This window comes from Streptomyces sp. NRRL S-340, from assembly GCF_000720185.1.
Taxonomy (GTDB): Bacteria; Actinomycetota; Actinomycetes; order Streptomycetales; family Streptomycetaceae; genus Streptomyces.
This window is the reverse complement of record NZ_JOIY01000037.1, coordinates 57,672-113,870: the sequence shown is the minus strand read 5'-3', so window position 1 is coordinate 113,870 and position 56,199 is coordinate 57,672. Positions and strand designations below refer to the sequence as shown.

General features: G+C 72.5%; 52 protein-coding genes, 1 pseudogene and 1 riboswitch (2 of these 54 running past the window's edge). Of the genes and pseudogenes, 19 read left to right on the top strand and 34 right to left on the bottom strand.

The window, feature by feature from the left end; translation table 11 throughout:
- The 11 genes from IG64_RS27510 to IG64_RS27460 all read right to left on the bottom strand — a co-directional run.
- Positions 1–1,002: the 5' portion of a thymidine phosphorylase gene (locus IG64_RS27510; protein ID WP_037861058.1), read on the bottom strand. 282 nt of this gene lie to the left of the window's left edge; only the first 1,002 of its 1,284 coding nucleotides appear in the window; it begins with the start codon at positions 1,000–1,002; the stop codon falls past the left edge of the window.
- An 88-nt stretch (positions 1,003–1,090) separates the two neighbouring features.
- Complete coding sequence (locus IG64_RS27505) at positions 1,091–1,495, bottom strand: cytidine deaminase (RefSeq protein WP_037861057.1); 405 nt, start codon at positions 1,493–1,495, stop codon at positions 1,091–1,093.
- Positions 1,492–2,778: an ABC transporter permease gene (locus IG64_RS27500; RefSeq protein ID WP_037861056.1), complete on the bottom strand. Its 1,287-nt coding sequence runs from the start codon at positions 2,776–2,778 to the stop codon at positions 1,492–1,494. Before IG64_RS27500 ends, IG64_RS27505 begins: the two co-directional genes overlap by 4 nt.
- Complete coding sequence (locus IG64_RS27495) at positions 2,775–3,905, bottom strand: ABC transporter permease (RefSeq protein ID WP_037861055.1); 1,131 nt, start codon at positions 3,903–3,905, stop codon at positions 2,775–2,777. Before IG64_RS27495 ends, IG64_RS27500 begins: the two co-directional genes overlap by 4 nt.
- A complete protein-coding gene (locus tag IG64_RS27490) occupies positions 3,902–5,428 on the bottom strand; it encodes an ABC transporter ATP-binding protein (RefSeq protein WP_420709997.1) in 1,527 nt (508 codons plus the stop codon). The genes IG64_RS27495 and IG64_RS27490 overlap by 4 nt, the downstream gene beginning before the upstream one ends.
- Positions 5,429–5,636: 208 nt before the next feature.
- Positions 5,637–6,695: a BMP family lipoprotein gene (locus IG64_RS27485; protein ID WP_037861051.1), complete on the bottom strand. Its 1,059-nt coding sequence runs from the start codon at positions 6,693–6,695 to the stop codon at positions 5,637–5,639.
- 633 nt (positions 6,696–7,328) lie between these two features.
- Positions 7,329–8,591: an amidohydrolase gene (locus IG64_RS27480; protein WP_037861049.1), complete on the bottom strand. Its 1,263-nt coding sequence runs from the start codon at positions 8,589–8,591 to the stop codon at positions 7,329–7,331.
- 261 nt (positions 8,592–8,852) lie between these two features.
- The gene (locus tag IG64_RS27475) at positions 8,853–10,046 is read right to left on the bottom strand and encodes a hypothetical protein (protein WP_037861045.1); all 1,194 of its coding nucleotides are present in this window, start codon (positions 10,044–10,046) and stop codon (positions 8,853–8,855) included.
- A gap of 52 nt (positions 10,047–10,098) precedes the next feature.
- Complete coding sequence (locus tag IG64_RS27470; RefSeq protein ID WP_037861043.1) at positions 10,099–11,037, bottom strand: N-acetylneuraminate synthase family protein; 939 nt, start codon at positions 11,035–11,037, stop codon at positions 10,099–10,101.
- A gap of 12 nt (positions 11,038–11,049) precedes the next feature.
- Complete coding sequence (locus tag IG64_RS27465) at positions 11,050–12,540, bottom strand: N-acylneuraminate cytidylyltransferase (protein WP_037861041.1); 1,491 nt, start codon at positions 12,538–12,540, stop codon at positions 11,050–11,052.
- A 32-nt stretch (positions 12,541–12,572) separates the two neighbouring features.
- Positions 12,573–13,901: a DUF6716 putative glycosyltransferase gene (locus IG64_RS27460; RefSeq protein ID WP_037861039.1), complete on the bottom strand. Its 1,329-nt coding sequence runs from the start codon at positions 13,899–13,901 to the stop codon at positions 12,573–12,575.
- 199 nt (positions 13,902–14,100) lie between these two features.
- On the opposite strand from IG64_RS27460, the gene IG64_RS27455 reads away from it, so the two are divergent.
- Positions 14,101–15,078: a glycosyltransferase family 2 protein gene (locus IG64_RS27455; RefSeq protein WP_037861038.1), complete on the top strand. Its 978-nt coding sequence runs from the start codon at positions 14,101–14,103 to the stop codon at positions 15,076–15,078.
- Positions 15,075–16,460: a polysialyltransferase family glycosyltransferase gene (locus tag IG64_RS27450; RefSeq protein ID WP_037861037.1), complete on the top strand. Its 1,386-nt coding sequence runs from the start codon at positions 15,075–15,077 to the stop codon at positions 16,458–16,460. Before IG64_RS27455 ends, IG64_RS27450 begins: the two co-directional genes overlap by 4 nt.
- Before the next feature lie 173 nt (positions 16,461–16,633).
- On the opposite strand, the pseudogene IG64_RS42415 reads toward IG64_RS27450, so the two are convergent.
- From IG64_RS42415 to IG64_RS27435, 3 genes and pseudogenes are all read right to left on the bottom strand, one after another.
- Positions 16,634–17,629 (bottom strand): annotated as a pseudogene (locus IG64_RS42415) (replication initiator); the annotation flags it as partial.
- Between the two features lie 976 nt (positions 17,630–18,605).
- Complete coding sequence (locus IG64_RS27440; protein ID WP_030345706.1) at positions 18,606–18,968, bottom strand: hypothetical protein; 363 nt, start codon at positions 18,966–18,968, stop codon at positions 18,606–18,608.
- A 14-nt stretch (positions 18,969–18,982) separates the two neighbouring features.
- Positions 18,983–20,215 carry a helix-turn-helix domain-containing protein gene (locus IG64_RS27435; protein ID WP_037861034.1) on the bottom strand — a complete coding sequence of 411 codons (1,233 nt, stop codon included), beginning with the start codon at positions 20,213–20,215 and terminating at the stop codon, positions 18,983–18,985.
- 163 nt (positions 20,216–20,378) lie between these two features.
- Here IG64_RS27435 and IG64_RS27430 point away from each other — a divergent pair, with 163 nt between their 5' ends.
- The 3 genes from IG64_RS27430 (at position 20,379) to IG64_RS27420 (ending at position 21,929) form a co-directional block, all read left to right on the top strand.
- Positions 20,379–20,756, top strand: a complete 378-nt coding sequence (locus tag IG64_RS27430; protein ID WP_051813382.1) for a hypothetical protein — start codon at positions 20,379–20,381, stop codon at positions 20,754–20,756.
- Positions 20,757–21,119: 363 nt separating this feature from the next.
- Positions 21,120–21,350 carry a DUF397 domain-containing protein gene (locus IG64_RS27425; RefSeq protein ID WP_037861032.1) on the top strand — a complete coding sequence of 77 codons (231 nt, stop codon included), beginning with the start codon at positions 21,120–21,122 and terminating at the stop codon, positions 21,348–21,350.
- A 207-nt stretch (positions 21,351–21,557) separates the two neighbouring features.
- Entirely contained in the window at positions 21,558–21,929 is a 372-nt protein-coding gene (locus IG64_RS27420) for a hypothetical protein (RefSeq protein ID WP_234438628.1), read from the top strand.
- Between the two features lie 381 nt (positions 21,930–22,310).
- Here the strand turns inward: IG64_RS27420 and leuE are convergent, their stop codons facing one another.
- Both leuE and IG64_RS27405 read right to left on the bottom strand, forming a co-directional pair.
- Entirely contained in the window at positions 22,311–22,958 is a 648-nt protein-coding gene (gene leuE, locus IG64_RS27410; protein ID WP_037861028.1) for a leucine efflux protein LeuE, read from the bottom strand.
- 245 nt (positions 22,959–23,203) lie between these two features.
- Positions 23,204–24,784 carry an acyl-CoA mutase large subunit family protein gene (locus IG64_RS27405; protein WP_037861027.1) on the bottom strand — a complete coding sequence of 527 codons (1,581 nt, stop codon included), beginning with the start codon at positions 24,782–24,784 and terminating at the stop codon, positions 23,204–23,206.
- A gap of 340 nt (positions 24,785–25,124) precedes the next feature.
- Between IG64_RS27405 and IG64_RS27400 the strand changes: the two genes are divergently transcribed.
- Positions 25,125–26,045, top strand: coding sequence for a L,D-transpeptidase family protein (locus IG64_RS27400; RefSeq protein ID WP_037861099.1), 921 nt, complete (start codon positions 25,125–25,127; stop codon positions 26,043–26,045).
- A gap of 212 nt (positions 26,046–26,257) precedes the next feature.
- On the opposite strand, the gene IG64_RS27395 is transcribed toward IG64_RS27400, so the two are convergent.
- The 5 genes from IG64_RS27395 to IG64_RS27375 all read right to left on the bottom strand — a co-directional run bounded on the left by IG64_RS27395 (position 26,258) and on the right by IG64_RS27375 (position 31,697).
- Entirely contained in the window at positions 26,258–27,454 is a 1,197-nt protein-coding gene (locus tag IG64_RS27395; protein ID WP_051813380.1) for a hypothetical protein, read from the bottom strand.
- Complete coding sequence (locus IG64_RS27390; protein WP_037861026.1) at positions 27,454–28,116, bottom strand: RNA polymerase sigma factor; 663 nt, start codon at positions 28,114–28,116, stop codon at positions 27,454–27,456. The genes IG64_RS27395 and IG64_RS27390 overlap by 1 nt, the downstream gene beginning before the upstream one ends.
- A 399-nt stretch (positions 28,117–28,515) precedes the next feature.
- On the bottom strand, positions 28,516–29,136 hold the full coding sequence (locus IG64_RS27385; RefSeq protein ID WP_037861025.1) for an RNA polymerase sigma factor: 621 nt from the start codon (positions 29,134–29,136) through the stop codon (positions 28,516–28,518).
- Between the two features lie 145 nt (positions 29,137–29,281).
- Positions 29,282–29,815 carry a hypothetical protein gene (locus IG64_RS27380; protein ID WP_037861024.1) on the bottom strand — a complete coding sequence of 178 codons (534 nt, stop codon included), beginning with the start codon at positions 29,813–29,815 and terminating at the stop codon, positions 29,282–29,284.
- 244 nt (positions 29,816–30,059) lie between these two features.
- The gene (locus tag IG64_RS27375; protein ID WP_078884249.1) at positions 30,060–31,697 is read right to left on the bottom strand and encodes a beta-N-acetylhexosaminidase; all 1,638 of its coding nucleotides are present in this window, start codon (positions 31,695–31,697) and stop codon (positions 30,060–30,062) included.
- A 113-nt stretch (positions 31,698–31,810) separates the two neighbouring features.
- On the opposite strand from IG64_RS27375, the gene IG64_RS27370 reads away from it, so the two are divergent.
- From IG64_RS27370 to IG64_RS27340, 7 genes are all read left to right on the top strand, one after another.
- Positions 31,811–32,404, top strand: a complete 594-nt coding sequence (locus IG64_RS27370) for a 2-oxo-4-hydroxy-4-carboxy-5-ureidoimidazoline decarboxylase (protein WP_420709996.1) — start codon at positions 31,811–31,813, stop codon at positions 32,402–32,404.
- Positions 32,405–32,606: 202 nt separating this feature from the next.
- On the top strand, positions 32,607–32,987 hold the full coding sequence (gene sdhC / locus IG64_RS27365; protein WP_078884248.1) for a succinate dehydrogenase, cytochrome b556 subunit: 381 nt from the start codon (positions 32,607–32,609) through the stop codon (positions 32,985–32,987).
- Positions 32,988–32,993: 6 nt separating this feature from the next.
- Positions 32,994–33,473, top strand: a complete 480-nt coding sequence (locus IG64_RS27360; protein WP_037861021.1) for a succinate dehydrogenase hydrophobic membrane anchor subunit — start codon at positions 32,994–32,996, stop codon at positions 33,471–33,473.
- Between the two features lie 24 nt (positions 33,474–33,497).
- Positions 33,498–35,252 carry a succinate dehydrogenase flavoprotein subunit gene (gene sdhA / locus IG64_RS27355; protein WP_037861018.1) on the top strand — a complete coding sequence of 585 codons (1,755 nt, stop codon included), beginning with the start codon at positions 33,498–33,500 and terminating at the stop codon, positions 35,250–35,252.
- A complete protein-coding gene (locus IG64_RS27350; RefSeq protein WP_037861016.1) occupies positions 35,252–36,031 on the top strand; it encodes a succinate dehydrogenase iron-sulfur subunit in 780 nt (259 codons plus the stop codon). Before sdhA ends, IG64_RS27350 begins: the two co-directional genes overlap by 1 nt.
- A gap of 148 nt (positions 36,032–36,179) precedes the next feature.
- On the top strand, positions 36,180–36,590 hold the full coding sequence (locus tag IG64_RS27345; protein ID WP_037861014.1) for a VOC family protein: 411 nt from the start codon (positions 36,180–36,182) through the stop codon (positions 36,588–36,590).
- A gap of 51 nt (positions 36,591–36,641) precedes the next feature.
- Positions 36,642–37,421 (top strand): TetR family transcriptional regulator, encoded by a 780-nt coding sequence (locus tag IG64_RS27340; RefSeq protein WP_037861012.1) that lies wholly within the window; start codon positions 36,642–36,644, stop codon positions 37,419–37,421.
- A 68-nt stretch (positions 37,422–37,489) separates the two neighbouring features.
- On the opposite strand, the gene IG64_RS27335 is transcribed toward IG64_RS27340, so the two are convergent.
- Complete coding sequence (locus IG64_RS27335; RefSeq protein ID WP_234438627.1) at positions 37,490–39,031, bottom strand: ABC transporter substrate-binding protein; 1,542 nt, start codon at positions 39,029–39,031, stop codon at positions 37,490–37,492.
- Positions 39,032–39,361: 330 nt separating this feature from the next.
- Positions 39,362–39,601 carry an SCO4848 family membrane protein gene (locus IG64_RS27330; RefSeq protein WP_037861093.1) on the bottom strand — a complete coding sequence of 80 codons (240 nt, stop codon included), beginning with the start codon at positions 39,599–39,601 and terminating at the stop codon, positions 39,362–39,364.
- A gap of 103 nt (positions 39,602–39,704) precedes the next feature.
- Between IG64_RS27330 and IG64_RS27325 the strand changes: the two genes are divergently transcribed.
- Complete coding sequence (locus tag IG64_RS27325) at positions 39,705–40,973, top strand: D-alanyl-D-alanine carboxypeptidase family protein (RefSeq protein ID WP_037861009.1); 1,269 nt, start codon at positions 39,705–39,707, stop codon at positions 40,971–40,973.
- 86 nt (positions 40,974–41,059) lie between these two features.
- On the opposite strand, the gene IG64_RS27320 is transcribed toward IG64_RS27325, so the two are convergent.
- Complete coding sequence (locus IG64_RS27320; protein WP_037861007.1) at positions 41,060–42,004, bottom strand: YihY/virulence factor BrkB family protein; 945 nt, start codon at positions 42,002–42,004, stop codon at positions 41,060–41,062.
- A 209-nt stretch (positions 42,005–42,213) separates the two neighbouring features.
- Here IG64_RS27320 and IG64_RS27315 point away from each other — a divergent pair, with 209 nt between their 5' ends.
- Complete coding sequence (locus IG64_RS27315) at positions 42,214–42,939, top strand: SDR family NAD(P)-dependent oxidoreductase (protein WP_037861091.1); 726 nt, start codon at positions 42,214–42,216, stop codon at positions 42,937–42,939.
- An 11-nt stretch (positions 42,940–42,950) separates the two neighbouring features.
- Here IG64_RS27315 and IG64_RS27310 read toward each other — a convergent pair whose 3' ends face one another.
- The 6 genes from IG64_RS27310 to IG64_RS27285 form a co-directional block, all read right to left on the bottom strand.
- On the bottom strand, positions 42,951–43,532 hold the full coding sequence (locus IG64_RS27310) for a 2'-5' RNA ligase family protein (protein WP_037861006.1): 582 nt from the start codon (positions 43,530–43,532) through the stop codon (positions 42,951–42,953).
- Between the two features lie 297 nt (positions 43,533–43,829).
- Entirely contained in the window at positions 43,830–44,840 is a 1,011-nt protein-coding gene (gene trpS / locus IG64_RS27305) for a tryptophan--tRNA ligase (RefSeq protein WP_037861004.1), read from the bottom strand.
- Between the two features lie 454 nt (positions 44,841–45,294).
- Positions 45,295–46,740 carry a glycine hydroxymethyltransferase gene (locus IG64_RS27300; protein ID WP_037861003.1) on the bottom strand — a complete coding sequence of 482 codons (1,446 nt, stop codon included), beginning with the start codon at positions 46,738–46,740 and terminating at the stop codon, positions 45,295–45,297.
- A 34-nt stretch (positions 46,741–46,774) separates the two neighbouring features.
- Positions 46,775–46,889, bottom strand: a riboswitch (ZMP/ZTP riboswitch).
- 59 nt (positions 46,890–46,948) lie between these two features.
- Positions 46,949–47,146, bottom strand: coding sequence for a hypothetical protein (locus tag IG64_RS27295; protein ID WP_037861001.1), 198 nt, complete (start codon positions 47,144–47,146; stop codon positions 46,949–46,951).
- Between the two features lie 588 nt (positions 47,147–47,734).
- Complete coding sequence (locus IG64_RS27290; protein WP_037861000.1) at positions 47,735–49,009, bottom strand: glutathionylspermidine synthase family protein; 1,275 nt, start codon at positions 49,007–49,009, stop codon at positions 47,735–47,737.
- Between the two features lie 8 nt (positions 49,010–49,017).
- Positions 49,018–49,374: a hypothetical protein gene (locus tag IG64_RS27285; protein ID WP_037860998.1), complete on the bottom strand. Its 357-nt coding sequence runs from the start codon at positions 49,372–49,374 to the stop codon at positions 49,018–49,020.
- A gap of 206 nt (positions 49,375–49,580) precedes the next feature.
- Here IG64_RS27285 and IG64_RS27280 point away from each other — a divergent pair, with 206 nt between their 5' ends.
- Positions 49,581–50,444 (top strand): hypothetical protein, encoded by an 864-nt coding sequence (locus tag IG64_RS27280; protein ID WP_037860996.1) that lies wholly within the window; start codon positions 49,581–49,583, stop codon positions 50,442–50,444.
- Between the two features lie 192 nt (positions 50,445–50,636).
- Here IG64_RS27280 and IG64_RS27275 read toward each other — a convergent pair whose 3' ends face one another.
- Positions 50,637–52,025 (bottom strand): PLP-dependent aminotransferase family protein, encoded by a 1,389-nt coding sequence (locus IG64_RS27275; RefSeq protein ID WP_037860993.1) that lies wholly within the window; start codon positions 52,023–52,025, stop codon positions 50,637–50,639.
- 47 nt (positions 52,026–52,072) lie between these two features.
- Here IG64_RS27275 and IG64_RS27270 point away from each other — a divergent pair, with 47 nt between their 5' ends.
- The 3 genes from IG64_RS27270 to IG64_RS27260 are packed head-to-tail and all read left to right on the top strand — an operon-like array spanning position 52,073 to position 53,828.
- Positions 52,073–52,573 (top strand): carboxymuconolactone decarboxylase family protein, encoded by a 501-nt coding sequence (locus tag IG64_RS27270; RefSeq protein WP_037860990.1) that lies wholly within the window; start codon positions 52,073–52,075, stop codon positions 52,571–52,573.
- Positions 52,570–53,013: a carboxymuconolactone decarboxylase family protein gene (locus IG64_RS27265; protein ID WP_037860989.1), complete on the top strand. Its 444-nt coding sequence runs from the start codon at positions 52,570–52,572 to the stop codon at positions 53,011–53,013. Before IG64_RS27270 ends, IG64_RS27265 begins: the two co-directional genes overlap by 4 nt.
- Positions 53,010–53,828, top strand: a complete 819-nt coding sequence (locus tag IG64_RS27260) for an isocitrate lyase/PEP mutase family protein (RefSeq protein WP_078884247.1) — start codon at positions 53,010–53,012, stop codon at positions 53,826–53,828. The genes IG64_RS27265 and IG64_RS27260 overlap by 4 nt, the downstream gene beginning before the upstream one ends.
- Before the next feature lie 257 nt (positions 53,829–54,085).
- On the opposite strand, the gene IG64_RS27255 is transcribed toward IG64_RS27260, so the two are convergent.
- The 3 genes in view from IG64_RS27255 to IG64_RS27245 are tightly spaced (at most 12 nt apart) and all read right to left on the bottom strand, a layout consistent with a single transcriptional unit that may run on beyond the window.
- Positions 54,086–55,087: a hypothetical protein gene (locus IG64_RS27255; RefSeq protein WP_037860987.1), complete on the bottom strand. Its 1,002-nt coding sequence runs from the start codon at positions 55,085–55,087 to the stop codon at positions 54,086–54,088.
- A 12-nt stretch (positions 55,088–55,099) separates the two neighbouring features.
- Positions 55,100–55,453 carry a hypothetical protein gene (locus tag IG64_RS27250; RefSeq protein ID WP_037860986.1) on the bottom strand — a complete coding sequence of 118 codons (354 nt, stop codon included), beginning with the start codon at positions 55,451–55,453 and terminating at the stop codon, positions 55,100–55,102.
- On the bottom strand, positions 55,437–56,199 hold the 3' end of the coding sequence (locus IG64_RS27245) for a hypothetical protein (RefSeq protein WP_037860985.1). Its footprint extends 1,007 nt past the window's final position; the window shows 763 of its 1,770 coding nt (coding positions 1,008–1,770); its start codon lies off the right edge, out of view; the stop codon is at positions 55,437–55,439. Before IG64_RS27245 ends, IG64_RS27250 begins: the two co-directional genes overlap by 17 nt.

Genomic DNA, 56,199 nt, shown 5'->3' with positions numbered 1-56,199 from the left:
GGCGGAGGCGGCCTTGATCACGTGCTGTTCCTTCGACGTGGGCAGCGGCGCGTCCGGGTCGCCGCCCTGCGCGGCGATCATGCGGCGCCAGACGTCCATCGCGGAGCCGTCGGCCAGGGCCCTGGCCGGGTCGGCGTCCTTCAGGCCGGCCGCGTCCAGCATCTCGCGGGCGAGTGCCAGGGTCAGTTCGACGACGTCCGCCGGGCCGCCGCCCGCCAGGACCTCCACGGACTCGCGGACCTCCAGCGCGTTGCCGGCCGTCAGACCGAGCGGGGTCGACATGTCCGTCAGCAGCGCGACCGTCCGCACCCCGTGGTCGGTGCCGAGACCGACCATGGTGGACGCCAGTTCGCGGGCGTCCCCGATCGTCTTCATGAAGGCGCCGGAGCCGACCTTCACGTCCAGGACCAGCGAACCGGTGCCCTCCGCGATCTTCTTGGACATGATGGAGGAGGCGATCAGCGGGATCGCCTCGACCGTGCCGGTCACGTCCCGCAGCGCGTAGAGCTTCTTGTCGGCGGGCGCGAGGCCGTCACCGGCCGCGCAGATCACCGCGCCGACGCCGTCCAGCACGGACAGCATCTCCTCGTTGGACAGCAGGGCGCGCCAGCCGGGGATCGACTCCAGCTTGTCCAGGGTGCCGCCGGTGTGGCCGAGGCCGCGGCCCGAGAGCTGCGGGACGGCCGCGCCGCAGGCGGCGACCAGCGGGGCCAGCGGCAGGGTGATCTTGTCGCCGACGCCGCCGGTGGAGTGCTTGTCGGCGGTGGGCCGCGACAGCGAGGAGAAGTCCATCCGCTCGCCGGAGGCGATCATCGCGGCGGTCCAGCGGGCGATCTCCCGGCGGTCCATGCCGTTGAGCAGGATGGCCATGGCGAGCGCGGACATCTGCTCGTCGGCGACCTCCCCGCGGGTGTACGCGTCGATGACCCAGTCGATCTGCTCGTCACTGAGTCCGCCGCGGTCCCGCTTGGTGCGGATGACGGAGATGGCGTCCATGGCCATGGCGTTCGCTTCCTTCCAGGGTGCGAAGGGGGTTCCCGAGGGTGCGGCCCCCCGGCGCCGCGGTGGGCGCCGGGGGGCCGCACCGGGCTTACTTGGCGAGATGGTCCGGCCCGAAGGCCTGCGGGAGCATCTCGGACAGCGGCAGGATGCCCGCCGGGGTCTCCAGGAGCAGGTCCGGCCCGCCGAACTCGTACAGCAGCTGGCGGCAGCGCCCGCACGGCACGAGGATGTCGCCGTTGCCGTCCACGCAGGTGAAGTGGGTCAGCCGGCCGCCGCCGGTGTTCTGCAGCTGCGAGACCAGACCGCACTCGGCGCACAGGCCGATCCCGTAGGAGGCGTTCTCGACGTTGCAGCCGGTGACGGTGCGTCCGTCGTCGACCAGGGCGGCGACGCCGACCGGGTAGCCCGAGTAGGGGGCGTAGGCCCGGGTCATCGCCGCCCGCGCCTGCTCGCGCAGGGCCGCCCAGTCGACGGCCGCCGCCTCGCGGGTCACTTGCCCTGTCCCTTCCGGTAGCGCAGTCCGTCCGCCTTGGGCATCCGCAGCCGCTGCGCCGACAGCGACAGCACCAGCAGGGTGACGACGTACGGGGTGGCGCCGACGAAGTCGCTCGGCACCTCGTCCGTGAACAGGTACCACAGCAGGACGAGTACGGCCATGACGGCACTGACCACACCCTGCACCAGCGCCTTGCGGTACAGCTTCCAGCCGGCCAGCGCGGCGAGCAGCACGACCAGCAGGAGCAGCAGCGCGTGCACGGTCTCGCCGCCGTTGCGCAGTTGCAGCGCGTCGGAGAAGCCGAACAGGCCCGCGCCCATCGCGAGGCCGCCGGGACGCCAGTTGCCGAAGATCATCGCCGCGAGGCCGATGTAGCCGCGCCCGCCGGTCTGGCCCTCCAGGTAGGTGTGGGAGGTGACCAGGGCCAGGAAGGCGCCGCCGAGGCCCGCCAGGCCGCCGGAGACGGCCACGGCCGCGTACTTGTAGGTGTAGACGTTGACGCCGAGGGACTCGGCGGCGACCGGGTTCTCGCCGCAGGAGCGCAGCCGCAGACCGAACGGGGTGCGCCACAGCACCCACCAGCTGCCGGCGAACAGCAGCACGGCCAGGATCGTCACCACGGACAGGTTGGTGACCAGGCCGCCGATGATGCCCGCGAGGTCGGAGACCAGGAACCAGTGGTGCTTCTCCAGCGACGCGAGGCCGTCGGAGAGGCCGGGCACGGTGACGTGCGGCAGGGCGTCCGCGGGCGGGGACTGCTTGGGGTTGCCGCCCGCGTCGGCGGCCTTGCCGTCGGCGAAGAACAGCTTGGCGAGGTACTGGGTGGCGCCGAGCGCCAGCAGGTTGATGGCGACACCGGAGACGATGTGGTCGACGCCGAAGGTGACGGTCGCCACCGCGTGCACGAGACCGCCGAGGACACCGAAGCCGATGCCGCACAGCAGGCCGAGCCACGGGCTGGACTGCCAGCCGACCCAGCCCGCGCCGAAGGTGCCGAGGATCATCATGCCCTCGAGGCCGATGTTGACCACGCCGGACCGCTCGGACCACAGGCCCGCCAGGCCGGCGAGGCCGATCGGGACGGCGAGGCCGAGTGCGGCGCCGACCTGTCCCGCGGAGTCGAGCTGGTCGGCGCCGGTGATCACCCGGACGGCGGCCACGAGCAGCAGGGCGCCCGCGACGAGCATGAGGATCTGGCCGAAGGAGCGGCCCGACCGCCGGGAGCCGTTGTCCGCCTTGGGCGCCACGGGCGGCGGCGCGTCAGTCATCGTGGCAGTCATCCCGCCACCTCCTGCTTCGTCTTCGGAGCGATGGCCTGGGCGGCGAGTTCGGCGCCGACCCGCTGCTGCTGGCGCTTGAGGCCGTAGCGGCGGACGACCTCGTAGGCGATCACGACGCACAGGACGATGACGCCCTGGATCACGCCGAGGATCTCCTTGTCGTAGCCCTGGAACTCCAGGTGGTTCGTGGTGCGCTCCAGGAAGCCCCACAGCAGGGCGCCGAGCGCGATGCCGACCGGGTGGTTGCGGCCGAGCAGCGCGATGGCGATGCCGGTGAAGCCGATGCCCGCCGGGAAGTCGTTGCTGAACTGGTGGCTGTCGTTGAGCAGGGTCGGCATGCCGATCAGACCGGCCACGGCACCCGAGATGACCATGCTGGTCGCGACCATCTTCTTCACCGACACGCCGCTCGCGGCGGCCGCGCTCTCGGACTGGCCGACGGTGCGCAGGTCGAAGCCGAACCGGGTGCGGCCGAGCACGAACCAGTAGGCGACGCCGACGAGCGCGGCGATGACGATGAAGCCCCACAGTTCGCCGGCCGCGCCGGTGTCGAAGCCGAAGAAGTACGAGGACTTCGGCAGCGGCTTGGTGGAGACGAGGGTGCCGCCCTGCTGGAGTTCGCCGAGCTTGCCGGGCTGGAGCAGGTAGGCGATGACCGCGGTGGCGATCGAGTTCAGCATGATGGTCGCGATGACCTCGCTGACGCCCCGGGTCACCTTCAGGATGCCGGCGACGGCCGCCCACAGGGCGCCGGTCGCCATCGCGCAGAGGATGATCAGCGGGACGGCGATCCAGCCGGGCGCGCTCAGCGCGCCGCCGAGGACGGCGGCCACGAACGCGGCGAGCCGGTACTGGCCGTCCACACCGATGTTGAACAGGTTCATCCGGAAGCCGACGGCCACCGCGACGCCTGCCAGGTAGTAGGTCGTCGCCTTGTTCAGGATGTAGACCTGGCTGTCGCTGGCCGAACCGTAGGTGATCATGTCGCTGAACGCGTCGGCGGGGTTCTTGCCGGTCGCGAGGATCACCAGCGTGGTGACGACGAGCGCGGCGACGACCGCCAGCAGCGGTGCCGCGATCCCGAGGAGCAGCCGCTCCTTGTCGATGCGTGAGGTCAGCTTGTTCATCGCACGTCGTCCTCTGTCTGCTCCAGGTGGCCGGCGGCGGCACCCGTCATGGCGGAGCCCAGCGCCTCGGGGGTGACCGTGGCGGGGTCGGCGTCGGCGACCAGGCGTCCGCGGTACATCACCCGCAGGGTGTCGGAGAGCCCGATCAGCTCGTCCAGGTCCGCGGAGATCAGCAGCACGGCCAGGCCCTCGCGGCGGGCCTCGCGGATGTGGTCCCAGATGGCCGCCTGCGCGCCGACGTCCACACCGCGGGTGGGGTGGGCGGCGATGAGCAGCTTGGGGTCGTGGCTCATCTCGCGGCCGACGATCAGCTTCTGCTGGTTGCCGCCGGACAGCGAGGCCGCGGTGACCTCGATGCCGGGGGTGCGGACGTCGTAGGCCCGCACGATGCGCTCCGTGTCGGCGCGGGCGGCCTTGATGTCGAGGAGCGCGCCGCGCGAGTTGGGCCGTTCGGCGACGTGGCCGAGGATGCGGTTCTCCCACAGCGGCGCTTCCAGGAGCAGGCCGTGGCGGTGGCGGTCCTCGGGGACGTAGCCGATGCCGGCCTGGCGGCGGCCGCGGGTCGAGGTGTGGGAGATGTCGGTGCCGTCGAGCGTGACGGTGCCGGTGTCGGGCCTGCGGATGCCCATGATCGCCTCGACCAGCTCGGACTGGCCGTTGCCCTCGACGCCGGCGATGCCCAGGACCTCGCCCTTGCGGATGGTGAGGGAGACGTCGTCCAGGATGACCCGCTCGACGCCGTCCAGGTCGGTCTGCGTCAGGCGCAGGCCGTCCACGGTGAGCAGGGGGACGTCCGTGACGGTGGATTCCTCGGTCGCCGGGGTGGGCAGTTCGCTGCCCACCATCAGCTCGGCGAGCTGGCGGGGGGTGGTGTCCCTCGGCTCGACCGTGCCCACGGTGGTGCCGCGCCGGATGACGGTGATGTCGTCGGCGACGGAGAGCACCTCGCCCAGCTTGTGGGAGATGAAGATGACGGTGAGGCCCTCGGCCTTCAGCTCGCGCAGGTTGTCGAAGAGCGCGTCGACCTCCTGCGGCACGAGCACAGCGGTCGGCTCGTCCAGGATGAGGGTCTTGGCGCCGCGGTAGAGGACCTTGAGGATCTCCACGCGCTGGCGGTCGGCGACGCCCAGCTCCTCCACCAGCACGTCCGGGCGGACGCCCAGGCCGTACGCGTCGGAGATCTCCTTGATCCGGGCACGGGCCCGGCCGCCGATGCCGTGCAGCTTCTCCGCGCCCAGGACGACGTTCTCCAGGACGGTGAGGTTGTCGGCGAGCATGAAGTGCTGGTGGACCATGCCGATGCCCCGGGCGATGGCGTCACCCGGATTGCTGAGGACGACCTGTTCACCGTTGACCGTGATGGTGCCCTCGTCCGGCTGCTGCATGCCGTAGAGGATCTTCATCAGGGTGGACTTGCCGGCGCCGTTCTCACCGCACAGTGCGTGGACGGTGCCCGCGCGGACCGTGATGTCGATGTCGCGGTTGGCGACGACGCCGGGGAAACGCTTGGTGATGCCGCGCAGTTCGACGGCAGCGGGAGGGCTGGACGCGTTGATGGCGCACTCTCCTCGGGGGAAGGGGCTGCGTAGGGGAGGGCAGGCGTCGGCGACGCTAGCGCGGCAACTCGGTGCTACACGCGTAGAGTTGACACATTGTTATGGCTCGGCGGAGGGTGCCGAAGCGGGCACCCCCCGCCGAGCCGAGATCCGACGACCGACCGGGACCGTCAGGTCACGGGGTGGCCTTGACCTTGGTCTGACCGTCGACGATCTTCTTCTTCGCGGCGTCCAGCTTGGGCTGGATGTCGGTCAGGAAGCCGCCGCTGGTGGACAGCGAGACACCTTCCTTGGCGAGGGAGTAGACGTTGTTGCCCGTCAGCGGCTTGGCGTCGCGCACGGACTTGATGAGGTCGTAGACGCCGACGTCGACGTTCTTGACGACCGAGGTCAGGATCGAGTTCTTGTACTTGGCCAGACCCGGGATGTTGAACTGGTCGGAGTCCACGCCGATGGCCCAGGCGCCCTTGGCGCCGCTGACGGCCTCGATCGCGCCGTTGCCGGAGGAGCCGGCCGCCGTGTAGATGACGTCGGCGCCCTTGTCGAGCATGCCCTGCGCGGCCTCCTTGCCCTTGTCGGGGCTGGCGAAGCCGGAGGTGTCCGAGCCGTGGGACAGGTACTGGGTGTCGACCTTGATCTTCGGGTTGGTCTCCTTGACGCCCTGGACGAAGCCCGCCTCGAACTTCTTGATCAGCGGGACGTCGACGCCGCCGATGAAGCCGACGTGGTCCTTCTTCGTCTTCAGCGCCGCCGCGACACCGGCGAGGTAGGAACCCTGCTCCTCGGTGAAGGTGATGCTGTCGACGTTCTTGCCGTTCACGACCGAGTCGACGATGCCGAAGGTGGTCTTCGGGTACTTCGCGGCGACCTTGGTCATGGACGGCGCGTAGGCGTAACCGACGGCGACGATCGGGTTGTAGCCCGCGTCCGCCAGGTCCGACAGACGCTGCTCGCGGTCGGCCTCGGTGTCGGAGGTCTTGGCGGTCAGCTCCTTGACGGAACCGCCGAACTCCTTCTCGGCCTTGTCGGCACCGCGCGCGGCGGAGTCGTTGAAGGACCGGTCACCACGGCCGCCGACGTCGTAGGCGAGACCGATCTTGACGCCCTTGCCGCCGTCGCCCGAGGACGAGGACGAGCTGGAGCTGTCGGAGGAGGTGCTGCCACAGGCGGTGGCAGTCAGTGCGAGTGCTGCGGAGGCGATACACGCAGCGGAAAGCTTGGCAACCCGGCGCACGGGAAGGCTCCTTCACCTGACCTGAGCGCCGTGTCGGCGCTTGATGTGAGCACCGTTGCGGTGCTCGAGCCGAGACGCCCTGGCGGCGTCGGCCTCGGCATCGTAACGCGCGTAGATGTCAGAAAAAGACCTCTTCCAAAGCCGTTATCGATTCGAGGCAAACGGCGTCTGAACGCCGGGTCCCGCGCATGTGGCGCACCGGTTCCGGGCCCGCCCGGGGAGCGGCCGCCGGCCGTCGCCGGGCGGTACCACCGTGGCCGGAAACCGCCGTCGCCGCAGCGGCGGGGGCGCCGGGAGGCACCGGCCCCACGGCCCCGGGCCGCGAGGCGGCACCGGCCGAGGCGCGTGCCGCGAGGCGGCACCGGCCGAGGCGCGCGGCGCGGCATCGCCCGTGCGGCCGGGTCCGGGGCGGCGGCCGGTGCGCCGGCGTCGCTCCGTACGCGCGTGCGTCGTCGGGCGGCGCGCCCGCGCCGTCCGGTGCGGGGCAGCGGACCGGGGCGCGCGCACGCTCAGTGGTCCGGCTGCGGCTGCTCGGTGCGTCGGCCCACCCGCGCCGCGCGCCGCCCGCCCGCTGAGCCGGACACGCCCGCTCAGCGCGCCGGCGCACCCGTCCCGTGCGGCGGGCGCGGCCGTTCAGTGTGCCGGGTGCAGCAGTGCCGCCGCCGTGAACAGTTCCACGCCCACCCTGATAGCGGACTCGTCGGCGTCGAAGTCGCCCTGGTGCAGGTCGCGCAGCGTGCGTTCACCGGGGGTGCGGACGCCGAGGCGGGCCATGGCGCCGGGGACGTGTTCCAGGTACCAGGAGAAGTCCTCGCCGCCCAGGCTCTGCTCGGTGCCCTCCACGGAGGCCGGGCCGCGCCGCGCCGTCATGGCCTCGCGCAGCAGTTCGGTCACCACCGGTTCGTTGACGACCGGCGGCACCCCGCGCACGTAGTTGATCTCCGACTTGGCCTTGTGCAGGTTGGCCACCTCGTCGATCGCGGCGACCACGATGTCGGGGGCGTGCCGCCAGGCGTTGATGTCCAGGCAGCGCACGGTGCCGGCCAGCTCGGCGTGCTGCGGGATGACGTTGGGGGCGTGGCCCGACTCGATCCGCCCCCAGGTCACGGCGAGCCCGGCGCGGGTGTCGATCCGGCGGCCGACGAGCGCGGGCACGTCCGTGACGACGCGGGCGGCGGCGGTGACCAGGTCGGTCGTCAGGTGCGGCCGGGCGCTGTGTCCGCCGGGGCCGTCGAGGGAGACCTCCAGCCGGTCGCAGGCGGAGGTGATGGCGCCCTGGCGCAGGCCGATCATCCCGGCGTCCACGCGGGGGTCGCAGTGCACGGCGATGATCCGGCTCACGCCGCTGAGCACGCCGGCCTTGATCGCCTCGGCGGCACCGCCGGGCAGCACCTCCTCGGCGGGCTGGAAGACCAGCCGCACGGGCCGGGGCAGCAGACCCTCGCGGTGCAGTGCGGCGAGGACCAGTCCGGCGCCGAGCACGACGGTGGTGTGCACGTCGTGGCCGCAGGCGTGGGCGCGGTCGGGCACCGTCGAGCGGTAGGGGGACTCGCTCTTGGTGTCCGGGATCGGCAGCGCGTCGATGTCGGCGCGCAGCGCGAGCATGTCGCGGGCGCCGTCGCCGTCCCCGGCGTCCTCCCCGATGCCCGTGTCGTCGCCGGGCTCCCTGCCGATGTCGCAGACGAGCCCGGTCCCGGAGGGCAGCACGCGGGGCCTGAGTCCCGCCTTCTCGAGCCGCGCCTTGATCGCGGCGGTGGTGCGGAACTCCTGGTTGCCTAGCTCGGGGTGCATGTGCAGGTCGCGGCGGAACGCGACGAGCTCGGCGAACAGTGCCTCCGGCAGGGTGCCGGGAAGGGCGGTCTCCGCGGGATGGTCGGCCTCGGACTCTGGGGACATCAGCTGGTTCACCCTCTGAAGGGTATGACGCCGGACCGGTCAACTACCCCTCGATCAACAAAAGTTCAGCCCGTCAGGGGAAAGAATGACCGACCGTCGGCGCATAGGTGTCGGCGGGGATGGGTACACTCGCCCGTCTTGACCGGCCGAGGGTACGTCTTTTGTTCTTTCCTCCAGACATACCACGTACCGTCCGGATCACGCCCGAAATGTTCGCCTGCTGGACGTTCCGGCGGCCCGGCGGTCCCCGGACGCCGACCGCTACGGGGCCCGGGGTGCCGTCCGGTCGGGCAGGGCCGCGCCCGTGACGCGGTGCACGTCGCGGGCCGTGCCGGTCACCCCGGACAGGAAGCCCTCGGCGCGCGGCGAGGCCGTCGCCGTCAGCCAGCTCGGGTCGATGTCGCAGACGGCCACGCGGACGTCGGTGCCGGCCAGGGCGAGCGGCAGCGTGTGCACGACCGTGGAGGGAAAGCTGAGGACCGTACGGCCGATGGGGCCGCGGCGGGCTATGAGTTCCAGGGGCAGCTCGGGACGGACCACCTCCAGTCCGGTCTCCACCGCCAGGCGGTGCAGTTTCTCCGCGCTCTCGCGGCGGTGCGCGAAGTAGCGGGTGGCGCCGTGCGCCCCGGCCAGCGCGCGGACGGCGGCGAGGTAGCGGTCGCCGTCCACCACGCCGGTCTCGACCAGCGAGGTGCCCACGAGGTCCGCGCCGGCGGTGACCCGGGGCGGCCCGAAACGGGCCCGGGTCCACACGAACCGGTTCGCGGTGACGCTCACCCCGTCCGGGACGGCGTCGATCGGCATGGAGGAGAAGACCTCCACCCGCCGCCCGCCCCGGCCGGCGCCGGGGGCGAGGCGGCGGCGGGCGGCGGCGGACACCGGGGCGAACAGCAGGTCCCGGGGGCCGGGCCGGCCGCCCTTGCGGTGCCAGCGCACCAGCCGCTCGCCGCGGCTGAGCTGGGCGGTGAACTCCATGGTCGCCGTGCCGTCGTCCACGACCACGAGGTCACGCGCCTTCGTGATCGTCAGCAGCAGCTGCACGTAGCGGGAGAACGGGTCCCCCATCACCACCCGCTCCGCCCGCCGCAGCTCCCCCGCCAGCCCGCCGACGGTCTGGAACGGCGCCGACGCCCCGCCCCGCGCCTCCTCCCACCGCACCTCGTGCCCCTCGTCCCGGGCCAGCTCCGCCATGCGCCGCAGCTGGCCCCGGGTCATCGGGTCGGTGGGGGCCAGCACGACGAGGGTGAGCAGGTCGCGGGCGGGCCCGGCGGACGCGTCCGGCGGCCTGTGGCCGTCCTCCGTGGCCGGGCGCCGGGCCGGGGCCGAGAGGCCGTGCGCGTGCGCCCACTCCAGGACGTTCAGGAGCTGGACCGGGCTCTCGACGAAGGCGAGGGTGCGGGTGGGGGGCGGGGAGCCGGGGGAAGCGGGGCCGGCGGTGCCGGCGCGGGGGCTCATCGGCGTACGACCGTTCCGTCGCGTGAGGGTGAGGGGCGGGACGGGCTCGGCCTCACACCGCGACCGGCTCGCCCGCCGCCGCGGCGATCTCCGCCTCGGCCACGGCACCGGTGACGCGGCGCAGCTTCTTCATCGGGCCCAGCTCGGAGTCGTAGACCTTCTTCACGCCGTCGCCGAGCGAGGCCTCGATGGTGCGGATGTCGCGGACGAGGCGGGTCAGGCCCTGCGGCTCCACGGAGGCGGCCTGGTCGGAGCCCCACATCGCCCGGTCCAGGGTGATGTGGCGCTCGACGAAGGCGGCGCCGAGGGCGACCGCGGCGAGCGTGGTCTGCAGGCCGGTCTCGTGGCCGGAGTAGCCGATCGGGACGTTCGGGAACTCCTTCTCCAGCGTGTTGATCACGCGCAGGTTCAGTTCCTCGGCCTTCGCCGGGTAGGTGGAGGTGGCGTGGCACATGAGGATGTTGTCGGAGCCGAGCACCTCGACCGCGTGCCGGATCTGCTTCGGGGTGGACATGCCGGTGGAGAGGATGACCGCGCGGCCGGTGGCGCGCAGGGCGCGCAGCAGCTCGTCGTCGGTCAGCGAGGCGGAGGCCACCTTGTGGGCGGGGACGTCGAACTTCTCCAGGAAGGCGACGGCCTCGGTGTCCCACGGGGAGGCGAACCAGTCGATGCCCTTCTCCTTGCAGTACGCGTCGATCTGGCGGTACTCGTCCTCGCCGAACTCCACGCGGTGGCGGTAGTCGATGTAGGTCATCCGGCCCCAGGGGGTGTCGCGCTCGATGTCCCACTGGTCGCGGGGGGTGCAGATCTCCGGGGTGCGCTTCTGGAACTTGACGGCGTCGCAGCCGGCTTCGGCGGCCACGTCGATGAGCTTGAAGGCGTTCTCCAGCTCACCGTTGTGGTTGATGCCGATCTCGCCGCAGATGTAGACGGGCCTGCCGGGGCCGACCTCGCGCGAACCGAAGGTGCGCAGGCGGGAGTTGGTGCTCATGAGGGGGTTTCCTTACTGGGGGAGGGAATCGAGGGAGGGGCCGAGGATCCAGCCGGCGATCTCACGGACGGCGCCGTCGCCGCCGGGGACGGTGGTGACCGCGCGGGCGGCGCCGCGGACGGCGTCGTGGGCGCTCGCGACCGCCACGGGCCAGCCGACAAGGGAGAAGCACGGGAGGTCGTTGACGTCGTTGCCGACGTAGAGGACACGCTCGGGGGCGATGCCCTGCTCCTCGCACCACTGCTTGAGGGCGAGGTCCTTGCGGTCGATGCCGTGCAGCACCGGGAGCTTCAGCTTCCGGGCGCGGGCGGCGACGACCGGGTTCTGCTCCGTGGACAGGATCAGCATGCGCAGGCCGCTCCTGCGCAGCGCCGCGACGCCGAGGCCGTCCCCGCGGTGCACGGAGACGAACTCGCGTCCGTCGGAGTCGATCAGCACCCGGTCGTCGGTCTGGGTGCCGTCGAAGTCGAGCACGACCGCGTCGATGTCCTCGGCGGTGGGCAGGGCGCCGCCGGGGGTCCGCGCCGCCCGGCCGGTGCCCGGGGCCGGGGGGCGGTCCGCGTCGAACAGCGGCGCGAGAGCACGGGCGCGGGCGAGGTCGTGCGGGTCGTCGATCTCCAGCACGCGCGCCGGGTCGGTGCGCACCAGTTCGGTACGGCCGAAGAAGCGGTGCCGGTGGGTGCGGAAGCCCGCGGCGTCCATCGCGTAGGCGGCGCCGGTCTCCAGCAGGTCCTGCGGGCGGTCCTGGCGGCGCGGCCGGAAGGACTTGTCGTGGTTGACGCCGTAGCCGCCGGCCACGGCGGCCGGTACAGGGCCGTCGCCCGGTGCCGCCCCGTCGGCCGGTGCGGCGACGGCCACGGCGGCCGCACCACCGGTCACGCTGACACCGGCGGCTCCGGCGACACCGACAGTCCCGGTGACACCGCCGGCCCCACCGACACCATGGGGCGCGCCCACAGCACCGGTCCCGCCGCCCGGTCCGCGGCGGATCTTCGCGTCGGCCGGGCCCGGGGCATCCACCGTCTCCCCGGCGTCCCGCCAGAGGAACCCGTGGAAGGGTGCCACGGTCACCGCGGTGTCCGCGCCGGTCTCGGCGACCGCGCGGGCGACCCCGTCGACGTCCTCGCGGGTCAGGAACGGGCTGGTGCACTGGACCAGCAGCACGACGTCCACCCGCGCGCCGTGCAGCGCCTCGTGGGCGTCCATCGCGTGCAGGACGGCCGCCTCGGAGGTGGCCGTGTCCCCCGCGATCGCGGCCGGCCGCAGGACGACCTCGGCGCCGGCCTCGCGCGCCGCCGCCGCGATGGCCGGGTCGTCGGTGGAGACCACGACGTCCGTCACGGACCGCGCCGCCCGGCACGCGTGCACCGCACGCGCCACCAGGGGCACACCGCCCACGGGGGCGAGGTTCTTCGCGGGCACGCCCTTGGAGCCGCCGCGCGCGGGTATCACCGCGAGCACACGGCGTACCGGGGCGCCCTGGCCCGCTTCCGGGTGGGACATGACATCTGCTCCTTGAGGTGGGGTCGGGCGGCTCACAGCTCCCCCATCCGCCGGATGACGGGCGCCACGCGCTGCACGCCGTGGCGGTAGGCGCCGCGGGCGGCCCGGCGGACGATCTGCCGGACCGGTCCGGGGCCGCGGTCGGCGGCCGGGGCCCCCGGCAGCGGCGCGCCGTCGGGTCCCAGGTGGTGGCGGGCGAGGAGGCCCGGCAGGTAGCCGGGCGCGGTCCCGGGTGTGTAGTACGGGTCGAGCGCGGGCAGACCGCCGGGCGCCCGGAGCAGCTCGCCGATGCGCTCCCGGGCCGTGTCGAAGGCGGTGGCGTAGGAACCGCCGGTGGCGACGCCCTGCCGGGCCACCCAGTCCTCCTCGGGCACCGGGCGGTGTCCGGCGTCGAGCTGGTCCCAGGAGGCGAGGCAGCCGGACCCGGTGAAGTGGTGGTTGCCGAGCGTCTCGCGCACCCCGAGGTCGGTGAGGACGACGGTGGGGATCCGGCGGTGCAGCGCCTCCAGGGCGGCGGTGGAGCTGACCGTCACCAGCAGGTCGGTGCGGTCGAGCACCTCCCCCATGTGCCCGTAGACCAGGCGCAGGTTGGGCGGCAGCGCGGCCCGCTGCGCCAGCTTCTGGTACGGCACCTCCTCGATGTGGGTGGTGTGTTCGCCCGGCCGGGAGCGCAGCTTGAGCAGCACCTCGCGGCCGGGGTGCAGCCGGGCGTGCCGGATCAGCCGCTCCAGCAGGTACGCACGGTCCCGGCGGCTCTCGGGGACGGAGGGCTGCGCGGCGAACACCACGGTGTACGGATCGTGCGCGCCGGTGTAGGCAGCGCCGCCGAGGAACGGCAGCGCCACCTCGGTGACCGCGGACGCGTCGGCGCCCACGCCTTCGTAGACGGCGCGGAAACGCTCCGCGTCCTGGCGGGAGTTGGCGAGCACCAGGTCCGCGCCGTGCCGCAGCAGCAGACCGTCGGCGAGCTTCTCGTAGACGACGCCGACGTACCCGGTGACGACCACGGGCCGCCGGCCGGCGCCCTGCCAGGCCCGCTTCAGTCCGTGCAGCACCGCCTGCACGCCGCCGCCCACGAGGGCGAGCACGAGGACGTCGCAGGGCTCCTCGCCCGCCGCGCCGGGGGCCATGGCGCGCAGGAACTCGACGGCGGTCACCTCGCGGAGCGAGTCCGCGCGGACGCCGACCTCCGTCAGCTGACGGGCGGTGGGGGTGGCGCGGCCCCGCAGGAGGTAGCCGTCGAGCCGGATCCCGGCACCGGCGGGGGCGACGCGCTGCGCGGTGAGCGCGCCCCATTTCCACCGGGTGTCGGAATCCGCGAGAACGGCGACCCGCAGGGTTTTCGTTGCACTTGCTGGCACGTCGCAGACGCTAGGAAGGCATTCCTAGGTCCCGCCCAACCCGAATGCAACAAACGGTTAACAGCACACCGCCGAATGCGGAACCGGCGCCGGGGACAGGCCGCGGAAAGCCCGGTTCACGGCATCGCCACGTGTCGTTCACTCGCGGTCAAACTCCAGGTAAAGACGGGACCGGGGCCCGCGCCCTAACGTCGCACACGTGGTCAAGCTCTCCGTCATCGTGCCGTTCTACAACGTGCAGCAATACGCACCCGACACCTTGAAGAGTCTGCGTGCGAACGCGCGTGACGACTTCGAATTCGTCCTCGTCGACGATTGTTCACGCGATGAGACCCCGGACATTCTCGCGCGCGCGGAACGTGAACTGCCCGGTGCCGTCCTCGTCCGGCGTGAGGAGAACGGAGGGCTGGCGACCGCACGCAACACCGGGATCGACCGGGCGCGCGGCGAGTACGTGACGTTCCTGGACGGCGACGACTGGCTGGCCCCCGGCTACTACCCGCGGCTGCTCGCCGTGATCGAGGAGCTGGGCTGCGACTTCGTCCGCGCCGACCACGTGCAGTGCACCGGCCGGGCGCGCAGCGTCCACCGGGTGCCGCACGGCCGGCGCGGGGTGGTGCTCGACCCGCGGGCGGCGATCCTGCCCGCCGACCGCTCCACCTCGGTGGACTACCCCTACGCCTGGGCGGGCGTCTACCACCGGCGGCTGCGGGAGCGGGGGCTGCTGCACTTCACCGACGGGCTGCGCACGGCCGAGGACCGGCCGTGGATCTGGAAGCTGCACCGGGAGGCGGAGTCCTTCGCCGTGACCGGCCTGCTGGGGGTCCACTACCGGCGGGGGGTGGCCTCCTCGCTCACCCAGATCGGCGATGTCCGCCAACTGGACTTCATCCGCGCGTTCGACCAGGTCGTCGAGGAGACGGCCCGGGACCGGGAGGCGGCCCTGCTGCTGCCCAAGGCGGTCCGTACGTACTGCGCGATCATCGCCCACCATCTGGGCTCCATCGAAAGGTTCGAACCGGCGGTGGCACGGAAACTGAAGTCGCTCAGCGCGCGCGCCCTGCGCCGCATGCCGCAGGGCGTGCTGGACGAGGCGCTGGACTCCATGGACGTCCAGCGCGCCACCCGGCTGCGCCGGCTGCGCCGCCGCCCCGCCGGCTCGGGGGCCGCCGCGTGACCACCCGGATCTTCCTCGCGTCGACGCTGTACGGCACCGCCACCCTCGCCGCCGCCCTCGACGCCGACTGCTTCGGCCCCGCCGACCGCCGCATCCTGGTGGTCTGCAACAACACGGCGACGCCGGAGACCACTGCGCCGGTGGACGAGCTGCCCGGCTTCGAACGGCTGCGGGAACGGTTCGACGACGTGGTGTCGTGGAACGAGGCCGTCTCCCCCTTCCACCCGGGCGGCTGGGCCCCGCGCCCGGACGACGTGCCGCTGTGGGAACGGCACCTGAGACTGCTGTGGGACCTGGGCGAGGACGCCGTGGAACTGGCCGTCGAGTCGATCCAGGTCAACCCCGCGCTCGCCGTCTGCCAGATCTTCACCGGCGCGCCCGTCACCGTCTACGCCGACGGCCTGATGAGCTACGGTCCCACCCGCAGCAAGATCGACCCGCTGGTGGGCACCCGCATCGACCGCCTGCTCCACCTGGACCTGGTGCCGGGCCTGCGGCCGGTGCTGCTCACCGAGTTCGGGGTGGTGCCGCAGCTCGTCCCCACGGACGCCTTCCTCAAGGTGCTGGCCGAACTCGCGGACACGGGCGAGGCGTTGCCGGACCTGCCCGCCGAACCCGCCCTGCTGCTCGGCCAGTACCTGAGCGCGCTGGACATCCTCACCGCCGAGGAGGAGGAGGCGCTGCACGTGCGGATGCTGCGCGGCGCCGTCGCGCTCGGCCACACCCGCGTCGTCTTCAAACCCCACCCCTCGGCGCCCGCCCGCTGGTCGCGGGCGCTGGAGCAGGAGGCCGGGAAGCTGGGCGCCGAACTCACGGTGCTCGCCACACCCGTCCTCGCCGAGGTGCTGTACCAGCGGATACGCCCCGCCCTGGTCGTCGGCTGCTTCTCCACCGCGCTGCTCACCGCCTCGGCGCTGTACGGGCTCCCGGTCGCCCGGACCGGCACCGGCGCCCTGCTGGAGCGGCTGACACCGTACGAGAACAGCAACCGCGTCCCCGTGACGATCGTCGACGCGCTGCTGCCGGACCTGGCGGTCCTGGCCGGCGGTGCCGCGGTGACCGCGGAGCAGGGGCGGGACGCCGTCCCCGGGTCTCCCGCCGCCCGCGGCGGGGACACGGCCGCCGAAGCGCTGGGCGAGCTGGTGCGGGCCGTCTCCTACGCGATGCAGCCGAAGATCTACCCGGGTCTGCGCCCGGCCGCCGAGCGGTACCTCGCCGCGCACCTCGGCACGCACGCCCGGCGCTACTTCAAGCGCCGCCGGCTGACCGCGCTGGCACTGCCCGGCGGTGTCCCGCAGCAACTCGCCTTCATACCGCGCAACGCGACGGTACGGAGGGTGGCCCGCCGCGCCCGCTCACTGGGACGGGCGGCGGGCCGCTGACGGGCCGGCGACCGCCGCCAGGCGCCGGCCACCGTTCTAGGCGCCGGCCAGCGACAGCTTGACCGCGAAGCCCAGGAACAGGGCGCCCGCCGCCGAGGTGGCCCACGCCGACAGGCGCTTGCGGCGGCGGAAGCCCGTACGTGAGGCGTGACCACGGCCGCGCGGATGTCGTCCGGGCTGGTGACGCGGTAGTCCAGTCCGGCGCCGGTCACGGCGGTTCCCTTGGAGACGTACTTGGCCACGTAGGCAGCGACCGCGTCATCGGTGGGTCCCTCGTCGCCGGCGAAGGCCCGGATCGACCGTACGGCCAACTGTACGCCGAATACGAGGAGTTCGGTTCCGTAGGCGTCCGATTCCGGGACTCGCACGTTCGCCGATGCGGCAGCCGTGTGTACGGCGTCGGTGAGCAGTTCGACCGTGGCCCAGTCAGGGGAAGGGTCGCCGGGACCGGCCGGACCGTCCAGGCGTACCACGCCGTGGAAGTGGATGGCTGCGCGCTTCTGGTACTCGGCAACCTTGGCGAAGGACACCACCAGGTGGTCACGAAGCTTCGAGCGCGGGATCCCTGCGGCGGAGGCGAGGTGCCGCCGTACGGCCGTGGTGAACCGGTCCCACAGGCGCCCCGCGTGCGCGTGCCACAGCACGTGGGCCACGTGGTCGTAGCAGTCCGGGCACAGCGGACGACCCAGCGCCGGGTCATCCTCGGCGTGCACCAGGCCGCAGCCGACCGGACGCCCGTGTTCGCACTCTCCGCCCTTCCGACGCAGTCGGCATCGCTCGCCATCGAGGAAGCGATGGACCGACCCGAATGAAGGCGCCGTCAGCGTGACGAACAAGCGGGGCTGTTCTCGCACCGCATCGGGCACGTTCTTTCCACCGGTCAGGCCCGCGCGGATCAGCTGATAGGTGTCGCCCGCATGCAGGTAGGAGCACGGCTCGCAGACCGACGAACGGCGGTTGCGGCAGCGCACAGCCAGTCGCTCACCTGGCTCCCCGGCGGTCGAATACGAAGAGATCAGCTCACCCGTCAGCGCATCGCGGGTGACCGTGGAGCCAGACAGATAGATCGGGTGGGCACAGCCCCCGATTGCCTTGATCTGCTCCAGCCAGCGCGGAAACAGGGGGTCGTTAGCCAGACGGATGATGTCACGATCAGCATCGGAGAGCATCCGCAAACGCTTTTCACGCTCCAGATCAGCGGAGCGGCTATTCGAAGTGATCACCTCGTGCGAGGTGTTGAACACAGGGCACCTCCAAAGGGCGGACAGGGAGGAGCGCGAGCAGAGGCGTAGGCGTGAGTCATGTCTGAAATCTCCTTGGCTTTGACTTGGCTTGAATTGATGCAGCGTCAGAGATGAGAGCGTGTGTCGAGGCAGCGTGAGAGAGAAGGAAGACAGAGAAGGCAGAAGAAGGCTGAAGGCGTGATATCTGCTGAAGAAAGTCTATGTCTGTGTCTTAGATTCGCTGAAGTAAGGCTCGTCGCTCGAACGCCCATACTCTCAGAGAGCGGGCAGCGGTGTAGGGCATGTGTCGGAATCTGTCTTCACTTCCTCCAGGCGCGCCTTCGGCGCGCCGCCGGGTCGGCTTGCCGCACCCCGGCCCGGCATGCGGCCTTCGGCCGGTCCGGTCCGGGGCGCCGCCGCCCCGGCGCACACCAGGCGACCTGAGAGCGTGAGCCAGTTCCTCACAGCCCACCTTGCCCGCCCCTTGCCCGTGGGCTCATGACCCGTGGCTTACGCCCTCCAGACGCCCACGGCACCGATCCGGCCCACGGTGTTCGCCGGCCAGCACCAGGCCCGCGAGGGCCACGCGTGCTCACCCATGTGCCCCCAGAACAGGCCACACCGCGCAAACCCTCTGTGGCTGGGGCCGACGGCCTACGAGGATTTTAGGCAGCCACCATGGGGCGAGCCTCGAAGAACAGGGGGCCGATCGGGCTATTGCGGGCAGGTCCCAAAGACTGCCCGATCCGCTGGCGAGCGTAAGGGCCCCTGGTCACTCGCCCCATGGCAGCTCCAGCCCAAAATCCTCTACGGCCGGCAGCGTGCCAAGAACTGCGCCACTACCAGGGCGAATGGCAGCCCGCCGAGGACTTTTCAACTCCGACTTACAGCTGGGTTGTTTGCGAGCACGAATCGGTAGGCGTTAATTCAGACTCTTCTCAATGGCCTCGAAGATGCCTGAGTCCGTCTCCTTCTGCCAGTCCGGCAGATCAGGCCAATCGGCCACGTACCCCGGCTTCGGGTCCTCGAAGTGCTTGAACATCTGCGCCGTCCAACACGTGGCGACGAACCGTCCCTTCTGCTCGCGCGACAGGCGGGAGGCATGCCCGGCGCTCAGTTCGAGGAACTGACGCACCTGCTCATACACGGCGCCCGCAGCCTCACGCTCCCATTCAGGCGTCTCTTCCCACGGAGTTACGTAGCTTGGCTTCGGCTCACCAGGGAAGTGCTTCCGCACTCCAGCGATCCACGCCTCGCGAAAGACTCGCGCGCCCTCGGTCGTCATGCCATCCCCTCTCGTCATGCCGTCAGGGTGCCGATCTCGGCCTTCAACTGGGCGATGTGCCGGTCGCGCCCCAAGGTGCCCAGCTCGGCAGTCAGCGCCTGGAGTCTACGGGCGACGTAGCCGGACCCGGAGGCTCGCGCCAGGCGCAGGGCTTCGAATCCGTACTGCATGACCTGCTCCGAATCCTTTCGCTTGGCGCCGATGGCGGCCAGGTCGACGAGCACCGCGCCCCGGCGCCGGAAGGAATGGCCGGCGGCCAAGGGAGCGAGCTTCAGCGCGTCCTTCAGGGCGGTCTCGGCCAAGCCGAGCCGGTTGAGCTGCAAGTACCGGGCGCCCCGCTCCTCCGCCAAGCGCGAGCCATCGAAGCGCAGCCATCCGCCGTTCGCTACCGGGCCGCTCAGGCTGGCCACCTTCTCGGCCTCGTCCAAAGCCTCCTCGCAGGCGTCGAAGTCGCCGAGCCAGGCGAACGCCTCAGCCTGCACGGCTGCGGCCCAGTGCTTGGTCGCCAAGCTGCTGTCTCCACGCAGGGCGACGCGTCGCGCGGCCCCGAGAGTGTCCGCGGCCTGCCGGTAACGGCGCTCGGAGAGATCTACGTAGGCGCTGCGGATCAGGGCGCACGCCCACAGGTCGTAGGCGCGGGCCTCCTTGCTCGCGCTGGCCGCGAGCGCGTACGAGGCGGCGGCAGCGTGGTACCGGTTGGCGTCGAAGGCCAGCTCGCCCGCCAACTGGAACAGGTCGCCGGCCGCGATGCAGAGCGAGCCCATCTGCGCCCGCCCATCGCGCAGGGCATCGTTCAAGGCGGTGAGCTGGGACTGCACCACGGGGTACACCGAGTGCTTGGCGCGGGCGAGCTGGTAGACCTGCCACAGGTGGCCATTCATGCGCCCGAAGTCGTCGGCGCCATCCGCCAGGGCCTCCACCTCGCCCGCGGGTATGGCAGCGACCGCACCTGCCACCGTCAAGAGGCGCAGAAACTCGCGTCGGATCATCTCGTCTGGGTCCCCTGGGCCGTGGTGGACACTCGACGCTAACTGCGCGGGCTTCGGCAGCACCTCGGCCGGGGTGAGCAAGGCGTCGAGTTCGTCGAGGTCCATCTGTAGCACCTCGGCGACCTTGGGCCGCTGGGGAGGCTGGGGCCTGGATTTGCCCGTCTCCCACCGGCCTACGGTGCGCCGGTCGACGCCTACCGCTTCGGCGAACCCCTCTTGGGTGAAGCCCAGAGCCCTACGCCTGTCGGCGATGCTCATGCAGGCCCCCTTCCCCGGCTCTTGCAGCTCTCAATCATGGCGCCTGTCCCATGTCCCAGAGATGTCCCAACACTGACCCATGAACGCCGTGGTCGGCACGCCTTTCGCGCGGAACGCTGGTCTCCATCCGGTGAAACCGCCGTCAGCCAGCGAGGGACACGCTGTGAAGACCGAGACGAGCAGATTCGAAGTGACGAGGGCGACCGAAGAGGGCGTACCGATCGACGTCGAGCTGATCACGGACAGCACCGACGCGGCCCTCGCCATGAGGCTGGGCACCTCGACCCGCGAGGACATCAACGCCAGGACACCGGCCCTGATCGGGCACCTGCAACTCCTCCTCGGCGAGGAGCTGGGCGCCGACGAGGACGAGCTGGTGATGGCCCAGTTCCGCAAGGCGTACAAGGTGCTCGACCTGAAGGACCGCCCCAGTGCGGAGGCACCGGTCTTCACGGCCTACTTCTTCATGCGCGAGGTCGCCGACCTGACGCGCCGACTGCTGTGGATCCACACCCAGAGGAGCGGGACGGGTGCAGCGTGAGCCCCAAGGCGCAGCAGGTGATTTACGTGATCGCCCTGCTCGGACTCATGGCCGCTCTGGCGGCCGGAATCTTCACCGATCGCGAGGTAGGCACAGGCGCCCGCTCGGCTGGCGTCAGTGGATCTTCCAGGGGCTCGTGATCCTCGCCTCTGTATCGGTCATGGCCGCCTACTGGCGACTGACCACCTGAACATCCGTCCCCGAGGTGACTCCCCGGTCGTTCCCCCACGGCCACACCCCTCGGGGGCGGAGCCAAGCGCCCACCCCGGCCGGGAACAGGAAGGCCGGGCCGGGGTGGGTCGGCAAGTGCACCACGGCGCGGAGACCGCATCTCCGCATCGCTGCACCAGAGAGGACTACCCGATGGACGGCAACCTCTACACCCTCCCGGCGGACGGCATCGAGACGACGAACTTCTGCGGGGGCCCCTGCACCGAGGGCTGCGTCGACTTCGCCGCGATCCCCGGCGCCGCCGACTCGTACGTGGTCCGCGACTCCAAGCCCGAGGGCGCCGGCAAGGAACTGCGGTTCACCGCAGCCGAGCTCGACGACTTCGCCCTCGGCTGGGTGAAGAACCGCGGCCTCACCGCCTGACCCTGCTACACCTCTCATCCCTGGCGGGTCGTCCTACGCGCATCAGGGCGGCCCGCCCTCTCCTCTCGGAAGGCGCGCATGAGCTGGACAGGACACTTCCACGGCTACGGCCCGTGGATCGGATCGCCCGACAGCTACCACCAGGAAGGTGACCGGCGGCCTCCGCATCCTGACCCCCCTGCTCCGCCCGCCTCGGACGATGACAAGGTGGCCATCCGCATCCTTCAGCGGTACCGCGAAGTAATGGCCGAGTTCCCGACCTCGAACCTGCCGCCCATGATGTCCGGGCACTGGCTGATGAAGCGGAACCAGGCGGCCCATGAGCGCACCTGGACGGACGCCACAGCGGCTCTCGACTGGATGGTCAAGCACTTTCTTGACAACCCCCCGATGCAGCGCGAGGACGGGCGTCAGGCGTACGCGAGCCTGGACACGAGACGCGAATACGTGCTGGATGTCCTGCCGGTCGGCGTGGACGTGAGCTGGGTGTACTACAACCGGCCGGGCAATATCGTCTCGCTCAACCTGGTGTGCTGCCCGAACCGTCACCACCCCGACCTCACATGCCCGCTCGCGTAACGTGTGACAGCCCCGCACATGACGAAAGCCCCCACCTTGCGCGGGTGGGGGCGGAAGTCGCTCCCGAGATGGCAGCGGTCCACCCAACGAGCATGGAACTGACCCGAGTACTCGTGTCCAAGCACATGCGAAGTAACGAGCGGCTGACCAAGTTGGCCAAGCGGGCCGGTATCACCCTCTGAGCACCGTCACGGTGATCGGCTGCCGCTTCCGCCTACTCGGCCTACTGCTCAGAGCCGCGAACGGGGTGACGGCAGGCTCCTGGGGCTCCTTCTGGAGCCTCTCAGGCAAGCCCAGGGCTCCTAGTGCCCGCTGCTGCTCCTGGGGACTCATGCGGGCGAACACGGCCGCAGCATCGTCAAGGTGAGACATGCCAGCCCCCTACACGCTTGCCAGAGACAGCTTGACGGCGAAGCCGAGGAAGAGCACTCCGGCGGCCGAGGTAGCCCCTGCGCTGAGCCTCCTCCGACGACGGAACGCAGCAGCCAGACGAGACCCGCCGAAGATGAGCGCAGACAGGTACAACACGCTTGCCAACTGGGCGAGTACGCCTAGGGTCACGAACCCGATGACTGGGTTGGACTCTGACACGAACTGCACGAAGAAGGCGATGAAGAACAGGATCGCCTTCGGGTTGACCAGGCTGACGACGAGGGCCCGCCGGAAGGGCCGCTCGTCGGCGGGGCCGGGCGTGGCGGGCGCGTCCTGCGCGGTGCGCTCGCGCCGGGTGCGCCACATGCCCCAGGCGGCGCGCAGCATGCCGATCGCCAGCCAGGTGAGGTACCCGGCGCCCGCGTACTTCACGATGCCGAAGAGCAGGGCGTTCCCCTTCAGCAGGGAGGCGACGCCGGCGGCCGACAGCGTCATCAGCACGGTGTCCCCGCACCAGACGCCCGCCGCCGCCGAGTACCCGGCCCGGACGCCGCGCCGGGCGGCGACGGACAGCACGTAGAGCGAGTTGGGGCCGGGGAGCAGGACGATGAGGACGAGTCCCGCCAGGTAGGTGGGGAGATCGATGACGCCGAACATGGCTGGAGTGTCGCACGGGGGTGCGCCGCTCGGGGAGGCGTTCCGGGCACCGAGACGGGCGGCCGGCCCTCGCCGCCGCGTCGCCGTCGCCGCCGTGGAGAGTGCCACCCAGAGGCCGGGGGCACACCGGCCGATGCGGGCGGCGGGGCCGGCCGGCCCGTCCGAAGCGGGCGGCCCGCTCATCGAGGCCCCGGCCGGGAGCGGACGTCCTCCGCTCCCGGTCACTCGTCCGAGGAGAGACCGGCTCAGAAGGCGTCGCTCGGCACGTAGTTCCCCCACACCTCGCGCAGCGCGTTGCACACCTCGCCCACCGTGGCACGGGCGCGCAGCGCGTCCTTCATCGGGTAGAGGACGTTGTCCTCGCCCTCGGCGGCCTTCTTCAGGGCTGCCAGGGCGGTGTCGACGGCGGTCCGGTCGCGTTCGGCGCGCAGCCTGGCGAGGCGTTCCGCCTGCTGGGCCTCGATGGCGGGGTCGACGCGCAGCGGCTCGTACGGCTCCTCCTCGTCGAGCTGGAAGCGGTTGACGCCCACGACCACCCGCTCGCCGGAGTCGGTCTCCTGCGCGATGCGGTAGGCGCTGCGCTCGATCTCGTTCTTCTGGAAGCCGTGCTCGATCGCGGAGACGGCGCCGCCGAGGTCCTCGACCTTCCGCATCAGTTCCAGGACGGCCGCCTCGACGTCGTCGGTCATCTTCTCCACGACGTAGGAGCCCGCGAAGGGGTCGACGGTCGCGGTCACGTCGGTCTCGTAGGCGAGGACCTGCTGCGTGCGCAGGGCCAGCCGCGCGCTCTTGTCGGTGGGCAGCGCGATCGCCTCGTCGAAGGAGTTCGTGTGCAGCGACTGCGTGCCGCCGAGGACCGCCGCCAGGCCCTGCACGGCGACGCGGACCAGGTTCACCTCCGGCTGCTGGGCGGTGAGCTGGACCCCGGCGGTCTGGGTGTGGAAGCGCAGCATCAGCGACTTGGGGTTCTTCGCGCCGAACTCCTCCTTCATGACCCGGGCCCAGATCCGGCGCGCGGCACGGAACTTGGCGACCTCCTCCAGGATCGTCGTACGGGCGACGAAGAAGAAGGACAGGCGGGGTGCGAAGTCGTCCACGTCCATCCCGGCCGCGACCGCCGTACGCACGTACTCGATGCCGTCCGCGAGCGTGAACGCGATCTCCTGCGCGGGCGAGGCACCCGCCTCCGCCATGTGGTATCCGGAGATCGAGATCGTGTTCCACTTCGGGATCTCGGCCCTGCAGTACTTGAAGATGTCCGCGATCAGGCGCAGCGAGGGCTTGGGCGGGAAGATGTACGTGCCGCGCGCGATGTACTCCTTGAGCACGTCGTTCTGGATCGTGCCCGTCAGCTTCCCGGCCGGGACGCCCTGCTCCTCGGCCACCAGTTGGTAGAGCAGGAGCAGCAGCGCCGCGGGCGCGTTGATCGTCATCGACGTGGAGACCTGGTCCAGCGGGATCCCGCCGAACAGCACCCGCATGTCGTCGATCGAGTCGATGGCGACACCGACCTTGCCGACCTCACCGTGCGCGATCGGGGCGTCGGAGTCGTGGCCCATCTGCGTCGGCAGGTCGAAGGCCACCGACAGGCCCATCGTGCCGTTCGCGATCAGCTGCTTGTACCGGGCGTTCGACTCCGAGGCCGTACCGAAGCCCGCGTACTGCCGCATCGTCCACGGACGCCCCGTGTACATCGAGGGGTACACCCCTCGCGTGAACGGGAACTCACCCGGGCGCCCCAGCTTCTGCGCCGGGTCCCAGCCCTCCAGGGCGTCCGGCCCGTACACCGGCTCGATGGGCAGACCGGACTCCGACTCGCGCGCCATGGTGTGTGCCTCCGCGTTCTGTGGTTACTTGCCAGTTACTCGCTGGTACGGCCGACCCTCGCGACGGACTGTAGCGGCGGCCGAGCGCCGGGTGCAGGGGCCCACGCTGGGACCTTGCTCACAGACCCGGCCCTGCTCGTGCCGCACGCGTTCTGCTTCTGCCGCCCGCCGCCGCTGGTCGTGCTGCTGCGCTTTCCGCTTCCGTTCCTGTTTCCCACCATGCCCCGTGGTTCGCCGCCGGTCACGGATGGAAAGACTTTCCGTGAGTGCCGGGGCCGTAACGGGGCCGGGCGCCGCGAGGATCTCTGGGACAGCGGGGGGCCGCATGGGTGTCGGGGGCATGAGGAGAGCGGCCGTCGGCGTGGCCGCGGCCGTGGCGCTGACGGGGGTCTACGGCTGCACGGTGCAGCCGACGGGGCCGGGCGGCGCCACGGGCGCGGGCCCGGGTTCCGGTACGGCCTCCGGTTCCGCATCGGCCGGGCGGCACCGCTCGCCCGTGCACATCGAGGCGCCGGCCACCCGGCCGGGCGGCGGGAAGGCCGACGGCAAGGACGGGAGCGGGAGCGCGGGCGGGGGCGGCGGCCCGGGCGGGGACGCCCGCACCGCCCCGGCCGCTGCGCCCGCAGCCGGCCCCGTGCTGTGGTCGCGCGGCGACAGCGGGCAGGCCGTCCGGGAACTCCAGGCCCGCCTGCGGCAGATCGGCTGGCTGTCCCAGGGGCCGACCGGGACGTACGGCCCGGCGACGGAGCAGGCGGTCCGGGGCTTCCAGGGCAGGCGCGGTCTGCCGCGCACGGGACGCACCGACACCGTCACCTGGCAGCGGCTGCGCGGGATGACGCACGAGCCGGGCCGGTGGGAGCTGTACCTCATGGGCGGCCAGCCCGCCGGCGCGCCGGACCCGCGCTGTCTGACGGGCCGGGTGCTCTGCATCGACAAGACGACCCGGACCCTGCGCTGGATGACCGACGGGCGGACCGTCTCGACGATGGCGGTGCGGTTCGGCACGGAGGCCACACCCACGCGTGAAGGTGTGTTCCAGGTCTACTGGAAGTCACGTCACCATGTGTCGACGATCTACCACTCGGCGATGCCGTACGCGATGTTCTTCAGCGGCGGACAGGCCGTCCACTACTCCTCGGACTTCGCGGCCCGCGGCTACGCCGGCGGCTCGCACGGCTGTGTCAACGTACGGGACGAGGCTGCGATCGCCCGCATGTTCGCTCAGGTGAAGGTGGGCGACAAGGTCGTCGTGCACTGGTGAGGCGGACGCCCGGGCCCTGGAGGGATGCGGGGCGCGGGCGGGACCGGGGGAACGTGTCCCGCCCGCGCCAGATGCACGAGCCGTAGGTACGGGGGGAACCCCGGCGTCGTGCAAGGGCCGATGACCAGTCGGCTCACTCAGTACTGCGTCGGCGCCGCCGAAAACGTCACACCTGGCCGGGAGGAATTTTCCGGTGACTGCGAAAGCGCAGGTCAGACGTGTGCCGACGGACGAGGCGAGGCCGCCTTGGCGGGCGGCGACGGTACGGCGGACGAGCGGGGCAGGACGCCCTCGCGCGGACGGACGCCCTCCGGACGGCCGCCGCCGGGAAGACCGCCGCCGGAGGGACCACCGTCCGCGTGACCCGCGTCGTCGTCACCGCCCCGGCCGCCCTTGCCGTCGCCGCGCCCCTGGTGGTCGCCCTTGCCGCCCTGGCCGTCGTGGTCCCCCTGGCCGTTCTGGCCGCCGCTGCCGCTCCCGCCCTGGCCGGTGCCGCTCCCCTGGCCCGACCCCTGGCCGCCGGCCGTCTTCAGGACGCCCTTGCAGTACGTCCAGACCCGCGAGGAGCCGCCCGCCGCGCCGTCCAGCACGTGCTTGCGGCCGGTGTCCAGGACCTTGCCGTCCCGCAGGTCCCGGCAGGCGGCGGACAGCCGGCCCCAGCGACCGCCCTGGCCGCCCTGCCCGGTCCGGTCGCCGTCGCCGGCGGCCGGGGAACCGTGCCCGGCGGCGCCGTCGCCGTCGCGATCGGTCGCCGAGGCGTCACCGGCGGACGGACCGGCCGTGACGCCGGCGCCACCGGGTGTCGGCGCCCCGGAGCCGTCGCCGCTCCCCTCCCCGCTCCCGGCGAACGGCGGCGAAGGACGGGCCGACGTGGCCGAGGGCGAGACGGACGCGGCGGGGGCGGGCTCGTCGCCGCCGAACGGGGTCGGCAGCACGCCGGTCGTGGCCGCGGCGGCCACCCCGCCGAGGGCGCCGGCGGCCAGGGTGGCGGACAGGGCCAGGCGGACCGGCCGGCCGAGCCGCGGACCGGGGCGCCGGGAACGCACGGGGTTCGCCCGCTGCCCGTTCCGGGACGTGTGCGGGGCGAGCCGGACGAGCCCCGCGTCGGCGGCCGGGCCGGCGCCGTGCCGGCGGGCGGCCTCGGCGGACGCGGCCACGGCCTGCCCGGCGCGGGCGTCGGCCCGCTCGGCGCGGACCTTGCGGAAGGCGGCGAGCGCGGCCGCCTCGCCGGGCAGTTCGGCCGCGGCGTCGGAAGGAGGCACGGCGGGCGCGGCGGACAGGGTCCTCAGTACGTCGGCGAGGCGTTGCGCCTGGTCACGGACGGTGACGTCGGCGGTGTCCGGTGGCTCTCCGCGGAGCAGGCGCTCCGCGGTGTCGCGGTCCAGCCATCGGTACTGCTCGTCGGCCATCACATGTCCTTCTGCGTCCGGGCGCGCGTATGCGTCACACCGGCGGACGTCACCGCGTGGCCGCGCGGTTCTCGCGGGGGCGACATCGCGCTGAGCGCGTCGGCGGATTCCGGATCGTCGCCGAGCAGCTCCGCGAGCCGTTTCAGACCGCGGTGCGCGGCGGTGCGCACGGCGCCCGGCCGCTTGCCGAGCGTCTCGGCGGCGGTCTTGGCGTCCAGACCCACGACCACGCGCAGCACCACGGCCTCGGCCTGGTCCTGGGGCAGTTGCGCGATGAGGGAGAGGGTGCTGCCGGTGGTGAGCGCCTCGAGGGCCTCACCGGCGGTGTCGGAGGCGGCGGCCCGGTCGGCCAGTTCCGTTTCGTCGCCGCCGATGGCGGGGCGGCGCCCGCGCATGCGTATGTGGTCCAGGGCGCGGTTGCGGGCTATCCGCGCGGCCCAGCCGCGGAAGCGGTCGGCGTCGCCGCTGAAGCGTTCGAGGTCGCGGGCGATCTGCAGCCAGGCCTCGGAGGCCACGTCCTCGGCGTCCGGCTCGCCGACCAGGGTGCGCAGGTATCCGAGCAGCCGCGGGTGCACGGCGCGGTACACAGTCCGGAACGCGCTCTCGTCCCCGGTCTGCGCGGCAAGCACCGCGGCGGTCAGCTCCGCGTCGTCCCCCAGCACCCCGTGGTTCCTCAGTAGATCGAGCAGGATCGTCGCGGCATCGCGGCCGTCGGACGTGCGGTGATCATGCGTCTTCCGCACCCGGCGCGAAAGGCACGTTACGGCCTGAAACCGCCTCTCGTCCATGACCGTACAACGTGCAACCAACCACTCGGGAGCCGAGGTGTGACAGAAAACGCACTCATGGCGCTGAAGGAGATACGGGCCGCCGCGCGGCCCGTGCCGCGCGACGGCCGGGGCCTCTCCTGTGGGGGGTGGCGGCCCCGGCCGTTGCTTTGGCCAGGGCGTCCGCGGCGCCGTGGTGCCGCAGGGCCCTCGCTCGGCCCCGGTGCCGCCCGGGATCCCCGCCCACTCCCCTTTCTGCGGGTCCGCGCCCGAGCCGGGCGCCGCCCCGCTCGTTCACTCCGCCTCCCCCGGCGTCCGCGGGTCGTCCCGCGGCGCACCGGTCGCGGCGAGGCGTTCGGCGAGACGTTTCAGCCCCCGGTACGCGGCCGTGCGCACGGCGCCGGGCCGCTTGCCGAGGACGCGGGCGGCGGCGGGCGCGTCGAGGCCGACGACGACCCGCAGCAGCACGGCCTCCGCCTGGTCGGGCGGCAGGGTGCGCACCAGGTCGAGAGCGTGCGCGGTGGAAAGCGATTCCATCACCTGCTCGTACGTGTCCAGCGGACCGGCCAGGCCGAGCACGTCCGCCTCGTCCGGCGCCGCCGCCCGGGGCCGTACCCGCCGGCGCCGCAGGTGGTCCAGGGCGCGGTGCCGGGCGATGGTCGCCGTCCAGCCGCGGAAGCCGGCCCCGTCGCCGTCGAACCGGGCCAGGTCCCGGGCGATCTCCAGCCAGGCGTCGGACGCCACGTCCTCGGCGTCCTCGCCGACGAGCCCGCGGAGGTAGCCGAGCAGCCCGGGGTGCACGATCCGGTACGCCACCGCGAACGCGTCCTCGTCCCCCTGCTGGGCCCGCGCGACCGCCGCGCCCAGTTCCCCGTCCGACGCGTGCGTGCGACGGGGCTCCCCTCGCTGGCCCAACGCTGTCCTCGTTCGTACCGGGTGCGAAGCGGGCCGCGCCGGACCCGCACCGTGTCACAGGACGGACCGTGCGTCACCGCCCATGGTCATCAGCGCCGGGCCGTACCGAAGTGTCACAGGCCCGGGCGCCCGCCGGGGCCGGCGGTCACCCCCGGACGCGAGCCCGGCGGGACACCACGGCCCGCAGGACCCGGCGCCCCTGCGTCGAGACCTCCCGGGCCTGCCGCAGCCCGGCGGCGCCGTGCCCGGTGAGGAGTTCGAGGACGGTGATCTGACGGCGCAGTTCGGCCGCGACCAGCGGCGACAGGTCCGTGCCCGGGGCGGCGGCCGGGGCGGGGTCGAGGAGCCCGTGGATCCGCAGGGAGGCGGCCGAGCAGGCGTCGGCCCACTCCCGTACGGCGGCGGCGGACCGGGCGGCCGGTGCGGCGTCGAGCATGCGGCGGGCCAGCAGCGCCGCCTCGTCCCCGGCGGGCCCGCCGGGTCCCGTGACGCCGAGCGCGCCGCGCGCCCGCTCCAGCCGCGCTCCCCAGTCGCCGCCCTCGTCCGTGAGCGCCCCCCACAGCGGGCGCAGCACCTCGTCGTCGCCGCCGAGCAGTGGAACGCACCGGTCCAAACAAGCCAGGCCGCTGGCGGCGAGGCCGCGTTCGTCGGCCCGCGCGATCAGTTCCGCCAGAATCATCCACGCCCCCTCGGCAGACCGCCGACCTCAGCAAAGGCCGCACCGTCCGGTGCTGCGCGCGGCCGCCCCGTAGTGTCACACGGCCGTCACACCCCGTCGAGAGGGAGCGCAGAAGAAAAGATTCCGGCCAAGCCGGTGCGTGGGCTCCCTCAAGAGCGGCGGACCAAAGCGGGCCCCGGCGGCCGGCGCCCGGCACGCACCGGACACCGCCCGCCGACCGGAACCCGCTTTGGTCCGGCGACTGTCAGTCCAGGCGGTCCGCCAGGGCCTCGAAGTCCGTCCAGGACAGTGGTGGTCTGCCCGGGTCCCACAGCTTCTGCGCCGTCGCCCGCAGCGGCAGGCGGATGCCGGCGGCCACCTGCTCCTGGGTCTGGGAGTGCGCCAGGTCGCACCAGACGGCGAAGCCGCCGCCCAGGATCTGGGAGTCGTACCGGGCGGGCACCGCCTCGGTGCCGCGCAGCACCCGCGGGGTCCACTGCTCGTAGATCCGCTGCCCGGTCGGGTAGACGAAGGTCTGCGGCTGGCCGAGGACGTAGTAGAGGAACTCGTCGTTGTAGTTGATCACCTTGCGGCCGGCGGCCAGGTACTCGGCCGGCGGGCGGGCGCCCAGCTCCTTGCCGGTCCAGTAGGCGGCCTCGATGTCCTGGTCCGGCCGCACGGAGGCGTTCCGGAAGAAGCCGTCGTTCCAGGCGCGCGGTGCGCGGCCGTGGCCGCGGACGGTGGCGGCCCGGTCGTTCAGCCAGCCGGTCGTCAGGTCGGCCACGGTGCCGCCGGAGCCGTAGGCCCTGCGCGCGGCGGCGGCCAGCTGCGGGTAGGACGCCTCGGGGCTGCGGACGGTCAGCGCCTGGTACTCGTCGCCGCCCAGGTGCCAGTAGCCGCCGGGGAAGACGCCCGCGAACTCGTTCAGGAGGTCGTCGACGATCCGCGCCGCGCCGTCCTTGGAGATGTCGATCGCGCCCCTGGTCGCCACGCCCTGCGCGTTGCGCAGCTGCAGATCGGGGTGGGCGGCGATCACCGCGCCCAGGTGGCCGGGCGAGTCGATCTCGGGCACGACGGTGATGTGCCGGCCGGCGGCGAGGCCGACGATCCGCTCGACCTGCGCCTTGGTCAGGTGGTCGGGCGAGACGATCTCCGGGTGCGTCTCGGACTGGAGACGGAAGGCCTGGTCGTCGGAGAAGTGCAGGCCCAGCTCGTTGTACTTGAGGTCGCCCAGCTCGCGTATGCGGTCCTCCACCCACCGCGCGGTGAACGGCTTGCGCGCGATGTCCAGCATGAAGCCGCGCCGCGGCTTGGCGGGCGCGTCCTCGACTACGCCCTCGGGGGCCGTGCCGCCCGCGTGCACCTCCTGCTTGAGGGTCCGGGTCCCGTAGAAGACGCCCGCGTCGGTGGGGGCGGTGATGGTGACCCGGCCGCCGCGCACGGTCATGGAGTACGACTCCGGGTTCGCGCCCCGGTCGCCGCCCAGCGCCAGCCGTACGTCACCGTCCCGCGCGTCGCCCGCCCGCCCCGCGTAGGTCAGGCCCAGCTCGCCGGCCAGCAGCTTCCCCTCGTCGGCGAGGGACACGTCGCCGACCACCACCCGCCGGCCCGGTGCCGGGCGCCAGCCGGGGCCTCGGGCGGCGGTGTGCGAGCGCACGGCGGGAATGGTGCGCGGCGCCCGCGAGAGCGGGTAGGTCCTGCCGGGGCGGGGAGCGGGCGGGGTCGGGGACGCGGTGGCCGTGGCCGGACGCGCCACGTCCGCCGGTCCGCCGTCGTCGCCGTCCCAGGCCCACACGCCGAGACCGGCGCCGAGGCCGACCGTGGCGGCGAACGCCCCGCCGACCAGTAACCATCCGTGCCGCGGTGTGCGCGCCGGGGCACGGCGCCGCCTGTGCTGACTCACACGGCCAACCTACGGCCTCGTCCCGCGCCGGGTGTCCACGCGCCGTTCCCAAACTCTCCCGTCCGGGTGAAATCCGGGCACCGGCCGGACACTCCGGGAACACTCCCGGTAACGTGGCGGCGCAGTTCGCACCCTCCCCTGCCGACTCATCCGGAACGCCCGTCAGCGGGCGCGCCGGTTTCTCACGCCGAGGACCCACGCTGCCCGCGCAGAACCTGGAGCACTTCAACACCGCCCCGCCCGACGAGGCCCGCCGCATCCTCCTGGCCTGCCTGCGCAGTCCGCGCTGGGCCCGGCGCGTCGCCGCCCACCGCCCCTACCCCGACCTGTCCGCCCTGCTGGCGGCGGCGGACGAGGCGGTGTACGACCTGGCGGCGGCCGAGCTGGCGGAGGCGGTGGCGGCAGAGCCCCTGCCCGTGCTGCCCGAGGACATATACCTGGCCGCCTCCACGGCGCTGAGCGCCGCGTACGCGGCCTACGAGGCACGATTCGGACATACGTTCGTCATCTGCCTCGGCACCGTCTCCCCCGCCGAGACCCTCGACCACCTCCTGGCGGCCGTCCGGTCACGATTGGCGAACGATCCGGAGGACGAGCGGGTGGTGACGGCGGAGGAGCTGCGCCGCCTGGCACGGGACCGGCTGGCGCGGGCCACCCGGGGCCGCGACCTCGCGACCAGCCCCGACGCGCCCGCGGTCGGCGCGTGAGCGGCGGCACCCGTCCGGTGGCCGTCCTCCGCTCACCCGTACGTGCCCCTTTGAGTGCCACTTCGATCACACCGGCAGGCCCGCTGTCAGCACCACTCGCACACGTCGCTACGATGCTGGGGGCCGGTGGACCGTACCCGGCCGGGCCCGACCGACAGTGAAGCCGGCGCGGCCCTAGTCCCCGCTCCCGGAGGGTTCTTCCGTGCCGGCTGGAACGCTGTACCGCGGCCGGGAAGGAATGTGGTCCTGGGTGGCTCACCGAGTCACCGGCGTCCTCATCTTCTTCTTCCTGTTCGTTCATGTGCTGGACACCGCACTCGTCCGCGTGTCTCCCGAGGACTACGACAAGGTCGTGTCCACGTACAAGACCCCCATCGTCGCGTGCCTGGAGTACGGCCTCGTCGCCGCCATCCTCTTCCACGCGCTCAACGGTCTCCGTGTCATCGCCGTCGACTTCTGGGCCAAGGGCGCCCGCTACCAGAAGCAGATGCTCTGGACGGTGGTCATCGCCTGGTTCGTGCTCATGGTCGGGGCGATCTACCCCGTCCTGGGCCACGCCGCTCGAGTCGTCTTCGGGAGCTGACGCCGCATGTCCACCACTGAAACCACCGCTTCCGGCATCGGCCCGGTCGAGGGTGCCTCCTACAACGTCGACAACCCGGCGCCGCTCATCGAGGCCCCGCGCAAGCGCACCAAGAAGACGCCCCGGTCGACCCGCGGCAACTTCGAGATGTACGGCTGGCTGTTCATGCGCCTGTCCGGCGTCGTGCTGGTCGTCCTCGTCATCGGCCACCTGCTCATCCAGCTCGTCCTGGACGGCGGTGTCTCCAAGGTCGGCTTCGCCTTCGTCGCGGGCCGCTGGGCCTCGCCCTGGTGGCAGGTCTGGGACCTGCTGATGCTGTGGCTGGCCATGCTGCACGGCTGCAACGGCCTGCGTACCGTCATCAACGACTACGCGGAGCGCGCGAACACGCGGCTGTGGCTGAAGGGCCTGCTCTACACCGCCACGGTGTGGACCATCCTGCTGGGCACGCTGGTGATCTTCACCTTCGACCCGAACATCCGCTAGGCACGGGGCTGAGGTAATCCACTCATGAAGATCCACAAGTACGACACCGTCATCGTCGGCGCCGGCGGCGCCGGTATGCGCGCAGCCATCGAGTCGACCAAGCGCAGCCGCACCGCCGTGCTGACCAAGCTCTACCCCACCCGCTCCCACACGGGCGCCGCGCAGGGCGGCATGGCCGCCGCGCTGGCCAACGTGGAGGAGGACAACTGGGAGTGGCACACCTTCGACACGGTCAAGGGCGGTGACTACCTGGTCGACCAGGACGCCGCCGAGATCCTGGCGAAGGAGGCCATCGACTCGGTCCTCGACCTGGAGAAGATGGGCCTGCCGTTCAACCGGACGCCGGACGGCACGATCGACCAGCGCCGGTTCGGCGGGCACTCGCGCAACCACGGCGAGGCCCCGGTCCGCCGCTCCTGCTACGCGGCCGACCGCACCGGCCACATGATCCTCCAGACGCTGTACCAGAACTGCGTCAAGGAGGGCGTGGAGTTCTTCAACGAGTTCTACGTCCTGGACCAGCTGATCAGCGAGGTCGACGGCGTCAAGAAGTCGGCCGGCGTGGTGGCGTACGAGCTGGCGACCGGCGAGATCCACGTCTTCCAGGCGAAGTCCGTGATCTACGCCTCCGGCGGCACCGGCAAGTTCTTCAAGGTGACCTCCAACGCGCACACCCTGACCGGCGACGGCCAGGCCGCCGTGTACCGGCGCGGGCTGCCGCTGGAGGACATGGAGTTCTTCCAGTTCCACCCGACCGGCATCTGGCGCATGGGCATCCTGCTCACCGAGGGCGCCCGCGGTGAGGGCGGCATCCTGCGCAACAAGGACGGCGAGCGCTTCATGGAGAAGTACGCGCCCGTCATGAAGGACCTCGCCTCGCGTGACGTCGTCTCGCGCTCCATCTACACCGAGATCCGCGAGGGCCGCGGCTGCGGTCCCGAGGGCGACCACGTCTACCTCGACCTCACGCACCTCCCGCCGGAGCAGCTGGACGCCAAGCTGCCCGACATCACCGAGTTCGCGCGGACCTACCTGGGCATCGAGCCGTACACGGACCCGATCCCGATCCAGCCGACCGCGCACTACGCCATGGGCGGCATCCCGACCAACGTCGAGGGTGAGGTCCTGGCGGACAACACCACCGTGGTCCCGGGCCTGTACGCGGCCGGCGAGGTCGCCTGCGTCTCCGTGCACGGCGCCAACCGGCTGGGCACCAACTCGCTGCTGGACATCAACGTCTTCGGCCGCCGTGCGGGCATCGCCGCCGCGGAGTACGCGCAGAAGGCGGACTTCGTCGAGCTGCCGGAGAACCCGGAGAGCCTCGTCGTCGAGCAGATCGAGCGGCTGCGCTCCTCCACGGGCACCGAGCGGGTGGCCACCATCCGCCGCGAGCTGCAGGAGACCATGGACGCCAACGTCATGGTCTTCCGTACCGAGCAGACGATCAAGACGGCGGTCGAGAAGATCGCCGAGCTGCGCGAGCGCTACAAGAACGTGGCGATCCAGGACAAGGGCAAGCGGTTCAACACCGACCTCCTGGAGGCCATCGAGCTGGGCAACCTGCTGGACCTGGCCGAGGTCATGGCGGTCTCCGCCCTGGCCCGCAAGGAGTCCCGCGGCGGTCACTACCGCGAGGACTACCCGAACCGCGACGACGTCAACTTCATGCGCCACACCATGGCGTACCGCGAGGTCGGCGCCGACGGGTCCGAATCCATCCGTCTCGACTACAAGCCGGTCGTCCAGACCCGCTACCAGCCGATGGAGCGTAAGTACTGATGGCAACCCCTGTTCTGGACAAGGCGGACGCGGCCGGGCAGCCCGAGCCGGGATTCGCCGACTCCCCCTACATCACCGTCACCCTGCGGGTCCGCCGGTTCAACCCGGAGGTCTCGGCGGAGTCCACCTGGGAAGACTTCCAGCTGGAGATGGACCCCAAGGAGCGTGTCCTCGACGCGCTGCACAAGATCAAGTGGGACCACGACGGCACGCTCACCTTCCGCCGCTCCTGCGCCCACGGCATCTGCGGCTCGGACGCGATGCGGATCAACGGCAAGAACCGCCTCGCCTGCAAGACGCTGATCAAGGACATCAACCCCGAGAAGCCGATCACGGTGGAGCCCATCAAGGGCCTCACGGTGCTCAAGGACCTCGTGGTCGACATGGACCCGTTCTTCCAGGCGTACCGGGACGTGATGCCCTTCCTGATCACGAAGGACACCAACGAGCCCACGCGTGAGCGGCTGCAGTCGGCCGAGGACCGGGCGCGCTTCGACGACACGACGAAGTGCATCCTGTGCGCGGCCTGCACCTCCTCCTGCCCGGTGTTCTGGAACGACGGCCAGTACTTCGGTCCGGCCGCCATCGTGAACGCCCACCGCTTCATCTTCGACAGCCGTGACGAGGCGGGCGAGCAGCGCCTGGAGATCCTCAACGACAAGGACGGCGTGTGGCGCTGCCGCACCACCTTCAACTGCACCGATGCCTGCCCCCGCGGCATCGAGGTGACGAAGGCGATCGCGGAGGTCAAGCGGGCGCTGATCACCCGCCGCTTCTGAGGCCGTGGCCTTCCGGCACGCCGGGCCGAGGCCCCGTCCCCCCTGGGGGCGGGGCCTTCGGCGTTCCTGCGCCGGGTGGGTGACCTGACGGCCCCTCCCCCGGGGTGTGCGCGGGGGCGCGCGGCGGCGCCGTACCTAACCTGATCACATGTCAGATGACGAGTCGTACGAGCTGCTCGGGTTCGACAACGTGCTGCTGGCCGTGGGCGATCTCGGCGAGGCCGTGGGGTTCTACGAGCGGGCCGGGTTCGCGGTGGCGTTCCGGCTGGACGAGGCCGGGATCGCGGGACTGAAGGTGGGCGGTGAGACACCGGGGATCCTGCTGCGCGAGGAGGAGGCGCTCGGGCACCGGCCGCCGCCCTGGTACACGCCGCGGCTGTGGCTGGAGGTCCCCGACGCGCGGGCGGCGGCCCGGGCGCTGTCCGCGGCCGGGATCGAACCGCTGGACGAGCCCGTCGCCCAGGCCACCGGCTGGACCGTGGAGGTCGCCGACCCCTGGGGCAACGTCCTGGGCTTCACCGACTACACCAAGCGTCCTGAACTGGGCCGCCGCCCCTGAGCGGCCGCCCGCCCGGGCCGCGCCGGGCCGGCCACTGACTAGGCTCTGACCGTGCCCCAGAAGAAGAGCCCCGACAGCAAGAGCGACGGCAGCGACGCGCCCCCGGCCGCTGCGGCCGCGGCCCCCAGCAAGTCCGAGCAGACCCGCGCCCTGATCCTGGAGACGGCGATGCGGCTGTTCCAGGAGCGCGGCTACGACAAGACGACCATGCGGGCCATCGCCCAGGAGGCCGGGGTCTCCGTCGGCAACGCGTACTACTACTTCGCGGGCAAGGAGCACCTGATCCAGGGCTTCTACGACCGGATCGCCGCCGAGCACCAGGAGGCCGTGCGCGGTGTCCTGGCCCGGGAGAGCGATCTGGAGGCGCGTCTGGCGGGCGTGCTGAAGACCTGGCTCGACATCGCCACGCCGTACCACGAGTTCGCCGTCCAGTTCTTCAAGAACGCGGCCGATCCCGACAGTCCGCTCAGCCCCTTCTCGCCCGAGTCGGAGCACGCGCGCGTGGAGGCCGTCAGCGTCCACAGGCAGGTGCTGTACGGGGCGCGGACCAAGGTGCCTGCGGAACTGCGCGAGGCACTGCCCGAGCTGATGTGGCTGGCCCAGATGGGGCTCGTCCTGTACTGGGTGTTCGACCGCACCCCGGGGCGTGAGCGCAGTTACCGGCTCGCCGAGCGGGGGGCGCGGCTCACCGCGCGGGGGGTGTCGCTGGCCCGGTTCCGGGTGCTGCGTCCGCTGGTGCACGAGGTGCACGAGCTGTTCACGGACTTCCTGCCGGGGATGACGAAGGCGCTGCCGGATCCGGCGGGCCGGGGCCGCCGCAAGGACGGGTGAGGGACCGGCCCGGCGTGCCCCTCACGCGCGCCGGGCCCGCTCCGCTACCGGGTGTGCGGGGCCGGGGCTCAGATCCAGTTGAGCTTCCACAGCCGGAAGACCCCGGTGCCGTCCGACAGGTACTGGCCGCCGCCGACGTCCTCGGTGGAGACGACGTACTCCTTCTGCTGCCACAGCGGGACCAGCGGCACGTCGGCGGCCACCTTCTCCTGGAGGGCGCGGAAGTCCGCCGCCGCCCGGCTGCGGTCGGGGTACCGCTGGCTGTCGGAGACTAGTTCGTCGACGGCCTTGTTGCTGTAGCCGGTGTTCATGCTGCTGCCGGTGCCGACGAGCGGGCCGCCGAAGGTGTCCGGGTCCGGGTAGTCGGCGACCCAGCCCACCGCCCAGGCGTCCATCTTGCCCGCGGTGTACCGCTTCTGGAAGTCGGTCCACTCGTAACCCTTGACGTCGACCTTGAACAGGCCGCTCGCCTCCAGCTGCCGCTTGATCTCGGCGGCCTCCTCGGCACCCTGGCCGCGGCCCTCGCCGTACCCGTAGGTGAACCGCACGGGGGTCGGCACCCCCGCGTCGGCCAGCAGTTGGCGGGCCTTCTTGACGCTCTGGGCCGGGTAGGCGTCGAAGAAGGACGTGGTGTGTCCGGTGATGCCGGCCGGGACCAGGGAGTACAGCGCGTCCACCGTGCCGTCGTAGACGGAGGTGACCAGCTGCTCGCGGTTGATCAGCCAGGCGAGGGCGCGACGGACCCGGACGTCGTGCAGCGGCGAGGAGGCGTGCGTGTTGAGGTACAGGTTGCGGGTCTCGGCGCTGTCGGACTCCGACACACGCTGCGTCGGGTCGCTCGGGTTGAGCCCGGCGAGCACCTTCGGCGTCAGCGTGCGGGTGGCGACGTCGACCTGCTTGTCCTGCCAGGCCTTGTCGAGCGCGCTGCCCTCGGTGAAGTAGCGCACCTCCACGGGCCGCCCGGTGCCGCCGACGGCGCCCTTGTAGGAGCCGTTGGGCTTCAGCTCGGCGCTCTTGTCCTTGGAGTACCCGGTGAGGCGGTACGGCCCGGTGCCGTCGGCCTCGGTGCCGGTGCGCAGCGAGTCCAGCGCGTAGCGGGTGTGGTCGACGATGGAACCGGCGCCGGTGGCGACCTTCAGCGGGAAGGTGGTGTCGGGCGTGGAGAGGTGGAAGGTGACGGTCATGCCCTCGGCGTCCACCGAGCCGAGGGTGGAGAACAGGGCCGACGGGCCGACCTGGGCGTTGATCTTCTTGACCCGGTCGAAGGAGTACTTGACGTCCTCGCCGGTCATCGTCCGGCCGCTCGGGAACTTGAGGCCGTCGCGCACGGTGCAGCGGTAGGTGCGCAGCCCGCTGCCGACGAAGCCGCAGTTCTTGGCCGCGTCGGGCACGGGCTGGGTGCCGTCGGGCTCGAAGGTGAGCAGCGACTGGAAGACGTTGCTGTACAGCGCCCAGGAACCGGCGTCGTAGGCGCCCGCGGGGTCCAGCGAGGTGACGGCGTCCGTGGTGCCCAGGGTGATCGTCTTGTTCTTGTCGCCCTGCGACGGCAGGAGTTGCCAGCCGCCCACGCCGACCACCGCCAGAACCAGCAGCGTCAGCAGAATCCGCATGCGAACCGACCGCATCGGTGATGCCCTCCCCAGGCCCTTCGACGAGCCGCTGTGCATATGCCACACCCCTAGGGGCCGCGCACACATAATCACAGGTTGTTCACCTGGGGGAAGAGGATCCCGGAGAGGATGAAAAGACGTTATGAAGAAGTGTTTTCTGTTTGTTTCACAGGATGTCCTCAGCTGCCCCCCAGGATGACGATGAGTGACCCTTCCACCCCTTTTGGACGTCTTTTCGGGGAGGGGCAGTGATACGTCCCACATCCTGGCGGACGCCCGGACGGGCGCGCTGACGGGACGTCCCGTCAGCGCGCCGGAGGGCCGGGAGCGTTATGACGTCCGGCGCAGTGCGCGCAGTCCGCGCAACCCGAGGCCCCCGATGACCGTCCCCAATACGAAGGAGACGACCGCCAGCGTCAGGTGCACCCAGAAGTACGCCGTCGGATGACCGTCGTCGAACGCGAGCCCGCTGCTGTCCTTGACGAGATTCTTGACGAAAGTGACCCAGATGACCCAGCTCCACACCCCGAAGGCGAGCAGGAACCAGGAGACGGGGCGGCTGAGCTTCATACCTTCAGTATCGCTGGCGGACATCCGGCTCCGTGGCCGGGGTCGGGCCGGAAGCCGGGCCCGGGACCGGGCTCCCGCGGGGGCGGCAGGTACGTTTCCGACCGTGCCCGCAGCCTTCAGGACCACCCGCCGCTCCCTCCTGGTCACCTCCGCCGCCCTGCTGTCCGTCTCCCTGACCGCGCCGGCCGCCCTCGCCGCGCCCACGGCCCCGAAGACCCCCTCCGCCACGCCCCCGGCCCACATGTCCGGCGTGGGCGGCGCCCGGCTCGGCCTGCCCGGGACGCAGGTCAGCCTGGGCCCCGGGGCACCCGTCCTGCCCAAGGACCTCAGCGGTCGCTCCTGGATCGTCGCCGACGCCGAGTCCGGCCAGGTGCTCGCCTCCCACAACGCGCACTGGCGGCTGCCCCCGGCCAGCACCATGAAGATGCTGTTCGCCGACACCGTGCTGCCCAGGTTCCCGAAGACGCAGACCCACAAGGTCGCCCCGAGCGACCTGGCCGGGATGGGCGAGGGGTCCAGCCTGGTCGGGATCAAGGAGAACGAGACGTACACCGTCCACGACCTGTGGCTCGGCGTCTTCCTGCGGTCCGGCAACGACGCCGTCCACGTGCTGTCCGCCATGAACAACGGCGTCGCCCGGACCGTCGAGGACATGAACGCGCACGCCCAGGAGCTGCAGGCCCTCGACACGCACGTCGTGAGCCCGGACGGCTACGACGCGCCCGGCCAGGTCTCCTCGGCCTACGACCTCACCCTGATCGCCCGCTCCGGCCTGCAGAAGAAGGACTTCCGGGAGTACTGCTCGACCGTGCGGGCCCAGTTCCCCGGCGAGACGAAGAAGGACAAGAAGGGCAAGTCCTCCCGGTCCTCCTTCGAGATCCAGAACACCAACCGGCTGCTGAGCGGGGACGCGGGCCTGTCCGTGTACCCGGGCATCGCGGGCGTCAAGAACGGCTACACCACCAACGCGGGCAACACCTTCACCGGCGTCGCCGAACGGGGCGGCAAGGTGCTGCTGGTGACGGTCATGAACCCGCAGAAGACCGACCACGACGAGGTGTACCGGGAGACCGCCCAGCTCTTCGACTGGGGCTTCAAGGCGGCCGGCAAGGTGCAGCCGGTGGGCACCCTGGTACCGCCGAGGAGCGCCGCGACGGGCGGCGGGCAGCCGGGCTCGGCCCCGTCGGCCGGGCAGGCCGGCGGCGGCCACGGCGGCTCGACGGCGAGCGCCTCCACCGGGAGCGGCTCCAGCGGCATGGGGGTCGCCGCGGGCATCGCCGCCGGTGTGCTGGTCCTGCTCGCGGCGGGTGCCTTCCTGGTCAACCGCCGCTGGCCGCTGCCGGAACTCATGCGCCGCCGTCCGCGCCCCTGAGCCGGCCGCCGGGACCGACCCGGACTTTGAGGGCCGCACCGGAAGATCCCGCCGGAAGGCCCCGCCGGAGCGTCCTGCCGCGGCCGCTACGCCGGGGCCGGCCGGCGGGCGTCCCCCGTGCCGTCGCCGCCGTCGCCCGGCCCGGCCGCGCCGCCGTCACCGGGCCGGGCCCCGCCGGTGTCCGGCGCGCTGCCGGTCGCGGTCCAGGACGAGCAGTACAGGACCAGCTTGGACGTGAAGTTCATCCACAGCAGCAGGGCGACGGGGACCCCGAACGCGCCGTACATGCTCTTCGCCGCCACCCCCTGGATGTAGCCGCTGAGCAGCAGCTTCAGCAGCTCGAAGCCGATCGCCCCGAGCAGCGCGGCGACCAGCAGCCGGCGGCGCGGCGGCTCGACGCCGGGCAGCAGGGTGAGGACGTAGAGCAGCACCAGGAAGTCGGCGAGGACGGCGACGGCGAAGGCGATGACGCGCAGCACCACGCTGCCCGCGCCGTCCTCGCCCAGGCCGAACTGCCGTGACGTCCACCCGACGGCGGCCGAGGCGACGGTGGAGACGGCGAGCGTGACGACCACCGCGCCGCCGAAGCCGACGAGGATCCCCGCGTCCTGGAGCTTGCTCACCACCGGGTTCTTCTCGGCGTCCGGCAGCTCCCACACCGCCCGCAGGCAGTCGCGCATCTGACCGACCCAGCCCATGCCGGTGAACAGCAGGGCGGCGGCCGCGATGATCCCGACGGTGCCCGCGTTCTGCGCCAGGGAACTGATGTGCAGCTGGTCGCCGAGGCCCGGGAACTGCTGGGCGATCTTGCCCTCGAGCGTGTGCTGCTGCTTGGGGCTGAGAGTGGCCGTGCCGATCGCAGCGGCCAGCGTCAGCAGCGGGAACAGCGCGATGAAGCTGACGAACGTCATGGCGGCGGCGAGCCGAGTCCATTTCACCCGGTCCAGGCGCTCGTACGACCGCCACGCGTGCGTACGCATCAGACGTGCCAGCCACGGGCCGATCACGGGGAGGTTCTTCAGCCAGTCCATGCAGCGACTTGTGCCCGTTCCGGGACCGCGCCAACACCGCGTTTCTACGACAGAACGCCCATAAGCGGGCGATACAGTCGTCTGCCGTGAAGGATGCCCCGGGGCCGCTGCCCCGTCCGCCCCGTCTCCGCCGTCTCCTGCCGCCCGCGGCCCTCGCCGGCCTCGACGGCCTCGGCGGGCGCGCCGAGGCCGGCCGGCTCCCCCGCTCCGTGCTCGTGCTCGGCGGCACCTCCTCGGTCGCGCTCGCCACCGTCCGCCGGCTGATCGCGCGCCGCACCCGCACGGTGTGGCTGGCGGGCCGCCCCTCGCCCGCCCTGGAGGAGGAGGCGGCCCACCTGCGCGTCCTGGGCGCGCAGGTGCGCACCGTCGCCTTCGAGGCACTCGACTGCGGTGCCCACGAAGCCGTGCTGGGCAAGGTCTTCGCCGAGGGCGGCATCGACATGGTGCTGCTCGCCTTCGGCGTCCTCGGCGACCAGGCGTACGACGAGAGGGAGCCGCTGAACGCGGTGCACGTCGCCCAGACCAACTACACGGGGGCGGTCTCGGCGGGCCTGGTGGCCGCGCGGGCCCTGCAGAACCAGGGGCACGGCTCGCTGGTCGTGCTCTCCTCCGTCGCCGCCGAGCGGGCCCGCCGCAGCGACTTCATCTACGGCTCCAGCAAGGCGGGCCTGGACACCTTCACCCAGGGGCTGGGCGACGCGCTGTACGGGACGGGTGTGCACGTCATGGTCGTCCGCCCCGGGTTCGTACGGTCCCGCGCCACCGAAGGCCGGGCGGTGCCGCCGCTGGCGAGCACGCCCGAGGAGGTCGCGACCGCCGTCGAACTGGGCCTGCGGCGGCGCTCGGAGACGGTGTGGGTGCCCGGCGTCCTGCGCGTGGTGACGACGGCGCTGCGGCACCTGCCGCGCGGGGTGTACCGGCGGCTGCCGCTGTAGCGGAGGGTCCCCTACCGGGCGGGCAGGGTGCCGCGGTCCACGGGGGCCGCCTGCGGGGGCACCACCGTACGGCCGCCGAAGGAGAACTCGCGCAGCTTGCGCCACACTCCGTCGGGGCCCTGCTCGTGCAGGGCGAAGCCGGTGCACGGCCACTCGGCCTCGTACCCGGCGAGTTCCTCGAAGGCGCGGTCCATCGCCGCCTCCTCGATGCCGTGCGCCACGGTGACGTGCGGGTGGTAGGGGAACTGGAGTTCGCGGGCCACCGGCCCGGAGGCGTCGCGCACCCGCTCCTGCAACCGGCTGCACGCCTCGGCGCCCTCGACGACCCGGACGTACACCACCGGTGACAGCGGCCGGAAGGTGTCGGTGCCGGACAGCCGCATCGTGAACGGCCGCCCGGCCGCCGCCACCTCGGTCAGGTGGGCCTCGACGGCCGGCAGCTCGGCGCGGTCCACCTCGGTCGGCGGCAGCAGTGTGACGTGCGTGGGGATCTTGTGAGCCGCGGCGTCGCCGAAGCCCGCGCGCCGCTCCTGGAGCAGGCTGCCGTGGGGCTCCGGGACCGCGATCGACACGCCGATCGTTACGGTCCCCACGTCGTCTCCTGTCGTCGTGCCGTGCCTGCTGTCGAGCAGGCTGTCCTCTGTCGTGTCTCTCGCCCCGGCCCGCCGGTCTCGTGCGCTCCCGCGTGCGTCCGGCGTGCTCTGGTGCGGCCCCGCCCGGTCGCGTGCGGTCCTGCGTGGCCCGGCGGCCTCGCGCGGTCGCGTGCGTTCCCGGCCGTTTCGTCCCGGCCGTCCGGCTATCGACTGTACGACCACGGACCCGCGATGGGCAGGCGCAGCCGCAGTGATGTACGGCGCTCGGCCCGCGACGGGTGCGAGCGGGGGTGCGCCTCAGTGCTTGGCCGGCAGGAAGCCCACCCTGTCGTACGCCTGGGAGAGGGTCTCCGCGGCGACCGCGCGCGCCTTCTCCGCCCCCTTGGCCAGGATGGAGTCCAGCGTCTCCGGGTCGTCCAGGTACTGCTGGGTCTGCTCCCGGAACGGCGTGACGAACTCGACCATGACGTCGGCGAGGTCCGTCTTGAGCGCGCCGTAGCCCTTGCCCTCGTACTTCTGTTCCAGGGCGTCGACGGCGGTGCCGGTGAGGGTCGAGTAGATGGAGAGGAGGTTGCTGACGCCGGGCTTGGTCTGCGGGTCGAAGCGGATGACCGTGTCGGTGTCGGTGACCGCGCTCCTGACCTTCTTCGCGGTGGTCTTCGGGTCGTCCAGCAGGTTGATGAGGCCCTTCGGCGTGGACGCCGACTTGCTCATCTTGATCGACGGGTCCTGCAGGTCGTAGATCTTCGCCGTCTCCTTGAGGATGTACGCGGAGGGTACGGTGAAGGTGTCGCCGAAGCGGCCGTTGAAGCGCTCGGCGAGGTCGCGGGTCAGCTCGATGTGCTGGCGCTGGTCCTCGCCGACCGGCACCTGGTGGGCCTGGTACAGGAGGATGTCGGCGACCTGGAGGACCGGGTACGTGAACAGGCCGACGGAGGCACGGTCGGCGCCCTGCTTGGCGGACTTGTCCTTGAACTGGGTCATCCGCGAGGCCTCGCCGAAGCCGGTGAGGCAGTTCATGACCCAGGCGAGCTGGGCGTGCTCGGGGACGTGGCTCTGGACGAAGAGCGTGCAGCGCTCCGGGTCGAGGCCCGCGGCCAGCAGCTGGGCCGCGGCCAGCCGGGTGTTGGCGCGCAGCTCGGCCGGGTCCTGCGGCACCGTGATCGCGTGCAGGTCGACGACCATGTAGAAGGCGTCGTGGGACTCCTGCAGGGCCACCCACTGGCGGACGGCACCGAGGTAGTTGCCGAGGTGGAACGAGCCTGCGGTGGGCTGGATCCCGGAGAGCACGCGCGGACGACGCTGCATGGCGGAGCCATCCCCATGAGGGCGGTGGTGGGCGACGGGCGGACGGTCGTTGGCCATGTTCACCATTCTCTCAGGTGACGGACCCCGATCAGGAACGGGCCGGAAACAGGTGGGAACAGGATCGTCCGCCGCGGTGCCGCAAGAGCCTGGCGTGCGCCGTGAGCGCGGATTCGGGGGTCGGGCGGGCGCCGGTGCGGACACCCGCCGAGCACACGCCGGTGCCGGCGGCCGGCCGCGGGCCGCACGGCGCCGGGCGCGGCGGCGGTGGTGGCGGGGTGGCGCTCGCAGACCGCGCGGCGGCGGTGTGGTGGTGGCGGGGTGGCGCTCGCAGACCGCGCGGCGGCCCGGCACGGGGCCGGACCGCCGCGGGAGGAGCCACGACAGGGGCTGATCGACCGGTGAGGACCGCCGGCCCCGCAGGACACCCGCCCCGGGGGGGGGCGGACCGCCCGGGTCAGCCGAGGTCGATCTCCGGGTAGAGCGGGAAGCCCGCCACGAGGTCCGTCGCCCGGTGGGCGACCTCCTCCGCGATCTTCGGGTCGAGCACGTGCTGGGCCTTGGAAGGGGCGCCCTTGCCGGTGGTACCGGGCTCGGTGGCCGTCAGGACGCGGTCGATCAGACCGGCGACCTCGTCCATCTCGGCCGTGCCCAGGCCCCGGGTGGTCAGGGCCGGCGTACCGATGCGGACACCGGAGGTGTACCAGGCGCCGTTGGGGTCCGCGGGGATCGCGTTGCGGTTGGTGACGATGCCGGAGTCGAGCAGCGCGGCCTCGGCCTGGCGGCCGGTGAGGCCGTAGGAGGAGGCGACGTCGATCAGGTTCAGGTGGTTGTCGGTGCCGCCGGTCACGAGGGTGGCGCCCCGGCGCATCAGGCCTTCGGCGAGGGCGCGGGAGTTGTCGACGATCCGCTGGGCGTAGTCCTGGAAGGAGGGCTGCCGGGCCTCGGCCAGGGCCACGGCCTTGGCGGCCATGACGTGCGGGAGCGGGCCGCCCAGCACCATGGGGCAGCCGCGGTCGACCTGGTCCTTGAGGGAGTCGTCGCACAGGACCATGCCGCCGCGGGGGCCGCGCAGGGACTTGTGGGTGGTGGTGGTGACGATCTGGGCGTGCGGCACCGGGTCGAAGTCGCCGGTGAGGACCTTGCCGGCGACGAGCCCGGCGAAGTGGGCCATGTCGACCATGAGCGTGGCGCCGACCTCGTCGGCGATCTCGCGCATGATCCGGAAGTTCACGAGCCGGGGGTAGGCGGAGTAACCGGCGACGATGATCAGCGGCTTGAACTCGCGGGCGGTGGCGCGCAGGGCCTCGTAGTCGAGGAGGCCGGTGGCCGGGTCGGTGCCGTAGGAGCGCTGGTCGAACATCTTGCCGGAGATGTTCGGGCGGAAGCCGTGGGTGAGATGGCCGCCGGCGTCCAGGGACATGCCGAGCATGCGCTGGTTGCCGAAGGCCTGGCGCAGCTCGGCCCAGTCGGCGTCGGTGAGGTCGTTGACCTGGCGGGCGCCCGCCTTCTCCAGGAAGGGCACCTCGACCCGGGCGCCGAGGACGGCCCAGAAGGCGACGAGGTTGGCGTCGATGCCGGAGTGCGGCTGGACGTAGGCGTGGCGGGCGCCGAAGAGCTCCCTGGCGTGCTCGGCGGCCAGCGACTCGACGGTGTCGACGTTGCGGCAGCCGGCGTAGAAGCGGCGGCCGATGGTGCCCTCGGCGTACTTGTCGCTGAACCAGTTGCCCATGGCCAGCAGGGTGGCCGGGGAGGCGTAGTTCTCGGAGGCGATCAGCTTGAGCATCTCGCGCTGGTCGGTGACCTCCTGGCCGATGGCGTCGGCGACGCGCGGCTCGACGGCGCGGATCACGTCCAGTGCGGCGCGGAAGGCGGTGGACTCGGTGGAGAGGGGCGCAGACATCTCGGGGACCTCCGGACGTGGCGTTCGGCGTTCACGGTACGGCCCAGGCGCACGGCACACGTTCTGCTCGGGCCGCTTCCCGATGGTCGGTCCATCTTCGGATCCCCGGCACCACGCCAGGGCCCAGCGCGCCAGTCACGGCCCGCAGGTCAGCCTACCGGGCGGCCCGCACGGTCACGCCGCGGCGTCCACCATGCGAGCCGGGGGGTCAGGCGCCGGCGGCGCCGGCGACGCGCCAGTGGCCGACCTCCTGGAAGGCGGAGTCGTGGATCGGTGAGCCGTCGCCGGGGACGAGTGCGTAGTGGTGGAGGTTGCCGCCCCAGTACCGCAGGATGCGGCCCAGTTCGCGCGCCTTGTCCTCGGCCGGCAGCGCGTCGTCCACCGTGACTTCGAGCAGGAACTTCACGTCCGTCGTCTCCCCTCGGGCGGGACCCGGGCGCATGGGCGTCCGGGCCTGTGTGAGCCTGTGGTCTCCATTGTTTCATTCAGGTGCTTCTTGGGACTTCGGACGCCTTTCCGGCTGGTCGACCGGGGCCGGGGTCCGGAAAGTCTCAACCGGGAGGGAAGGGCTGGATGGAGGGACGGACGGAGGGGCTGCTGGAGGGCGGAGTGCGCGGCGGCGGGCCGGCGCGGTCGGCGGGGTACCGGTGCGGCAGGATCCGCGCCTCCGCGGGCGGCCGCCTCTCCCCGCCGGCCGGGCGCACCGCCTCCGGCCACCGGGTCCTCGGCGCCGGCACCGACGCCCTGGCCAGGGCCCGGAGCCCGGCGGACGGGCCCGGCCGGCCGACGGCCCGCGCGGTCGTGCGGCGCGTCCGCGAGAGGGGCTTCCAGGCGGCGCCGGCCGCGGCCGGCGCGCGCCGGGCCCGGCCGGGCCGGGAGCGCGCCGGACCGGAGCGCGCCGGACCGGGAGCGCGCCGGACCGGCCGCCGTGGACGAGCCGCTCCACGGCTGTCCGCGCGGCCTCGGCCATGTCCTCCAGCCGTGCCGCGGACGGTCAGAGGATCACGTGCGGGAGGAACCGCGCGTACTCGTCCGTGATCAGGCCGGACGACTCCCGGATGCCGAGGCCGGCGGACTCGTCCTCGACGACCCAGGCACCGAGGACGACGTGGTTGCCGTCGAAGGCGGGCAGCGGCGCGAGGGCCTGGTAGCAGCAGGGTTCGTCGCGCAGGACGGGTGCGGCGCCCGGTGTGTGCAGGGTCACTCCGGCGCCCTCGCGGCCGAGCAGCGGTTTGGCGGCGTAGCCGGTGGTGTCCGCCAGTTCGCGCGGGCCGTCCAGGTAGGCGGGGAGCAGGTTCGGGTGGCCCGGATACAGCTCCCAGAGGATCGCCAGCAGCGCCTTGTTGCTCAGCAGCATCTTCCAGGCGGGCTCGAGGATCGCCAGCAGCGCCTTGTTGCTCAGCAGCATCTTCCAGGCGGGCTCGATCCACAGGGTGGATCCGGTGCCGCCGCCGTTGTCCAGGGTGTCCAGGACGTGACCCGCGAAGCGGTCGGCGGTCAGCCACTCCCAGGGGTAGAGCTTGAAGATGCTGCGGATGAAGCGCAGGCCGTTGTCGACGAAGCGGCCGGACAGCGGGTCCCAGCCGATCTCCTCCATGGAGATCCACTCGGTGTCCAGCCCGGCCTGCTCGGCGGTCTCCTTCAGGTAGGCGACCGTCATCAGGTCCTCACCGAGTTCGTCCTCGGCGGAGTGCGCGAAGTGCAGCGGGCTGCCCGGCGGGAGCAGGCGGGCCTGTTTCCGCCAGGCGGCGACGAGGCGGTCGTGCAGGGAGTTCCACTGGTCGGCGCCCGGGAAGCGGTCCTCCATCCAGAACCACTGGGGCGAGGCGGCCTCGACCAGCGAGGTCGGGGTGTCCGCGTTGTACTCCAGCATCTTGGCCGGACCCGTGCCGTCGTAGCGCAGGTCGAACCGGCCGTAGACGGAGGGGAGTTCGGCGCGCCGGTGCCAGGCCTCGGTGACGGCCGCGGCGACCCGGGGGTCGGTGATGCCGAGGTCGGCGAAGCGGCCGGTGGTGACGATGTGGCCGGCCGCGGCCAGGCACATGCGGTGCAGTTCCTCGACGACGTCCTCCAGCGCCTCCACCTCGGGGAGCGTGAAGACGTAGCAGGCGCTCTCGTCCCAGTAGGGCACCCAGGCGCCGGCGGGGACGGGGGTCCCCGCGGCGCGGGCGGCCTCGAAGTCCGGCGGGAGGGTGAGCGGGTAGATCAGTCCCTGCGCCTCGACGGTCTCCTGCCAGCCGGGCCGGGGTTCGAGGGTGCGGCGCTCCATGCCCGGCCTCAGCCGCCGGACTTGCCGTGGCCGCCGCCGAAGCCGCCGCGGTCGACACCGCCGTGACCGCCGCCGGAACCGGATCCCGACCCGCCGGAGCCCTTGCGCGGCTTGGTGAACGAGCCGCCCTCGACCCAGCCGCCGCTCTTCTTGCCGCCGTAGTACCAGGTGGCGTGGGAGGAGGACTTGGCCGACTTGCAGTTCTTGTCGGCGATGACCCGGTAGCCCTTGGAGAGGGAGTAGCTGTCACGGTCGACGCACCGCTTGTCCGGGTCGGAGGAGCAGGCGGTGAGCGCGCTCGCGAGCAGTCCCATGCCGCCGAGCACGACCGCTCCCGAGCGAAGCCGCCGGCGTGTGTCCGCCATGTCCGTGTCTCCCCGTTGCCGTTGCCGTGGCCACGGCCGTTGCCGCTGGTGCCGTGGCCGTTCCTGTCGCCGTCGTCCGCCGGCCGGTTCGCGTTTGGCCGGTTCCTGTCAGACGCGGCGTCCGACAGCCTAGAGAGCGGTGAGAACGCCGGTGCGGGCGGCCCCGCCCTCGCCCGCTCCCCTACAGTCGCTTCGTGCTCTTTGGAATGGTGTGCGCGCTCGGCGCGGCGGTGTGTTTCGGTACGGCGACGGTTTTCCAGGCGGTCGCCGCCCGGGCGGCGGCCGGTGCGGGCGACGGGGAGTCGGGGGCGGGCGGGGACGCGGCGCTGCTGCTGCGGGCGCTGCGGCAGTGGCGCTACCTGCTGGGCCTCGGCCTGGACGGTATCGGGTTCCTCCTGCAGATCGTGGCCCTGCGGTCCCTGCCGATCTACGCCGTGGGCGCTGCGCTGGCCTCCAGCCTGGCGGTGACGGCGGTGGTGGCGGCGCGGCTGCTGCGGGTGCGGCTGAGCGGCACCGAATGGGCCGCGGTGGGGGTGGTCTGCGCCGGCCTGGGCATGCTCGGGCTGGCGTCCGGCGCCGAGGGCGACCAGGCCGGTTCCACCGCGCTGAAGTGGGCGATGCTCGCGGCCGGTCTGGCCGTGCTGGCCCTGGGCGCGGTCGCCGGCCGCCTTCCCGAACGGGGCCGGGCGCTGCTGCTCGGCCTGGGGGCGGGCCTCGGTTTCGGCGTGGTGGAGGTGACGGTGCGGCTGATCGACTCGCTCGCCCCGGCGACGCTGTTCACCAACCCTGCGGCGTACGCCCTCGTCCTGGGCGGGGGCGCGGCCTTCCTGCTGCTCACCTCCGCCCTCCAGCGCGGCTCGGTGACGACGGCCACCGCGGGCCTGGTCATCGGCGAGACGATCGGCCCGGCGGCGGTCGGCGTGGTGTGGCTCGGGGACCGCACCCGCGACGGCCTGGCCTGGCTGGCGGTGCTCGGCTTCGCCGTGGCGGTGGCCGGGGCGCTGGCGCTGGCCCGGTTCGGGGAGGCGCCGGTGGAGGAGGCGGCGGAGGAGACCGCCGGGTCGGCCTGAGCGTGCTCACGCGGCACGCGCGGGACCGCGCCGCTCACGGCAGGCACGAGGTCACCGTCGTCACGGCAGGCACGCCGTCACGGTCCTCACGCAGGCACTCCCTCACCGGCATGACAGCAGGGCCGCCCTCACCGGCATGACGGCAGGCACGTCCTCACCGTCGTCGCGGCAGGCACGTCCTCACCGTCGTCGTCACGGCAGGACCCGGCACAGCGCGTCCAGGGCTGCCGTCCAGGCGTGGTCCGGTGGGGTGCCGTAGCCGACGACCAGGGCGTCCAGGGGCGGCACGGTGGCCGCCTCGTGGCGGAAGCGGGTGAGGCCGTAGAGGGCGAGGTCCTGCCAGGCGGCCGCCTGGACCACCCCCTGCTCGGTGCCCGCGGGCAGGCGCAGGACGGCGTGCAGACCGGCGGCGATGCCGGTGGGACGGACCAGCGGGGCGAGGGCGGCCAGCGCCTCGACCAGGGCGTCACGGCGGCGGCGGTAGCGCAGGCGGGCCGCGCGCACGTGGCGGTCGTAGGCGCCGGAGGTGATGAACTCCGCCAGGGTCAGCTGGTCGAGCACGCCCGACACCTCCGCGTGGCCCTTGGCCCCGGCCGCCGCCTCCGCCAGCGACGGCGGCAGCACCATCCAGGCCAGGCGCAGCCCGGGGGCCAGGGACTTGCTCGCCGTGCCGAGGTAGACGACGTGGTCGGGGTCGAGTCCCTGGAGGGCGCCGATCGGCTGGCGGTCGTAGCGGAACTCGCCGTCGTAGTCGTCCTCCAGGATCAGCCCGCCCGTGCGCCGCGCCCGGTCCGTGACGGCGGCGCGGCGGTCGGGCGGCAGCGCCACGCCCATCGGGAACTGGTGCGAGGGGGTGAGCAGGACCGCTCCGGTGTCCGCGGGGTCACCGATGACGGTGCCGCGTTCGTCGAAGGGCAGCGGGCGGGTGCGCAGCCCGGACCGGTGCAGGATGTCCCAGTGCAGGTCCAGGCCGTAGGACTCGACGGCGACGGTGGTCGTCCCCCGCTCGCGCAGGACCTCGCCGAGGATCCGCAGGCCGTGGGCGAACCCGGCGCACACCACGATGTGTTCGGGATCGGTCCGTACGCCGCGCGCCCGGGCGAGGTAGCCGGCGAGGGCGGTGCGCAGTTCGGGACGGCCGCGCGGGTCGCCGTAGCCGAAGGCGTCGTGGGGGGCGGTGGTCAGCGCGCGGCGGGCGGCCTTGAGCCACTCGGCGCGGGGGAAGGAGGCCAGGTCGGGGCTGCCGGGGCGCAGGTCGTGCCGGGGACGGTGGGGGGTGCGGCGCGGGCCGGGCGGCGCGCCGGGCGGGGCCGCCGGCGCCCGGTCCGCGACGCGGGTGCCCGAGCCCTGGCGGGCGGTGAGCCACCCCTCGGCGACGAGGTCGGCGTAGGCGTCGGCGACCGTGTTGCGGGCGAGGCCCAGGTCGGCGGCGAGGCTGCGGGAGGAGGGCAGCCGGGTGCCGGGAGCGAGGCGGCCGGTGCGGACGGCCTCGCGCAGGGCGTCGGTCAGCCCGCGGCGCACGCCCGGTCCGGAGGGTTCCAGATGGAGGTCGATGCCCAGAGTGGCCCACGTTCTCGCCATGGAAATGGACCATACTCCTGGGACGCCTGCCGCCTAGGGTCGACCGCATGACCACTGAAGAGGAAAACGTCGAGTACGCCACCGAGCAGGCGCCCCGGATGAGCTGGGCCCAGCACGCCCCCGAGGTCTACAAGGCGATGATCCGCCTGGACACCGCCGCGAAGCGGGGGCTGGAGCCCCGGCTGTACGAACTGGTGAAGATCCGGGCCTCGCAGATCAACCACTGCGCCTTCTGCCTCGACATGCACACCAAGGACGCGCTCGCCGCGGGCGAGAGCGTCGAGCGGATCGTGCAGCTCAGCGCGTGGGAGGAGTCGCGGCACTTCTACACGGAGAAGGAGCTGGCGGCGATCGAGCTGACGGAGGCGATCACCGTCCTGACCGACGGCTTCGTGCCGGACGCGGTGTACGAGAAGGCCGCCAAGCACTTCGAGGAGGCGGAGCTGGCCCAGTTGATCGCCGCCATCGCCGTGATCAACGCCTGGAACCGGTTCGGCGTGACCACGCGCATGACGCCGGGCCACTACCGGCCGGGGCAGCACAAGTGAACCGTTCGCAGACGCTGGACCCGCAGGTTTCCCAGGCGATGTCCGCGCTGAGCGCGGCGGCGAAGAAGGGGCTGGGCGATCCGGTCCTCGCGGAGCTGGTCATGATCCGGGCCTCGCAGGTCAACCACTGCGCCTTCTGCCTGGACATGCACCTCCGGCTCGCCCGGAAGAACGGCGAGTCGGAGGACCGGATCCAGCTCCTCAACGCCTGGGAGGAGGCCGAGGACCTCTACACCGGGCGGGAGCGCGCCGCGCTGGCCCTGACCGAGGCGATCACCGTCCTGACCGACGGCTTCGTGCCGGACGCGGTGTACGAGGAGGCCGCCAAGCACTTCGAGGAGGCCGAACTCGCCCATCTCATCGCCCTGATCACCGTCATCAACGGCTGGAACCGCCTGATGGTCAGCCGCCGTGTCCCGCCCGGAGGCCTCCAGAAGTGAACACGGACGCGAGTTCTGGCACGGACCGGACCCGGGGCGGGGCGGATGCCTTCCGCGCCCTGCACCACGGGCGGCTGCCCGGCGATCCCCTGGTCCTGCCGGGCCCCTGGGACGCGGCCAGCGCGCGGGTGTTCGCCGAGGCCGGGTTCCCGGCGCTCGCCACGCCCAGCGCCGGAATCGCCGCCGGCCTCGGCCACGCGGACGGGGCCACCCCGGCGGGGGAGATGTTCGCCGCGGTGGCGCGCATCGCCCGGGCCGTGGACGTACCGGTGTCGGCGGACGTCGAGGACGGTTACGGGCTCCCGGCCGGGGAGCTGGTGGAGCGGCTGCTGGAGGCGGGGGCCGTGGGGTGCAACCTGGAGGACTCGCGCGGGGGCGCCCTCAAGGACCCGAACGAGCAGGCCGAGTTCCTCGCCGCGGTGCGTTCGGCCGCCGGGGACCGGCTGTTCGTGAACGCGCGCGTCGACACCTTCGTGCACGGCGACGGCGATCCCGGACAGGCCATCCGCCGAGCCGCGTCGTACGTGGCGGCGGGCGCCGACTGCGTGTATCCGATCCTCGCCCCGGTGGACGTCCTGCCCCTGCTGCGGGCCGGCATCCAGGGCCCGCTGAACGTGCTGGCCCGGCTGGACGGCGCCGGCCCCTCGCCCGCGGAGCTGGGCGGGCTCGGGGCCACCCGGATCACTTTCGGGCCGGGCCTGCAGCGACGGGCCGCGCAGGCGCTGCGCGGCATCGCGGACGAGCTGCGCGGGAGCACGGACGCGCTGCCCGGTGCCGGCGCCGAGCTGCGCGGGAGCACCGCCGAGCCGGGGTGACCGAGCTCTGGCAGCGCTTGCCCCGGCCGGACCCGGCCGGACCTGGTCGGGCCCGGGCGCCCGGCGGGGACGGGGGCACGGTCCGCCGGGCGGGGATGGGGAGGACGGCCCGCCGGGCGGGAACGGGGGGCACGGCCCGCCCGGCGGAATCGGGGGCACGGGCCGCCCGGCGGGGGTCGGCAGGGCGGGAGCGCAGGGGAGCCGGCGGGCCGGGTCAGCTCGCGCGGGGCGGGCCGGCTCCTTGGGGAGGGGGCCGGTCAGCTCGTGGGGGTGGGTGCCGGGCACACCGTGTCGGGCGGGCAGAACCAGTCCAGCGCGGTGGTCAGGTCCCGCAGTTCGCCGTCCGCGCCGTCGGCGTCGGGCCCGTAGGAGGCGATCGCGTAGATGTTGCCGTCGGCGGCGCGGAAGCGCTCGTCGAAGACGTGCCAGGTGCCGATGTCCGGCTCGCCCTTGAGGACGTCGGCGACGTACTCCATGCGGGTCCCGCTCACGCCGTCGCCGTCCACGTGGTCCAGCGCGAGTTTCCGGAAGCCGCGGGGCTTGGGGACCTCGTCGGAGAGGTACAGCTGGAAGGAGGCGTCGGGTGAGGTCTCCGCCACCTGGTACACCTGGATCCGCCGGTCGCCCGAGCCGCTGCGGTAGTTGACGACGTCCATGCCGAACTGGGAACCGACGGTCTGGCGCCCCCAGCCCTCGGGCACGGCGATCCTGAACCCCTCCGGGTCGTCCTCCAGCGCGTAGCCGGCCGGCGGCTGAGCCGCGGTGGGGGACGGACTGGCGCTGGTGGCCTCCTCGGAGACGTCCGCCGAGGGCGACGGCTCGGGCGCCGTGGGCGCGGCGGACGTGCTCACGACCGGCGCGCCCTCGCCGCCGTCACCCCCGCCGCCGAAGCCCAGCGTCACCACCAGGCTGACGACGACCCCGACTCCGGCGGCCGCGACCACCACCGTCCAGACGGTACGACGGCTGTACCCGCCGGACGCTGCGGGAGCGGCCGGCGGGCCCGGCGCGGTCACCGCCGTCGGCGGGGCCGGTGCGGCGGCCGGCGGGGCCGGGGGCACCGGCGCGGTGGGCGGTTCCGTCACGGTCCGGTGGGCACCGGACGCGTCGGGGTCCAGGACCGGACCGGGTGCCGCCGCGTCCGGCGCGTGCTGAGGCCGGGCGGGCGGCGGCGGGGTGACCGCCGCCGCCGTGTCCCGGTCGCCGTTCTCCCAGCGCTGGGCCTCTTCGTTCCAGTACCGCCCGCCCCCGTTCGTCACGCTGTGCTCCTCTCACATGCCGAGCAGGCCGGCCACCGTCCCGGCCGACGCGAACAGGGTCAGTACGGACTGGGCGTCGGTGAGCAGCTCGCGCAGCCGCTGCCGCCGGCTCTCCCCGGCGGTGCCGGTGCGGGTGATCTCGTCCTCGGTGTCGGCCAGGCCGGCGGCCAGGGCCCGGGTCTGGTCGGTGTCGCGGACCCGGCCGAGGTCGGCACGCAACTCCCGTACGGCGAGGAGCAGTTCCTCGGCGGCGGAGTCGCGCGGGGCCGCGTGGTGGTGGCTCTCGGCGTGCGCGTGGCTGCCGATGGCGAAGGTGCTGTGGGAGACGTCGCCGATGCTGACGCCCGGCTCATCCGCGGTGGTCATCGCTGCCGGTTCCCTTCTGCGGTGCGGGGCCGCCGGTGGTCGGGGAGGTGGTGGACCGTGGGGGCGCTCCGGTCGTCGCGGAGTGCGCCTGGGCGTGGGTGCCGATCGCGAACGTACTGCCCGCCACGGAGTCGATGTGCACCCCGCCGTTGCTGATGTTGACGACCTTCTGTACGAACTCGCCCGTCTGGTAGCCGTGTTCGCTCAGGGCCGTACGGACGCCGTGGGCGATGCGGTCCTGGATGCTGCGCAGGTAGCGGTCGACGTCCATCTGCTGGAACAACGAGCCGGAGGCCGCGGCGCCCAGTTCCCGCACGGACACCGCCGGTCCGTCGGGCAGGGCGTTGCCGTAGCCGCCCGTGGCCAGCCGCCAGGCGTGGCCGGCGGCCTGGCAGAGGGTGACGAAGGAACGTACGGCCGAGGCGGGAACCTGCCCGGCGGCCCAGGTGATCCTGCCGAAGACACTGTTGTTGCGGAACTGGTGGGCCATCCGGTCGGCGTCCTTGAAGTCCTCGCGGACCGGCATCAGCACATGGGGCGCGATCTCCAGCATGAGCATGCGGCCCTGGGTGTGGACGCGCACGTACACGGTGACGACCAGTTCCTCCTCCCAGCCGCCGACCCGCACCCGCAGGAAGTGCCGTCTCTTCTCGGCGCCCTCCTCGACGGCCCGCTCCCGGTGCTCCTCGAAGGCCTGCCGGTCGTAGGGGGCGTCCTCGCGGCGGGTCAGGCCCTCGGCGGGCAGG

Coding starts and splice junctions, on each gene's coding strand:
- IG64_RS27495 (WP_037861055.1), bottom strand. CDS start 3,905: ATGAACAAGCTGACCTCACGCATCGACAAGGAGCGGCTGCTCCTCGGG.
- IG64_RS27360 (WP_037861021.1), top strand. CDS start 32,994: ATGTCCACCACTGAAACCACCGCTTCCGGCATCGGCCCGGTCGAGGGT.
- sdhA (WP_037861018.1), top strand. CDS start 33,498: ATGAAGATCCACAAGTACGACACCGTCATCGTCGGCGCCGGCGGCGCC.
- IG64_RS27475 (WP_037861045.1), bottom strand. CDS start 10,046: ATGAGCCCCCGCGCCGGCACCGCCGGCCCCGCTTCCCCCGGCTCCCCG.
- IG64_RS27440 (WP_030345706.1), bottom strand. CDS start 18,968: ATGACGACCGAGGGCGCGCGAGTCTTTCGCGAGGCGTGGATCGCTGGA.
- IG64_RS27380 (WP_037861024.1), bottom strand. CDS start 29,815: ATGATTCTGGCGGAACTGATCGCGCGGGCCGACGAACGCGGCCTCGCC.
- IG64_RS27320 (WP_037861007.1), bottom strand. CDS start 42,004: ATGGACTGGCTGAAGAACCTCCCCGTGATCGGCCCGTGGCTGGCACGT.
- IG64_RS27480 (WP_037861049.1), bottom strand. CDS start 8,591: ATGTCCCCAGAGTCCGAGGCCGACCATCCCGCGGAGACCGCCCTTCCC.
- IG64_RS27280 (WP_037860996.1), top strand. CDS start 49,581: ATGGTGTGCGCGCTCGGCGCGGCGGTGTGTTTCGGTACGGCGACGGTT.
- IG64_RS27470 (WP_037861043.1), bottom strand. CDS start 11,037: ATGAGCACCAACTCCCGCCTGCGCACCTTCGGTTCGCGCGAGGTCGGC.
- IG64_RS27290 (WP_037861000.1), bottom strand. CDS start 49,009: ATGGAGCGCCGCACCCTCGAACCCCGGCCCGGCTGGCAGGAGACCGTC.
- IG64_RS27270 (WP_037860990.1), top strand. CDS start 52,073: ATGACCACTGAAGAGGAAAACGTCGAGTACGCCACCGAGCAGGCGCCC.
- IG64_RS27350 (WP_037861016.1), top strand. CDS start 35,252: ATGGCAACCCCTGTTCTGGACAAGGCGGACGCGGCCGGGCAGCCCGAG.
- IG64_RS27345 (WP_037861014.1), top strand. CDS start 36,180: ATGTCAGATGACGAGTCGTACGAGCTGCTCGGGTTCGACAACGTGCTG.
- IG64_RS27250 (WP_037860986.1), bottom strand. CDS start 55,453: ATGACCACCGCGGATGAGCCGGGCGTCAGCATCGGCGACGTCTCCCAC.
- IG64_RS27330 (WP_037861093.1), bottom strand. CDS start 39,601: ATGAAGCTCAGCCGCCCCGTCTCCTGGTTCCTGCTCGCCTTCGGGGTG.
- IG64_RS27300 (WP_037861003.1), bottom strand. CDS start 46,740: ATGTCTGCGCCCCTCTCCACCGAGTCCACCGCCTTCCGCGCCGCACTG.
- IG64_RS27425 (WP_037861032.1), top strand. CDS start 21,120: ATGGACGGCAACCTCTACACCCTCCCGGCGGACGGCATCGAGACGACG.
- IG64_RS27465 (WP_037861041.1), bottom strand. CDS start 12,540: ATGTCCCACCCGGAAGCGGGCCAGGGCGCCCCGGTACGCCGTGTGCTC.
- IG64_RS27435 (WP_037861034.1), bottom strand. CDS start 20,215: ATGAGCATCGCCGACAGGCGTAGGGCTCTGGGCTTCACCCAAGAGGGG.
- IG64_RS27335 (WP_234438627.1), bottom strand. CDS start 39,031: ATGCGGATTCTGCTGACGCTGCTGGTTCTGGCGGTGGTCGGCGTGGGC.
- trpS (WP_037861004.1), bottom strand. CDS start 44,840: ATGCAGCGTCGTCCGCGCGTGCTCTCCGGGATCCAGCCCACCGCAGGC.
- IG64_RS27400 (WP_037861099.1), top strand. CDS start 25,125: ATGAGGAGAGCGGCCGTCGGCGTGGCCGCGGCCGTGGCGCTGACGGGG.
- IG64_RS27500 (WP_037861056.1), bottom strand. CDS start 2,778: ATGACTGCCACGATGACTGACGCGCCGCCGCCCGTGGCGCCCAAGGCG.
- IG64_RS27285 (WP_037860998.1), bottom strand. CDS start 49,374: ATGGCGGACACACGCCGGCGGCTTCGCTCGGGAGCGGTCGTGCTCGGC.
- leuE (WP_037861028.1), bottom strand. CDS start 22,958: ATGTTCGGCGTCATCGATCTCCCCACCTACCTGGCGGGACTCGTCCTC.
- IG64_RS27405 (WP_037861027.1), bottom strand. CDS start 24,784: ATGGCGCGCGAGTCGGAGTCCGGTCTGCCCATCGAGCCGGTGTACGGG.
- IG64_RS27275 (WP_037860993.1), bottom strand. CDS start 52,025: ATGGCGAGAACGTGGGCCACTCTGGGCATCGACCTCCATCTGGAACCC.
- IG64_RS27395 (WP_051813380.1), bottom strand. CDS start 27,454: ATGGCCGACGAGCAGTACCGATGGCTGGACCGCGACACCGCGGAGCGC.